Genomic DNA, 57,671 nt, shown 5'->3' on the forward strand with positions numbered 1-57,671 from the left:
CCCAGGGTCACCGCGGCGGCCACGCCCAGCACCGCCGGCATCAGCCGCCGCGGACGGGCGGCGCGGACCGCACGTTGGGCCACCGGTTCGGTGATGGCCTCGGCGGGATCGACGACGGCCAGCGCAGCCCCATGGGCCAACACCACCTCGGTGGGCAAACCGGCGATGTCCGGACCGGCTTCGGCAGCCAGCGCGCAGCGTTGCGGGACGGCTTCGACGTGGGCGAAGCCCAGGCGGTCGAGCCGGGAACGCAGCTGCCGTCCACGGTCAGCGTCGTCGTCGCTCCAGGTCAGCCGCACGCGGTCGACATGGAGGCCCGCGGTCATGGCGATCGTCCGCGCACCTCGCGCCGCCGCGCCGGCGGTTTCGGTCTCGGTGCTGACGGGTACCACGTCGTGGTCGACGACGGCGCCGTCGTCGACAAGTACCCAGCCGAACGCGTCGGAGGTCAGAGACAACCCCATCACCGTGGTCACGGCGGTCCCCTTCCGTTCTCGCATCCGGTGTGTCGGATGTATCGGATGCCCCTACGTGCTGTTACAGCGCCGCGGGGGCTGGACAAGGCGCGGGGCAGCCCATAGGCTGCTCTTTAAAGGTCGGAAGCTCGACCTTTGAAGCCTTCTCCGGTGATCGTCAAACCGGCAGGAGCCTAACGCCGGTTTGCGCGCTTCGCGCGCCCTGGCGAAGCGACGATGCCGTCGCTCACTACCGTCGCGCCTGGTGATCGTTGAAAGTATTTGTGCTGCAGTACTTTTCGTGCCGGAAAGCAACGTTGCTGCAACCCCGGGGCGCGTAGTGTGCTAGATCACACCGACGAACGGAGTCTGAGAACATGAGTGGTGACCGTCACGGGCGAAGTGGCGTCGAGGAACACGACGAGCCGGATGCCTACCTCCAGAAGCGACAACTCAAGTCGGGCTCGGCGGGCTGGGTGCTGCTGGCCAGCCTCGGTGTCGGCTACGTCATCTCCGGTGACTACTCGGGCTGGAACTTCGGACTGGGCCAGGGCGGTTTCGGCGGGCTGGCCATCGCCGCCGTCATCATCGCCGGCATGTACCTGGCCCTGGTGCTCGGAATGGCCGAGATGTCCTCGGCGCTGCCCGCGGCCGGCGGTGGCTACACCTTCGCCCGCCGCGCCCTGGGCCCGTGGGGCGGGTTCGCCACCGGCACCGCCATCCTGATCGAGTACGCGATCGCCCCGGCTGCCATCGCCACATTCATCGGTGCCTACGTCGAGTCACTGAACCTGTTCGGCATCCAGGACGGGTGGTGGATCTATCTCGCCGCGTACACCCTGTTCATCGGTATCCACCTGACCGGGGTGGGCGAGGCGCTCAAGGTGATGTTCGTGATCACCGCGATAGCACTGGTGGGTCTGGTGATCTTCGCGATCGCCGCGATCGGGCAGTTCGATGCGGCCAACCTGACCGACATCGCGGTGGACACCACCGCCGCGGGAGCTTCGGAGTGGCTGCCATTCGGCTACCTCGGCATCTGGGCCGCGATCCCGTTCGCGATCTGGTTCTTCCTGGCGATCGAAGGTGTTCCGCTGGCGGCCGAGGAAGCCGCAAACCCGGCACGCAACGTTCCCCGCGGCATCATCGCCGCCATCGCCGTGCTGCTGGTGACCTGCCTGACCGTGCTGGTGCTCACCCCGGGCGCCGGTGGAGCGGCGGCGATCTCGGAGTCGGGCAACCCACTGGTCGAGGCGCTCGGCGGCAGCACGATGGCCACCGTCGTCAACTACATCGGCCTGGCCGGGCTGATCGCCAGCTTCTTCTCCATCATCTACGCCTACTCGCGGCAACTCTTCGCGCTGTCGCGGGCGGGTTATCTGCCCACCCAGTTGTCGGTGACCAACTCCCGCAAGGCTCCGACGCTGGCTTTGCTGGTCCCCGGCGCCATCGGGTTCGCGCTGTCGCTGACCGGCCAGGGTGACCTGCTGCTGAACATGGCTGTCTTCGGGGCGGCGCTGAGCTATGTCCTGATGATGGTCAGCCACATCACGCTGCGGTTCCGGGCCCCCGAGATGAAGCGGCCCTACCGGACCCCGGGCGGCATCGTCACCACCGGCTTCGCCCTCGTCATCGCCGTGCTGGCGGTCATCGCGACCTTCCTGGTCGACAGCATCGCCGCGCTGTGCTGCCTGCTCGTGTTCGCCGCGTTCATGGCCTACTTCGGCCTGTACAGCCGCCACCGACTGGTGGCCAACTCCCCCGACGAGGAGTTCGCGGCCCTGGAAGCCGCCGAGGACGAGTTGAAATGACCTACTCCCAGACTGTTTCCGGGCACACCTACGAGTTCGACGGGCTCGTCGAGGTACTGGCCAAAGCGACGCCGCAACGGTCCGGTGACGAGCTGGCAGGCTGTGCAGCCGATTCGGACGCCGAGCGCGCCGCCGCGGCCTGGGTGCTCGCGGACCTTCCGCTGGCGACCTTCGTCAACGAGGCGGTCGTGCCCTATGAGACCGACGACGTCACCCGCCTGATCATCGACACCCACGATCGACAGGCCTTCTCGGCGGTCGCGCATCTGAGCGTGGGCGGATTCCGGGACTGGTTGCTCGACACCGCCTCCCAGCCCGACAGCGCCCAGCGCATCGCCGCGGTGGCGCCCGGCCTGACACCGGAGATGGTCGCCGCGGTGTCGAAGATCATGCGCAACCAGGATCTGATCGCGGTGGCTGCGGCCACCACCGTCAGCGCCGGGTTCCGCACCTCGATCGGGGTCCCGGGGACACTGGCCACCCGGCTACAGCCCAACCACCCCACCGACGACGCGCGCGGTATCGCCGCGGCGACTCTCGACGGTCTGCTGATGGGGTGCGGCGACGCGGTGATCGGCATCAACCCGGCCACCGACTCCCCGCAGACCACCTCAGAACTGTTGGTGCTGCTCGACGAGATCCGGCAGCGTTTCGGCATCCCGATGCAGTCCTGCGTGCTCACCCATGTCACCACGACGATGGAGCTGATCGAGCGCGGGGCGCCGGTCGACCTGGTATTCCAGTCGATCGCCGGGACCGAGGGGGCCAACACGAGTTTCGGTGTCACGCTGCCGATGCTGATGGAGGCCAACGAGGCCGGGCGGGCGCTGCGCCGTGGAACCGTCGGCGACAACGTGATGTATCTGGAGACCGGCCAGGGGTCGGCGCTGTCGGCGGGCGCGCACCTGGGTACCGGGGGCCGGCCCGTCGATCAGCAGACGTTGGAGGTTCGCGCCTACGCGGTCGCCCGGGCCCTGGATCCGCTGCTGGTCAACACCGTGGTGGGTTTCATTGGCCCGGAATATCTGTTCGACGGAAAGCAGATCGTCCGGGCCGGGCTCGAAGACCACTTCTGCGGCAAACTGATGGGCCTGCCCATGGGGGTCGACGTCTGCTACACCAACCACGCCGAGGCCGACCAGGACGATATGGACACCCTGCTCACGCTGCTCGGCGTGGCCGGCGCTGCCTTCGTCATCACCGTGCCGGGCGCCGATGACGTGATGCTCGGCTACCAGAGCCTGTCGTTTCACGACGCGCTCTACGTGCGCAAGGCGCTCAACCTGCGGCCGGCGCCGGAGTTCGAGGCCTGGCTGGCGCAGCTGGGAATGGCCGACGGCGACGGGCGGGTGCTGCCGGTGGATCCGGCCGCCTCGCCCCTGCTCGGATTGGCCTCGGGCCAGTGAGCGCCACCGATCCCCGCCCCGTCGAGGACGTCTGGGCCCCGCTGCGTCGCAGCACCCAGGCGCGCATCGGGCTGGGCCGGGCCGGGAATGCGCTACCGACGCACCGGGTTCTGGAGTTCAAAGCCGCCCACGCAGCGGCTCGCGACGCGGTGCACGAACCGTTGGACGCCGAGGCCTTCGCCGCCCAGGTCGAGGCGGTCGGTCTGGGCGCGCCGGTGCTGGCCCGCAGCTGTGCGGAAACCCGCAGCGAGTATCTGCGCCGCCCTGATCTCGGCCGCACTCCCGCCGATCTCAGCACGGTGCCGAACACCGATGCCGATGTCGGCATCGTGCTCGCCGACGGGCTCTCACCGCGGGCCCTGGTCGACCACGGCGTCGGGTTGCTCAGTGCGCTGGTCGACGAGTTCGACGGCCGCTACCGGCTGGCCGCACCGGTGATCGCCACCCAGGCCCGGGTCGCCCTCGGTGACCACATCGGCGCGGCTCTGGGGGTGGCGACTCTGGTGGTGGTGATCGGGGAACGACCCGGGCTCTCGGTGGCCGACAGCCTGGGTATCTACCTGACCCATCTGCCCAGGCCCGGTCGCACCGATGCCGACCGCAACTGCATCTCCAACATTCACCCGCCCGACGGGCTGGGCTATCAACGCGCCGCGCGCACCACGGCCGCGCTGATCTCCGGCGCCCGCCAACTCGGCCGCTCGGGGGTGGCGCTCAAGGACACCTCCCCCGCCCTGCTCGGCGACGACGACGATCAGGTCGCCGTGGGCTGAGACGGCCCGTCACGCGGTGGTGTTGGCCAGCGCCTCGATCCGCGCCAGGGCGCCGTCGGCCAATTCGGCGATGTCGAATCCGCCCGCCGCGCCGCAGGCGGTGATCTCGACGGCCGCGTTGTAGGCGGCCACGAAGGTGTTGTCGCAGTTCCAGTCGGGAGCCCGCAGCTGCCAGATCACGCTGCCGTCGGGCTCGGGTGTCGTCGCCGGGAAGGCGTCGAACACGTAGGTGCGGTCCTGCATCGTGGTGACGGTCAGCGCCACCTCGCGGCAGTCGTCGAGCGTCTGGCGGGCCAGGTCCAGGGCTGCGACGGCGTCGAAGTCGTAGCGGTAGACGGCGACCATCTCCTCGATGTAGATCGTGCCGTCGGGTGTGGTCCAGTGGCCGCCGTCAGTGGCCAGCGGGCTCTGCGCCTCGATCAGCGGTGGGTCCACTTCCCGGGCCAGCCCGGCGCAGCGTTGCGGTTGTGCGTCGGCGAACAGATTGCCGTCCGCGCCGAGGACGTTGGGGCTGAGCAGGTCGACCACCTGGGCTGTGAGGATCGGCGCCGCCACCGAACCCGCTCGGGGGGTCGCATCCTCGATCTCGCGGGTACACCCGGAGGTCAGGACCAGCGCGCCCACCGCCGCGAGGGCCACGACGGTCGCCGTGGACCCCGGGCCGCGGGCGGGCGAACTCACCGCCCGAAACCCGCGTCCCGCAACGCCTGAGCCATCGAACCGCCGGCCGGGGTTCGGTCCCGCCTGCCCGGGTTGTCGGTACGCTGCCTGCCCCGCTGCCGGTCGGCTCGCGGTCGTTCGCCGCCCGGGCGCGCCGCCTCCCCGCGCCGATTCGGCCGACCGGACCGAACCGGTTCGTCGCCGAGTCGCAGGCTCAGCCCGATGCGTTGGCGCTGCTCGTCGACGTCGATCACCTTGACGCGCACCACCTGTCCGGATCGCACCACCTCGTGGGGGTCCGAGACGAATCGTTCGGCCATGGCCGAGACGTGCACCAGACCATCCTGGTGCACCCCGATGTCGACGAACGCCCCGAACGCGGCGACGTTGGTGACGACGCCCTCCAGGATCATCCCGGTCTTCAGATCGGACAGCTTCTCCACACCTGCGGCGAAGGACGCGGTGACGAATGCCGGGCGGGGATCACGGCCGGGCTTCTCCAGCTCGGCCAGGATGTCGGTCACGGTGGGGATCCCGAACCTGTCGTCGGCGAAGTCGGCGGGACGCATCGTCCGCAACGCGCGCTCGTCGCCGATGATCTCGGCCAGGGACAGGCCCGCGCGATCGAGGATCCGCCGCACCACCGGGTAGGCCTCGGGATGTACGCCCGAGGCGTCCAGCGGGTCCTGACCGTCGCGGATCCGCAGGAAACCGGCGCACTGCTCGAATGCCTTGGGGCCCAGACGCGGAACGTCGAGCAACTGCCGGCGGTTGGCGAAGCGCCCGGACCGGTCCCGGTGGGCCACGATGGCTTCGGCGAGGGTCTCGGTGATCCCGGACACCCGCGCCAGCAGCGGCGCCGAGGCGGTGTTGAGGTCCACGCCCACCGCGTTGACGGCGTCCTCGACGACCGCACCCAGGCTGCGGGTGAGCAGTCCCGGGGTGACGTCATGCTGGTACTGCCCCACCCCGATCGATTTGGGCTCGATCTTGACCAGTTCGGCGAGTGGATCCTGCAGGCGGCGGGCGATCGACACCGCGCCGCGCAGCGTGACGTCGAGGTCGGGCAGCTCGTGTGCGGCGTAGGCCGACGCGGAGTACACCGAGGCTCCGGCTTCGCTGACCATGGCCTTGGCCGGGGCCGACGCTCCCGCGGCACGGATGTCGGAGATGAGTTCTGTTGCCAGTGCATCGGTTTCACGTGACGCGGTACCGTTACCGACCGCGATCAGCTCGACGCCGTGGCGGGCGACCAGCGCCGCCAGTGTCGCCTTGGCGGCGTCCCACTGGTTCTGCGGCTGATGCGGGAAGACCGCACAGGTGTCGACGACCTTGCCGGTGCCGTCGACGACGGCGACCTTGACGCCGGTGCGGAAGCCGGGATCCAGGCCCAGCGTCGCGCGGTTGCCGGCCGGGGCCGCCAGCAGCAGATCTTTGAGGTTGCGGGCGAACACCGCCACGGCTTCCTCTTCGGCGCGGCGGCGCAGCCGTACCCGGGCGTCCACCGACGCCGACACCGACAGCCGGGTGCGCCACGCGAAGCCCACCGCACCGGACAGCCACGGCGTGGCGGTCCCCGGCGCGGCACGGTCGATGCCGAGCGCGGCGGCGATCATGGCCTGGTAGGCCTCGTCGCCGTCGGTGTCCGGACCGTCGGGGGCGCCGCCGTCCAGCGTCAACGCCAGGGCCTGCTCCTTCTCGCCGCGCAGCACCGCCAGCACCCGGTGGCTGGGCATGCTCGTCAGCGCCTCGGTGAAGTCGAAGTAGTCGCGGAACTTCTGTGCGGCGGCACTGTTCTCGGCGCCCTCCGCCGCTCGGGTGCGGACCCGGCCGTTCTCCCAGAACCGTTCCCGCAGAGCGCCGACCAGCGCAGCGTCTTCGGCGGCGCGCTCGACGATGATGTGGCGGGCACCGTCGAGCGCTGCGGCGGCGTCGGGGACACCGTCGGTGACGAACCCGGCGGCCTCCGCCTCGGGCGTCAGGGTGGGGTCGGCGAGCAGCCGGTCGGCCAGCGGCCCCAGCCCGGCTTCCTTCGCGATCTGCGCCTTGGTGCGCCGCTTGGGCTTGTAGGGCAGGTAGATGTCCTCGACCCGCGCCTTGGTGTCGGCGGCCAGTAGCGCCCCGGTGAGCTCTTCGGTCAGTTTGCCCTGCTCCTCGATGGAGGCCAGCACGGCTTCCCGGCGGTCGTCGAGTTCGCGCAGGTAGCCGAGGCGCTCTTCGAGTTGACGCAGCTGGGCGTCGTCGAGGCTTCCGGTGACCTCCTTGCGGTACCGCGCGATGAACGGCACCGTCGAGCCCTCGTCGAGCAACCGCACCGCGGCCGCGACCTGCGATTCCCCCACCGCGAGCTCCGCGGCCAGCCGCCCGCTGACGGATTTGCGGGCGAAACGGGGGTTCTTCTGGGCAACGCTCGGATTCACGCGGAGGACCCTACCGAACCGATCCGACAGCCGGCATGCGTGACACGAGGCCCGGACGGTGCGTCGCAGGAGGCCGACCCAGCTGCCCGCCCGGCGCACCCGGGCCACGGTTCGGGCGGGCTCGGCACAGCCGGCGGGGTTTGTTCCACCACGATGCGGGCAACCTCCCCCAAGCATCCACTGCCGCGCAGGCCGCGCGGGAGTGAGCGTGAGACGAGGAGGAGAACACCACATGCAATCGGGTCGCTTTCGCACCCTGACCACCGCTGAAGGGCCGTTCGCGTCGATCACCGTCGACGACTCGCACGACACCGCCGACGCCGACAAACAACTCGAACTGCGTTGGCGGGCGGTGGCCGAGGAGCTGGCCGCCGAGGGTGCCGATGACGAGCTGATCGACAGCGTGCGCCGGGGCTTCACCGAAACCCCTCACCCGGTCGGCCAGGCCGGGTTGGCGGTCATCGCCAACCGGGACATGCAGTTCACCCAGACCCTGATCCGACCCCCCGAACTGCCGACGGCCCGGGTCTCCAGCCTTCCCTATCTGGTCCCGGTGGTGGTGCACGGTGTCGACGATCCGCCGTCGCTCATCGTCGAGGTGGATCACGCCGGGGCCGACGTCACCGTGCGCCACGGTGCGGGGATGCGTTCGACCAGCGTCGACGCCGGCAACCGTCCGGTGCACAAGGCCGCCGGTGGACAGACCGCCGGGTACGGCGATCCGAACGGCCCGGCCGAGGAGGCGGCGCGCAAGAATCTGCGGGCGACCGCCGACGAGGTGGCCGATGCGTTCGACCGCGTCGGACCCGAGGTGGTGTGGGTGGTCGGCGAGGTGCGGTCCCGGACCGACCTGGTCGCCGCGTTGCCCCACCCGGGTCGCCGAGCGGGCGGTCGAGGTCGATGCGGGTGCTCGCGGCAGCATCGACGAGTCAGCGCTCGAGCACGCCATCGAGACGCGACTGCAGCAGCGCCGCGCCGACGTGATCGACACGGCAGCACAGCGGTTCCGCGCGGAGCTGGACCGCGACTCCGGGCTGGCCACCGAGGGGCTGGCCGGCGTGTGCGCAGCCCTGCGCGAAGGTGCCGTCGAGACGCTGCTGATCGGCGATCTCGCGGACACCACGGTGATGCTGGGTGATTCGGCGACGATGGTGGCGCCGACGCCGGAGGTCCTCTCCGAACTGGGGTCGGTGCGGTCGGAGACGGTCCGGGCCGATGAAGGGCTCCCGTTCGCCGCGGTGCTCACCGATGCCGAGCTCGTCGCCCTCGACCAGCGCTTGGCGCCGCGTGACGGGGTTGCCGCGGTGCTGCGCTACCCCCGGCGCACCGCAGCGGGCGGGTGAGCTGCGCCGACCTCTCCGGGTGGCCTCCGGGACAACGGCGTTCGGTGGCGTTCGGTGACGTTTGGTGACGTTTGGTGACGTTCGGTGGCATTCGGCGCAGCGCCGGCCTCAGCGCGATATCGCAGCCGCGGCGGGTGCGTCGTCGCCACGTCCGGCGTGGTGTCGGTCGGCTGCCGAGCGGTAGGACACCTCGGCGTCCACCGCGACCCGTTGCCAGCAGTAGCGTGACCGCGCCCGGGAGCGGCCGGCCAGCCCCATCCCCTCGCGCAGCAGGGGTGAGGACAACACCGTTCGCAGTGCTGCCCGCAGCGCGTCGGGATTGGCCGGGGGAACCAGCAGACCGGTGACTTCGGAGATGACGGCATCGCGCATCCCGCCGGCCGCTGCAGCGACGACGGTGGTGCCCGCGGCCATCGCACGCAGGGTGACGGTTGCGTGAGCGTCATAGCTGGCCGGGCACACCACCACGTCGGCCGTGCGCAGCACATCGGACAGTTCGTTCGGGCCCGGGACCGGTACGGCCCGGACTTGGTTCTCGACACCGAGTTCGGCTGCAACCGAGGCGATTCGGCCGATCAGGCGCTGGTCGCCGTCCTGGTCGATCAGGAGTAGTTCGCTCGGTCCCAGGCCCGTCAGCGCAGCGCTGACGTCCTCGTCGACGTTGCCCCCCGGCGGCACCACGGTGATCTTGCTGCGGGGGCAACCCAACCGGTTCAGCTCGTCGAGATCGTCACCGCACTGCGCGGCGACCACGGTGGCGTTCCTGGCCGCCAGCAGCGTCTCGAATCTGATACGGGGCGCGCCGGCAGCCGAGCGCTGCGAACGCATCAGGGTGCCGAGCCCTGGAAAGGACTGCACGGTCGGAAGGCGTCGCCGGTCGGCGGCCAGTTGTGCAGCCATCCCGTAGATCCAGCCGTGGCAGTGCACGACGTCGGGTGGATGCCCTTCCCACCGGTCGATCAGGAACCGGGCGATCTGCTCGATCACCGGCATCACCGGCCCGGTCCGGCCGCCGGCGTCGGTCTCGGCGGGAAGGCCGACCACGCCGTATGCGGTGTGCGCAGGCGCAATGTCCGGGCTCGCGGTGTGGACCTGCACGTCGCGTCCCGGTCCGCCAGCGCCTCGGCCAGGCTGCCGAGGTCGTAGCACGCATCGGCCCGCGATGTCGCGCTCAGCTCACCGGGCAGCTCACCCACTATCGCCAGTCGCATGGAATCCCTTTGTGGTTCGGCTCTGTTCGGGACGCCGTTGGTGGGCGCCCTGTGATCTGGGAGAGCCAGAATTCGGGGTTCCCAAACGCCTGGGTACGTGTTCTTCGTCTGCCGACCGCGTCGATTCGTTCGATGGCTCGGACTTCGGGCGCCGACCCACCGTGCTCACCGCCGGGCGGTCACCTGCCCGGCGGCCGGTGACCGGGATGCCCGAAGGTCCGACGCGGCGAAGCGGGCCAGTGCGGCTGCGATCACGAAGCCTGCCAGCGCACTCCACCCCGGTGTCTCCCCGAGGCCGGACTTCGCCATCAGCACCAGCGCGACACCGGCCGCGCAGACGAAGGCACCGGCCAGAGCGGACTGCGCGCGGGCCGCCCGGACGGGAGCATCCCACCAGGGCAGCCGGCGGTGTTCGAGCGGTGAGAGCAGCCGGAACAGCACCAGCATCACCACCGCGAAGACGACCGCGCGCAACGCCAGCCGCCCCCAGAAGCCGCCGGCGTGCACGTCGTAGGCGTCCAGCCCGAACATGTGCAGCCCGAATGCGGCGACTGCGATGGCCGGGATGTGCCACAGGTAGAGGGTCATCGCCCCGGCGTTGCCGACCGCCACGATCCGCCAGATCCGCGGCCTGCGGGCCCAGCGTTGGATCGGTGCGGCCAGCAGCACGAACAGGCACGACATCCACAGGCACTGCATCGCCAGCACCAGAGTCGGCGGTGAGACGTTGGAGACCTGACGAGTGCCGTCGACCACCAGCGACACCGCATAGGGGCCGAACACGACGAGACCCACCTGCGTGGCGAAGGCAGCGACGGCCACCGCCCCCGCCACGCGGACCCCGATCAGACGGCGCGCATAGGCGACACCGACCAGCATCGGGATCAGCCACACCAGCACGAAATTGGCCACCGCGGCCATCGGCTCACCAACCGCGAAGCGGATCACGTCCAGCACCGCGATCGCGGCGAGCAGCGAGGCCAGCACGACGGCGACCGCGGTGCCTCGGTTCAGGCGGGTCATCGCGGGCACCCACGCCAGCGTGAGCAGGTAGACGCCCAGGAACCACAGCAGTGCGACGCTTTCGCCGCCGAGGCCGGCCTCCGACGCTTCACCCATGGTGGCCCGCACGAGCAGCAGTCCCACCGACCATGCCGCCAGGTACCAGAACACCGGTCGGCACAGCCGCTGGGCCCGGGTGAACAGCCATGCCCCCCAGGGGGTTCCATCATGGTGCCCGTAGGCGCCCGCCGCTCCGCCGGCCAGGAAGAACAGCGGCATCACCTGCAGGATCCAGGTGACCGGGGCGAGCGAGGGAAGCGCGCCGAGGATGTTTCCGATGCGCACACCGCCGCTGTCGATGGTGGCCAGCAGCAGGGCACTGTGCCCGAACATCACCACGAGCAGCGCAGCGAGCCTGGCGACGTCGACCGCACGGTCACGCCCGGGCGGAGTCACATCCGGGGTGGAGCCGGTGGGTCGGGCGGTAGATGCCATGAGGCCAGCATGCCTGGCCTGGCGCCACGGCGACTGAGTAGTACTACCGAATTTCGGCGAGAGTTCGCCGGGGCTACAGCGTCGCGGTGTGCGGACCGAGCTGCTGGCACTGCGGGGCCGGCTCGTTTCCGATCCAGTTTCCGCAACCGCGCCCGGTCGCGGTGTAGCTGGCCCCGGGGACGAACGGAGCGTAGAACACCTGAGCCGGTTGTCCGTCGCGGCCCTGGGCGCACCGCTTGGGGGCCCCGTCTCCGACGAGCTGCAGGCAGGCGACGCTCACGTACGGCGACGCCGGCGGACCGCAGTCTGCCGGGGCCACGGTAGCGGTGACCACGTCGGCGCCGTCGCGGTGCACGACCTGCGGAGTCGACAGCGTGAACGAACACGGCGGTGCCGGCGGCACCGGGCCGGCGGCGGCGACCCCCGCCGATCCGGTCAACAGCACCACCGCGGTCACCCCCAGCATCACGGCGCGGCGCGTCATCTGCCGATGGTAGAACACCGCGCCGCCGGCCGGGGCCGGGTCCGTCCTCAGCTTCGTGCGGCCTCGAGGGTCTCGTTGAGTGTCTTGCTGGGCCGCATCACCGTCATCAACTTGGCATCCTCGGGGTAGTAGTAGCCGCCGATGTCGGCGGGGCTGCCCTGCACCTCGTTGAGCTCGGCGACGATGGTCTCCTCGTTGTTGGCCAGCGATTTGGCCAGCGGCGCGAAATGTTCGGCGAGTTCGGGGTCCTCGGTCTGGTTGGCGAGTTCGGCCGCCCAGTACATCGCCAGGTAGAACTGGCTGCCCCGGTTGTCGAGCTCCCCGGCCTTGCGGGACGGGCTCTTGTTGTTGTCGAGCAGCTTGCCGATCGCCGAGTCCATCGTCTTGCCCAGCAGGGTCGCCTTCTTGTTGTCGGACTTGCGGCCCATGTCCTCGAAGCTGGCGCCCAGGGCCAGGAATTCGCCGAGCGAATCCCAGCGGAGATGGTTTTCCTCGATGAGCTGGTGCACGTGCTTGGGCGCCGAGCCGCCGGCGCCGGTCTCGTACATGCCGCCGCCGGCCATCAGCGGGACGATGGACAGCATCTTGGCCGAGGTGCCCAGTTCCAGGATCGGGAACAGGTCGGTGAGGTAGTCACGCAGGATGTTGCCGGTGACCGCGATGGTGTCCTGACCGCGGATGACGCGCTCGAGGGTGTACCGCATGGCCCACACCTGGGGCATGATCTGGATCTGCAGGCCCTCGGTGTCGTGGTCCTTGAGGTATTCCTTGACCTTCTTGCGCAGCTCGGCCTCGTGCGGACGCTCGGTGTCGAGCCAGAACAGCGCGGTCATGCCGGATGCGCGGGCCCGGGTGACGGCGAGCTTGACCCAGTCGCGGATGGCGGCATCCTTGACGACCGGCATCCGCCAGATGTCGCCGGCCTCGACGTTGTGGGACAGCAGCACCTCGCCGGTGTCGATGTCGACGATGTCGGCCACCCCGTCCTCGGGGATCTCGAAGGTCTTGTCGTGGCTGCCGTACTCCTCGGCCTTCTGCGCCATCAGCCCGACGTTCGGGACGGTGCCCATGGTGGTGGGGTCGAACTGTCCGTGGGTCTTGCAGAAGTTGACCATCTCCTGGTAGATCCGCGAGAAGGTGGACTCCGGGTTGACCGCCTTGGTGTCCTTGAGCTTGCCGTCGGCACCGTACATCTTGCCGCCGGCGCGGATCATCGCGGGCATCGACGCATCGACGATCACGTCGCTGGGCGAGTGGAAGTTGGTGATGCCGCGGGCCGAGTCGACCATCGCCAACTCGGGCCGGTGTTCGTGGACGGCGTGGATGTCCTGGATGATCTCCTCACGCTGGGAAGCCGGCAGCGCTTCGATCTTGGTGTACAGGTCGGACATGCCGTTGTTGACGTTGACGCCGAGTTCGTCGAACACCTTCTGGTGCTTGGCGAAGGCGTCCTTGTAGAACACCTTGACCGCGTGCCCGAACACGATCGGATGGCTGACTTTCATCATCGTCGCCTTGACGTGCAGCGAGAACATGACCCCGGTCTTGTAGGCGTCCTCGATCTGCTCCTCGAAGAAGTCGCACAGCGCCTTCTTGCTCATGTACATGCTGTCGATGATGTCGCCCTCGTCGAGTACGACCTCGGGCTTGAGGACCAGGGTCTCACCGCTCTTGGTCTCGAGGACCATCTTGACCTTGCGGGCCTTGTCCAGGGTCATGGACTTCTCACCGTGGTAGAAGTCGCCGTCTTTCATGGTCGCGACGTGGGTGCGCGAAGCCTGCGACCACTCCCCCATGCTGTGCGGGTTCTTCCGGGCGTACTCCTTGACCGCCTTGGGTGCGCGCCGGTCTGAGTTACCTTCGCGCAGAACAGGATTGACAGCGCTGCCGAGAATCTTCGAGTAGCGCGCCTTGATTTCCTTCTCTTCGTCGGTCTTGGGGTCACCCGGGAACTCGGGCAGGTTGTAGCCCTTCTCGCGCAGTTCCTTGATCGCGGCCAGCAGCTGGGGTACCGAGGCGCTGACGTTGGGCAGCTTGATGATGTTGGTCTCGGGCAGTTGGGTCAGCTTGCCCAGTTCGCCGAGATTGTCGGGGACCCGCTGCTCTTCGGTCAGGTAGTCGGGGAACTCGGCCAGGATGCGTGCGGCCACCGAGATGTCGCTGGACTTGACGTCGATGCCGGCGGCCTGCGCGAAGGTGCGAATCACCGGCAGGAAGGCGTAGGTCGCCAGCAGGGGCGCCTCGTCGGTCAGCGTGTAGATGATGGACGGCTGCTCGGCGCTCATGTGGTGGTCTCCCGGCATCGGTTTCGGTCAGTTCGTCAGAGCTCGCGTTGGGCCGGTGACCATCGGCTGGCCGTCGGTATCCGGCTATCAGTATCGCGGCACCGCACCCTTCTGGCGCAGCCTACCCAACCGCCCGCCGCATGGGTCGGCCCAGACCGCCCCTTGGTCACGGTCCGGACCCGGCTCGGCGCGTCGCGCCGGACCCTTCGGCGCCCGCCGCTACATTCACGCCCATGAAATCGGTCAGGAGCAAACGCGCGCTGTTCAGCGCTGCTGTCGCGGTATGTGCGGGTTTCGTGGCGGTGGGCTGCTCGCAGCCGTCGGCACCGGACGGCACGGCAAACGCCGCGGCGGCACAACCGGTGACCGGAACCGTCGAGCAATGGCAGGACGCCGTGTGCCTCGACGACACCGAGATCGCCTCGGGCACCCGCCATGTTCTGTCGGGCAGCTCCTGTGTGCCGCACGACGGGGACGGCATCGTGCACTTCGACCACTTCGACTCGGTGGAGTCGATGGATTCCATGCTGTCGTGGGCGCCGTCGCCGCACGTGGCGAAGACGGTCGTGGACGGTCGGCCGCTGGCCATCTGGACGCCGTCCGGAGAGTCCGAGGATCTGGAGCCGCTGACCGGGTACGGGTTCACCCTGGCGTCCTATCAGACGCCGGCGCTGGCTCGTTCGACGGCGCAGCTGCCTGCCGCGGTGCCCTCTGCCGATGTGGTGACGATCCCGCCGAACCAGTTCGGGTACGTCGCGGTGGCGACCACCTCGGGTGACACCCAGTGCATGGTGGAGACCACGTTCGTGGGGTGTCAGACCGCCGGCGGGAACTGGCAGCAGCACGCCGACGGCAGCGGGCCCTACCACGGGGTGCGGATCAACACCGACGGCACCGGTTCCTGGGTGGACGGCAACCTGGGTGCCGCCGCTCCGACGACGCTGGCCGCCAGCACCTACCGGGCGCTCGGCTGGACCATCGTGTCGACCGGTTCGGAGCTGCGGTTCACCAACGACGCGACCGGACACGGCGCCTTGGTGAGCGTCACGCGGGTGCAGCCGTTCTGACCCAGCCGCCGCGTGGTTGACGAGGCAATGTCCGGGGGCATCGAATGGCAGTCATGCAGAAGGTGTCGATCGAAGCGTTGGCCCGCCAGCAGATGCAGAGCGCTGCCGCCAACAACCGCAATGCCGCCGACACCGTCGTCGGCGGCCACGAGAAGGTGCTGCGTCAGACGGTGATCGGGATGGTCGCCGGCGCCGAGATGGGTGAGCACGAGAATCCCGGGGAGGCCACGGTCTACGTGATCAAGGGTTCGGTCCGGATGTCGGCCGGTGACGAGCAGTGGGACGCCCGGGCCGGCGACCTGCTCAAGGTGCCCGACAGCCGCCACTCGTTGGTCGCGCTGGCGGATTCGGCGCTGCTGCTCACCGTCGCCAAGCTGCCCTAGCCACCCGGTCGAGACAGAGCCGTTCAGCCGGCTGCCGGACGCACTGCGGCAGAACCAAGGTGTGCTAAGCAAGAGTTCCGATGACCTACCTCGCAGAGCTCCGCACCCACTGGCAGCCGTTGGCGGCGGCCACCGCCGGCCTCAGCGCCGGGCTGAGCCTGGCCGCCTACACCAACGCGGCCATGGCGCCGCAGTTCCTGGCGGCGTTCGGCTGGAGTCGCGCCGATTTCGCGCTGACCGGCGTCATCACCCTGCTGACCTTCGTGTTTCTCCCGTTCTACGGTCGGCTCACCGATCTGCTCGGGGTGCGCCGGGTCGCGGTGATCGGTGTGGTGGGGCTGCCGGCATGCTGGGTCGCCTACGCGGCGATGACGGGCCCGATCTGGCAGTACTTCGCGATCAACGTCGCCGTCATCGCGCTCGGGGTGACGACCACTCCGGCCATCTACAGCCGCATCGTGGCCACCAGCTTCCAGCACGCCCGCGGGTTGGCGCTGGCGATCGCCATCTCGGGTCCGCCGCTGCTGGGCGCCGTCGGTGCGCCGGTGCTGGACTGGGTGAATCGCACCCACGGCTGGCGAGCGGGATGCCTGACGATCGCCGCGACCATCACCGTCGTCGGCGCCCTGGCACTTGTCCTGGTCCCGTCGGCCCGGCCGACCGACGGCGAGGGCCGTTCCGATGGTGGCCGGATCGGTGTCTACCGGGTGATCGGCCGCATCCCGGTGTTCTGGATCCTGCTGGGCGGGGTTCTGCTGTGCAATCTGTACCACTCGGTCACCACCACGCAGCTCGGTGTGGTGCTGGGCGACTCGGTGTCGGACGGTGCGGCGGTCGCCACCCTGATCTCCGCCTTCGCCGGCGCGGTGATCGTCGGCCGGTTCGTCTGTGGTGTGGCCCTGGACCGTTTTCCCGCGCACCTGGTGGCGGCGGTGGCGATGGCGCTGCCGGGTCTGGGTTGTCTGCTGCTGGCGTCGCCGTGGGACGGCTTCACGGTGCTGGTGGTGGCGGTGTGCTGTCTGGGTGCGGCCTGGGGCGCCGAGGGCGACGTGATCGCCTTCCTGGTGTCACGGCGCTTCAGCCTGACCATCTACAGCACCGTGCTGTCGGTGCTGTCGGCGGCGATCGGGGTGTCCTCGGCGCTGGGCGCGCTGATTCTCAGCCGCTCACTACAGGGCAGTGACAGTTTCAACGGTTTCCTGACCTTCGCCGGCGGTGCGGCGTTGCTCGGCGGGGCGCTGTTCCTGTTGCTCGGGCGCCGTCAGCGCGAGCCGCAGACCGCCGCGGCGGCCCAGGCTTGAGCGACGCGCCGGGCGCAATTGGCAGCAAAGCCGACCGACCGGGTGGCGGGCGGCACTAAGGTGCAGTGCGTGCGCAGAGACGTGTTGGCCAAGGGCCGCGGCCGCTGGATGGCGGTGGCGGTGTCTCTGGTCGTCTCGGGCGGCATGCTCTACGCCCAGAACAGCGCCCCGGCAAGCGGTCCGGCCACGGCGCAGCCAGCGGGCGCGCAACGCGCCGAAGCGGCTGAGCAGCCCGAACGTGTCCGGGCCTCCGAGGCGGAACTGTTGGCGGCCAGCGCACCCGTCGACGGGCGGGTCTTCGACTTCGCGCTGCCCGCGGGCGTCGCGCCCGAGGGCGGCCTGCAGATCCAGACGATCTGGGCCGCCCGGGCGATCAGCGCGTTGTTCCCCGAGATCACCACGATCGGTGGCTACCGGCAGGATCCGCTGAAGTGGCATCCCAACGGTCTGGCGATCGACGTGATGATCCCGAACTACCACAGCGACGAAGGCATCGAGTTGGGCAACCAGATCGCCGGGTACGCACTGGCCAACGCGGAGCGTTGGGGTGTGCTGCACGTGATCTGGCGGCAGGGTTTCTATCCGGGGATCGGCGCGCCGAGTTGGACCGCCGACTACGGCAACGAGACGCTCAACCACTTCGACCACATTCACATCGCCACCATCGGCGGTGGCTACCCGAGCGGCGACGAGACGTACTTCATCAGCTCGATGCAGAAATAGCCCGGCCGATCCCGCGGCCGCGATCGCGTTCCGCGGCTACGCACTCGCGGGTGGCGGGCGGCTCGGGCGGTCAGACCGCGATGGCCTCGCAGGCCTGATCGCCGGCCGGGTCGCCCCCGCCGGCACAGGCGAGCGCGTCGAGCACGTTGCTGGGCTCGGGGCTGTCGACCGACGGCGGGGCCGGCGGCCACAGCGGGAAGATGCTGGCGCCCTGTACTCCGGTCAGTCGGGCGACGCTCTGCGCGACGACGTTGGTCACCACATAGGTGAGGTCGGCGACGAGCCGGACCGGGACGATGGCCAGTCCGGCGAGTGGGCTGATCAGGAAGATGCCCTGATCGGCGATCTGCTGCAGTTGCGCGGTGATGTCTTCGCGGAATCCGTAGACCAGGTAGGGCACGGTGGCCGCGACGGTGCGGATCCCCAGCGCCACATCGGTGAGGATGTCGGGGTAGCCGTACATGCCGATCGCGTCCTGCAGCGCCCCGCGCAGCGCCTCGTCGTTGATCGGGAACACATTGCTGTCGTCGAGCGTGGTGAGCGACACGCCGTCGGAGTCGGCCGGCGGGGTGCCGCCGAACAGGGTCACCACCGTCGGTGTGACGTCGACGATCTGGTACCGCAGGTTGATGGCTCCGGCGGCGAAGATATCCGGGTTCTCCGCGATGACGAATGTCGCTGTCTCATCGGGTGATTGGAAGCCGTGCCCGAAACCCTGCTGGGGTTGATGGCCGTGATCGGTGACCACCAGGATCATCCACTGCTCGCCGGTCATCGCCTCCCACGCCTCGACCTCCTGCATGATCTCGCCGAGGTTGCGGTCCATGTTCTGGATCGCGGCGGCGTACTGCGGTGAGGCACCGCCGTACATGTGCCCGTTCTCGTCGACGCCCACGAAGTAACTGAAGATGAAGTTCGGCACCGACGGGTCGGCGGCGGCCACGGCCAGCTCGGTGGCGTCACCGACGGCGTCGTCGGTCAGCAGCCAGTTGGTGTCACCGGGGATCTGGGCGATGTCGACGATGTCGTCGGCCGGGATCATGCCGGCGCCGGCGATTCCGGAGATCACGTCCCAGTTCGCGATGGAGGTGGTCTGGATGAGCGGGTTGAAACCCTCGAGCTGGGTGAACACCGTCGGCCAGCTGTCGTAGGTCCACGGGGTGAACACGTTGTTGATGACCCCGGTCCGCTCACCCCACGCTCCGGTGAGGATGGCGGTCCACGACGGGTTGGAGATGGTGGTGTGCCCGACGATGCTCGCCGGCGCTGTGGTGCCGCCCTGCATGAGGCTGAAGAAGTTGGTGTTCGCGACGTTGTCGAGCACCCTGCTGAGGTTGGTCCCGTCCACCCCGATCACCAGCACGTTCGGTGAGGGGTCGGCCAGCAACTCGATCTGTGGCGGGATCACCGCGCTGGCGGTGCTGTGCGTCGTGGTGCGCTCGAGTTCGTCCCGGGTGGCCGCCAGCATCGCCAGCGCCACCGGCATCGGGCTGGGCGCGGGCAGGTCCGGGGCCGAGTCGGCCGTGGTCGGCAGGGAGGCCGCGACGCCGGCCGTCGTCAGGCTGGCCGCGGGCTCGGTGGGGGTCTGCGGGATCTCGGGCTGATCGGCCTCGTCGCCCCGGGTGGCGGCCGCGACCGTCTCGGGCGTTCCGGCGGCGACATCGCCGGCGGCCGCGTCGAGATCGTTGCCGGCCTCGTCGCCCGCTTCACCGTCGACGCCCTCGGTGCCGACGTCATCGACATCAACGGCTTCATCGTCGACATCGGCATCATCAAGGTCGTCGGTGTCGTCGGTGTTGACGTCACCCTGGTCGTCGGCCTCGTCGGCATCGCTGTCTCTGGCGTCCGAGTCGGTACCCGACGACACCGAAGCCCCCTGCCGCGAGGACCTGTCCGGCCCGGTCTCCGGGCGGTCGGAGGCATTCCTCGGGGTTTTCGGGGTTTTCGCCGCCGCCTGACTGGTCTCGCCGGCACCCGAGGAGTCCGAGGTGTCGGCGGCGGCGACACCGGTACCGCTCGCCACCGCCAGGCCGACACCCAGGGCGATCGCCAACCCGCCTACCCGACCGATGTACTTTGCGTGGCTCACGGGCACTCCTCGGGCTCGCCTGGCCGGCACCACACGGCAGTTTGCCGCGCCGTAAAGCTACGCCCACGACGTGGCCGTCCGGCCACGAATCGGCGACTTCGTCGCAACCGGGCCCGGCGATCCGCCGACCTGTCCGATCCGCCGACCCGCGGCAGCGGGCGGGCCACCGAAACGGGCTGCCCGCCCAGGTAGGCTGGCGCGAGCGCCGCTTGCGTGAGTGGTCCGTGACGCTGCCGTTCTCCAGTGCGAGCGCTGGGGAATCGAAGGCGAACGGAAGGGCCAGCTGTGCCGGAGACCAGACGGCGAGTCAGACGCATCAGTATCCAGTCCAAGCTGCTGCTGATGTTGCTGTTGACCAGCGTCCTGTCGGTGGCGGTGGTCGGCGCCATCGGATTCCAGTCCGGCCGGGAGTCACTGCGTGAATCGGTGTTCGAGCAGCTGACCCTGATCCGCAGTGCGCAGGCCCGGATGCTGGAGAAGGCCATGCGCGACCTGTCCAGTTCGATGGTGGTCTACACCCGCAGCAGCGATGCCGAGCAGGCGATCGCGGCTTTCACCACCGGCTACGACGAGCTGCGCGACGCCGACATCGCGCCCGAGCAGCAGCAGGCCCTCGTTGACTACTACGAGCGCAACTACGGCGAGTCCGACGCCGACGCCGACCGCGATGCCGCCCAGGCCCGGGTCCAGGCGTTGCTGCCCCGGTCCAACTCTCAGCGCTACCTGCAGGCCACCTACACGCTTCGAGCCGAGCAGCCCGACGGCGGGATCAACCTCGACGACGCCGGCGACGGCAGCGCCTGGTCGGCGGCCAACGCACGGTACAACGAGTTCTTCCGGCAGATCATCAAACGCCAGCACTCGACCGATGCGTTGCTGATCGACGCCCGCGGCAACGTGGTCTACAGCGTCGGCAAAGGCATCGACCTGGGCACCAACATCCAGTACGGACCGTACCGGGGCAGCAACCTGGCCGAGGCGTTCAAGGAGGCGATGAACTCCAACTCGCTCGACGAGGTGGTCGTCCGCGACTATGACACCTACCAGCCGAGCGGGATGCCGACGGCCTGGATGGTCTCCCCGATCGGTCCGCCGGGAAACGTCCAGGGCGTGATGGCGCTGGCGCTGCCGTTGGACAACCTGAACCGGGGGATGACGTTCAACGGGGACTGGCAGGGCGCCGGGCTGGGCGGGACCGGTGAGACGATCCTGGTCGGCCCGGATCTGTTGATGCGTTCGGAGTCGCGGTTGTTCATGGAGGACCCCGACGCCTACCGCGCTGACGTGGTGGCGGCCGGAACTCCGGTCGAGGTGGCCGACGACGCCATCAGGCTGGGTACCACCATTCTGGTGCAGCCGATCGACACCGACGCGGTCGCCAACGCCCTTCAGGGCGAGACGGGTACGTTGATCACCGACGATTACGAGGGTCGCCGCACCCTGCAGGCATATTCACCGGTGCAGACCGCGGGCCTGAACTGGGTGCTGGTCGCCAAGATCGATGTGTCCGAGGCGTTCGCGCCGGTTGCCTCGTTCACCCGCACCCTGGTGCTGTCCACCGTGGTGATCATCCTGGTGGTGTGCATCGCCGCGCTGCTGCTGGCCCGGGTGTTCGTTCGCCCCATCCGGCGGCTGGAGGCAGGCGCCGAGCAGATCGGAGCCGGCGACTACGACGTGCAGCTGCCGGTGAAGTCCCGTGACGAGTTCGGCGATCTGACCATTGCCTTCAACTCTATGAGCCGCAACCTGCAGACCAAGGAACGCCAACTCAACGAGCAGCGCGCCGAGAATGACCGCCTGTTGTTGTCGCTGATGCCCGAACCGGTGGTCGAGCGCTACCGTGAGGGTGAGCAGAACATCGCCCAGGAGCACCGGGATGTGACGGTGGTGTTCGCGAACGTCGATGGGCTCGACGAGCTCGCCGAACGGTTGACCGCAGAGGAGTCACTGGGCGTGGTCAACCAGTTGGTCCGCCAATTCGACTCAGCGGCAGAGGATCTCGGTGTCGAGCGGGTCCGCACTCTGCACGACGGGTACCTGGCCAGCTCCGGGTTGACCGTTCCGCGGCTCGACAGCGCCCGCCGCACGGTGGACTTCGCCGTGGAGATGCAACGCATCATCGACCGGTTCAACGCCGAGACCGGTCACCGGCTGCGGCTGCGGGCCGGGATCAACACCGGGACGGTCACCAGCGGGCTGCTCGGCCAGTCCAACCTCGTCTACGACATCTGGGGTTCTGCGGTCAACGTCGCGTACCAGGTGCACAAGACACCGCCGGAGGCCGGTGTCTATGTCACCGAGGTGGTCTATCAGGCGATGCGCGACATCCGGGACTTCACCGCCGACGGCGACATCGTCGTCAGTGACCGGGTCGAGCGCCTCTACCGGCTCGACGGGGAGCGACGATGACCGACAGCTTCTCGGCGCCGTGGTTCTGGTGGGCGATCGCCATCGCGGTGGCGCTGCCGGTGTCGCTGGTGGTGCTCACCGAGGTGCACAACGCGCTGCTGCGGCGCAACAGTTTTCTGGCCAAACCAGTGGCTCTGGTGCGTAACTACATCCTGCCGCTGGCGGCCCTGCTGCTGCTCCTGCTCAAAGCCAGCGAGATTCGTGCCGAGGCGACCCCGGTCCGGGTGGTCGCCACGGTACTCGGCTTCGTCGTGCTGGTGCTGCTGCTGTCCGGGCTGAACGCGACGGTGTTCCAGAGCGCGCCCGAGGGCAGTTGGCGCAAGCGGGTTCCGTCGATCTTCCTCGACGTCGCCCGGTTCATCCTGATCACCGTCGGTGTGGGGCTGATCTTCGCGTTCATCTGGGGCGCCAACGTCGGTGGACTGTTCACCGCGCTGGGCATCGGCTCGATCGTGCTGGGTTTGACGCTGCAGAACTCGGTGGGGCAGGTCATCTCCGGGCTGCTGGTGCTGTTCGAGCAGCCCTTCGAAACCGGTGACTGGGTCGCCACCCGCTGGATCGACGGCGGCCGGGTGGTCGAGGTGAACTGGCGCGCCACCCATCTGGACTCCGGCAACGGCATCTACGTGCTGCCCAATTCGCTGCTGGCCACCGAATGGTTCATCAACCTCAGCCTGCCCCGCGACGAGCACTCCATCGACATCGTCACCAAGTTCTCGGCCGGAGATCCTCCCGACGCGGTGTGTCGGATGCTCACCCGCACAGCGCGGCAACTGCCCTGTCTGCGAGCCGACGGCGAGCCGATCACCCGAACCGGCGCCACCGGCGACTACACGACCACGATTCCGCTGCATTCACCGGCCGACGACGCCGAAGCCCGGTCGACGTTTCTGCGCTGGATCTGGTACGCGGCCCGGCGTGACGAACTCAAGCTCGACGACGTCGCCGACGAGTTCCCGCCGCCGCTGATCGCCGATGAGGCGCTGCGGGTGGTCGGCCGCAGCCTGCACCTGGGCCGCACCGACCAGGAGGTGCTGCGCGAGCACCTGCGGGTGGTTCGCTTCGGCGCCGGCGAGACCGTGCAGGAACACGGCACGGTACCCGAGCGGATGATGTTCGTGATCAGTGGACAGGTGCGCTTGGAGGTCACATCCGACGACGGGGTGGTCGGTATCCGCACGCTGGAGCGCGGTGAGTTCCTGGGCCAGACGGCGCTGACACGGGAGGCCGTCAAGGCCGACGCCGTCGCCGTGGAGGAGTTGACCGTGGCCTGGATCGGCCGCGAGAGCATGGAGTCGCTGGTGCTGCGCCGGCCGCTGCTGATGCGGGAGATCGGCCGGGTCATCGAGGAGCGCCGGGCCAGCCTGCGCCGCCTGACCGCCGGCGTCAACGGCTAGCCCAACCCCCGCGAGGAGCCGAGATGCCCACCGACTACGACGCCGACGACACCGCTGCGCGGTATGCCGCGAGCACCGCCAGGCCGGTGCGGACCCGCATCGAGGAGTACACGTTCCTGCGCCGCATCGGTGACGTGCAGGGGCGCAGCGTGCTCGACGCGGCCTGCGGTTCCGGGCACTTCACCCGCATCCTGCGTCGTTCCGGCGCGGCGGTGGCCGGCTTCGACATCTCGGCGAGGATGATCGAGCTGGCGCGCAAGCAGGAGGCCCACGAGCCGCTGGGCATCGACTATGCCGTCGCCGACGCGCGGACCGTGGTGCCGCGAGCGCACCACGACCTGGTGGTGGCCGCCTACCTGCTGGTGTACGCCCGCGACCGCGCCGAGTTGGCGCAGATGTGCCGTGGCCTGGCCAGCCGGGTCGCGGCCGGCGGCCGCCTGGTCACCCTGACCACCAACCCCGCCCTGTACACCTTCGATCGGGTTCCCGACTACGGCAAGTACGGGTTCCGGGTTGCGCTGGCGGACAGCGTCTTCGACGGCGCACCCATCGAGTTGACCCTGAACGCCGGGGACTCGAGCGTGGTCATCGAGAACTACTACCTGCCGGTGCAGGCCTACGAGTCCGCGCTGTGTGACGCCGGGTTCGACGATGTCAGGGTGCACCTTCCGGAGGTGTCCCCCGCCCCGGACGGGGCGGACGAAGGCGACTTCTGGAACGACTACCTGATGTTCCCGCCGTCGATCGTCATCGAGGCTGTTCGGGTCTAGACCCGTTGTGCCGGTTGGGTTTACCGACCAACGCTTCACCCAGAAACTCGTCCGGGCTCTCGACGCCGGGCAGGGCGAAGAAGAACCCGCCGCCGACCGGCAGGATGTACTCCTCCAACGGTTCCCCGGTGAGCCGGTTCTGCACCGCCAGGAAACCGCGTTCCAGGCTGCGCTGATAGGACACGAAGGCCAACCCCTGATCCAGCCGGCCGGCGCCGTCGAAGCTGCGCACATAGGAGAAGCCGCGGCGCAGGATCAGGCTGTCCTCGGTCTCCGGGGTGCGCGGGTTGGCCAGCCGGATGTGGGCGTCCAACGGGATCCGCTTGCCGTCGGGATCCTCGGCGTAGTCCGGTTCGGCGAACTCGTCGGTCATCCCCAGCGGCGCCCCGCTGATCTTCTCCCTACCGAAGATCTCTTCCTGCTCGACGAGCCGGGTCCGGTCCCAGAACTCGACGAACATCCGGATGATCCGCACCGCCTGATACGACCCGCCGACCGCCCATGCGGGCTCGCCGTCATCGGGGCCGACCCAGACGTAGCGGTCCATCAGGGCCTGGTCCTCACTGTCCAGGTTCGCGGTGCCGTCCTTGAAGCCCAACAGGTTTCGCGGGGTGGCGGCGTGTGAGACCGCTCCTGCCCCGCGGGAGTAGCCGTCCATCATCCAGTGCAGCACCAGGTGCCGGCGGGTGCGGCGCATCAACTGACGCAGCGCGAACTGCAGCGTGTCGACGTGGCCCGCTTCCATGGTGAGCAGCAGATCACCGTGGGACAGCTGGGGGTCGAGCCGGTCGTTGGCCAGGAACGGCATCTCGACCAGCTCTTTGGGCTTGCGATCGGCCAGCCCGAATCGGTCGTCGAACAGCGACGCACCGACACTGACCACCACCGACAGGTCGTCGGGCGGCGGTTCCTCGCCCAGGATGCCGGAATCGACCGGCGGGTAAGCCCGGTTGCGCTGTTCGGGCGGGCGCCCGGACATCAGGCCCCGGATCTCGTCGGTCAGTTCGGCCAGCGTCGCCGCGAGCTGCTCCCGGCCGTCGGCGATGACGGTGAACGCCGCCATCAGCCCCTGGTTGGGCACCGGGACGGCGGTGACTCCGGCCTGGTGCGGACCGGCGAACTCGACGTAGCGCGGCGCCGGAGGGGTAGCCGCGGGCTCTCCCTCCGGCGCCGAACATCCGGCCAGGGTGGCGCCGACACCGACCGCGGCACCGGTGCCCAGGGCCCCGGTGACGAAGTGGCGCCGGCTCAGGCCGGAACGCTTCGGGTTCCCGGTCACTGCAGGTTCAGCGCACCGGAGATCTGCGCGACACTCTCCGAGAGGCCGGCCAGCTGAGCCTTGAGGGTGTCGACGGTCTGCTGGTCGACGGTCACCTCGGGGCAGCGCGGCGAGGGGAACTCATCGTTCTCGGTGCAGTACAGCACCCACCCGTCGCTGGTGCGCAGCGGGTCCAGGGTCGCGTTGATCTCCGCGAACCCGGATTCGATCTGCTCGAGCAGGCCCGGGTCGGCCTCTTGCAGCGCCGGGGTGAGGGCGTCGACCGCGGCCTGCGAACCCTCGATGTTGGCGTTGAGGTCCCACAGGTCGGTCTTGGAGTAGCGGTCCTCCTCACCGGTGATCTTGCCCTCGGAGACCTCTTCGATCAGCTCGGCGGCACCGACCGACACATCGGACGGCGTGACCTCCAGCGTCGGCATCTGCTCGTTGAGCGTGGCGATGTCGGCGTCGAGTTGATCGGCGAACTCCGCGCCGCCCTCGGTGGTGTTCTGGTCGAACAGCAGGTACTCGAGGCGGTGCCAGCCGGTGAACTCCGGATCGTCGACCCCGGCGAAGTCGTCGACACGTGAGTCGACGACACCGTCGATCTCTTCGACCAGCCCGGCCAGCGGCTCGATGCGCTCCCACGGCACCCGCGACGGCGCGTAGGCGGCCTGGGCGGCCTCCAGGTCACCGGCCCGCACGGCATCGGTGAAGGTCTTGACCACGACGACCAGCTGGTTGGACTGGTCGACGGCGTACGCCTGGTACTCCTCGGCGGCCTCGGCGACCATCGGGTCGGGGGCCGCGGACGGCGTGGTCTCGGATGCTGTGTCGCTGGATTCCGTTGCCGTGGTGTCGGTTTCGGAGCTGGAACAGCCGGCCAGCGCCAGTCCCAGGGCCAGCGCGGAAACAGGCAGAGCAGAAAGCCGCCTCATGTACAAACCTCCTTGTTCGGGTCGCAACGCAGGTTAGCCGCCTTGCGCCGACTGAGGATAGCCCCACCTAAATAAAGGTGACCTTAGTCCCTCGGGGGCCCACCCCGGTTAGGCTAGGGTTTGCTACAGCGTCCGGGTCGGTCGGGACGCGGGAAGGGAAGCCTGCATGCGCACGCGTTGGAGCCGGATCGCCGGCCGAATCGGCACCGTCATCGCCCTCACCGCAGCCCTCGGAACCGCGGCCTGCTCGGGCTCCGGCGACGGTGATGAGCTGCTGATCTACAGCGCCCAGCACGAGTCGCTGACCAAGGAGTGGATCGAGGCCTTCACCGCCGAGACCGGCATCGCGGTGACCTACCGACAGGGCGGCGACACCGAGATGGGCAACCAGCTGGTCGCCGAAGGTGACGCCTCACCCGCCGATGTGTTCCTCACCGAGAACTCCCCGGCGATGGCCGCGGTCGAGCGGGCGGGCCTGTTCGCCGACATCAACCCCGAGATCGCCGCCCAGGTTCCCGAGCAGTACCGCCCCTCCAGCGGCAAGTGGACCGGTGTCGCCGCACGCGCCACCGTGTTCGCCTACAACACCGACATGCTGACTCCCGAGCAGTTGCCGACCTCAATGCTCGACCTGCAGCAACCCGAGTGGCAGGGGCGCTGGGGAGCGCCGCCGGCCAAGGCGGACTTCCAGGCCATCGTGGCCGCGCTGCTCGAACTCGAAGGCGAAGAAGTCACCCAGCAGTGGCTGGAGGGCATGAAGGCCAACGCGAAGATCTACGACAACAACATCACCACGTTGCGCGCGGTCAACAACGGCGAGGTCGCCGGCGGGGTGATCTACCACTACTACTGGTTCCGCGATCAGGCGGAGACCAAGGAGATCAGCGAGAACACCGCACTGCACTACTTCCGTCACCAGGATCCCGGCGCCTTCGTGAGCATCTCCGGCGGCGGCATTCTGGCCAGTAGCGACAAGCAGGACCAGGCCCAGCAGTTCCTGCAGTTCGTCACCGGAAAGGCCGGCCAGGAAGTGCTCGAGAAGGGAACCTCGTTCGAATACCCGGTCGGCAGCGGCGTGCCCGCCAACCCGGCCCTGGTCCCGCTGGCCGAACTGCAGGCACCGGCGGTCAACCCGTCCGACCTCAACGCGCAGGCGGTGTCGGACATGATGACCCAGGACGGTCTGCTGTAGGTGCTGATCCCGGCCGCTGCACAGGACACCGGGCCGGGGCCGCAGAATCCGCCGGCCCCGGTGCGCTCGGCGGCACCGACGCGGCCCGGCCCGCTGATCAGCGGCACCGTCGCGGTGCTGGTGGCAGCGACGTTCATTCCGCTCGGGTATGTGGCCTGGGCGTTCGTCACCACCGGCTGGGACCAGGCCTACGCGCTGATCGTCCGGCCGCGCGTCGGTGAGCTGCTCGTCAACACCCTCTCGCTGGTGGTGCTGACGGTTCCGCTGTGCGTCGTCGTCGGGGTGGGCGCCGCCTGGCTGGTGGAACGCACCGATGTGCCGGGGCGCGCGTTCTGGCGGCCGCTGCTCGTCACCCCGCTGGCGGTGCCGGCCTTCGTCAACAGCTACGCCTGGCTCGGCATCGCGCCCTCGCTGCACGGGCTCGGTGCCGGCGTGCTGGTCACCTCGCTGTCCTACTTCCCGTTCGTCTATCTGCCCGCAGCGGCCACGCTGCGGCGACTGGACCCCACCATCGAGGAGTCCGCGCGCGCACTGGGTTCCAACTCCGCCGGCGTGTTCTTCCGCGTGGTGCTTCCGCAGCTGCGGCTGGCGATCCTCGGTGGAGCGCTGCTGATCGGTCTGCACCTGCTCGCCGAATACGGCGCGTTCGTGATGCTGCGCTTCGAGACCTTCACCACCGCGATCTTCCAGCAGTTCCAGGCGACGTTCGACGGACCGGCCGGCGCCATGCTCGCCGGGGTGCTGGTGCTGTGCTGCCTCGTGCTGCTGGGCGCCGAAGCCGGCGCACGCGGCACTTCCCGGTTGGCCAGGATCGGTGGTGGAGCCGCCCGCGGCGCTGTGCCGCTTTCGCTTGGGCGCCATCGCCTTCCGGCGTTGGCGACTCTGGTGGCGCTCGCCGTTCTGGCCCTGGGAGTGCCGCTGTGGACGCTGTTGCGCTGGCTGTGGGTGGGCGGCCCCGAGGTGTGGGCGTTCGGGGTGCTCGGCTCGGCCCTGTCCCAGACGATCGGGCTGGCGACGGTCGCGGCCCTGGTGGCGACGGTGCTCGCCTTCCCGGTCGCGTGGGTCGCGGTGCGCTCGGAGGGTGTGCTGGCCCGCAGCGTCGAGGGCGCCAACTACGTGACCAGTTCGCTGCCCGGCATCGTCACCGCGCTGGCCTTGGTGACGGTGACCATCCGGCTGGCTCCCCCGCTTTACCAGACCGTCGTGGTGGTGGTCTGCGCCTACGTGCTGATGTTCCTGCCCCGCGCCCTGGTCAGCGTGCGGGCCGGCCTCGCGCAGGTCCCGATCGGCCTCGAGGAGGCCTCCCGATCGCTGGGGGTGCCGCCGTGGGCGACGTTCCTGCGGGTGACACTGCGGCTGACCGCTCCGTCCGCCGCCGCCGGAGCGTCGCTGGTGTTCGTCGCCGTGGCCACCGAATTGACCGCCACCTTGCTGCTGGCACCGACCGGTACCCGGACCCTGGCGATGGGTTTCTGGGCGCTGTCCAGCGAGTTGAACTACGCCGCGGCCGCACCGTATGCCCTGGTCATGGTGGTGTTGGCGATGCCGGTCACCATGGTGCTGTTCCGCCAGTCCACCAAGGCGGCCGCCATATGACCGTGACCGCGCAGGTGAACGGGCTCACCAAGTCCTTCGGCGGCGCCGTCGTGCTCGACGGCATCGATCTGGAGTTGCCCCAGGCCAGCACGACCGCCATCGTCGGGTCCTCGGGGTGCGGCAAGACCACGCTGCTGCGGCTGATCGCCGGCTTCGAGTCCCCGGACAGCGGAAGCATCCTCATCTCCGGGCGACAGGTGTCCGGACCGGGGGTGCATGTACCCGCGCATCGGCGCGCGGTCGGCTACGTCGCGCAGGACGGTGCACTGTTCCCGCATCTGACGGTCGGCCAGAACATCGCTTACGGCTTGTCCGGCAGCTACCGCAGTGCCGCGGTCCGCCGCCGGGTCGCCGAACTGCTGGAAACCGTTGCGCTGGAACCTTCGCACGCCACTCGGCGTCCGCATCAGCTCTCCGGTGGGCAGCAGCAGCGGGTCGCGCTGGCCCGGGCGCTGGCCCGCCAACCCGAGCTGATGTTGCTCGACGAACCGTTCAACGCGCTCGACGCCGGACTGCGGGCGTCGACCCGCAAGGCGGTCGCCGGTCTGCTGACCGCCGCCGGGGTGACGACGCTGGTGGTCACTCACGATCAGGAAGAGGCGATGTCGATCTCCGACCGGGTGGCGGTCATGCGACACGGCCGCTTCACCCAGGTCGGCAGTCCCCGTGAGGTGTACCGGCATCCGGTGGACCGGTTCACCGCCGAATTCCTGGGCGAGTGCGTGTTCGTGCCGTGCACCGTCTCGGCCGGCGCGGCCGACTGTGTGCTGGGCCGTGTGCCGGTTGGCGCGTCGGATCCCCCCGGGGCCGCCACGTTGATGCTGCGCCCCGAGCAGCTGGTGGCCACCGAGGTGTCCGACAGCGAACGGGACACCGGCATCGGCACCGTCATCGCCACCGAATTCCTCGGCCACGACATGCTGCTCACCATCGATCCCGGCGGTGACATCGCCCCGATCACCGTGCGCCAGCACAGCATGGAGCCACCCGAGGTGGATGCCAAGGTACACATCGACGTGATGGGCGGTGGAGTGGTCTTTCGATGACCGGACTCGTCGACCACCTGTCGGGCTTCGGCGATCGTCTCGCCGTCGCGACCCGGACCGAGCAGCTCAGCTACCGCGAGTTGGCGGCCCGGGTGGCCGCGACGGCCGGAAGCCTCAGCGGTGCACGGCGTCTGGTGCTGCTGGAGACCCGCAACGATCTCGACACCGTGATCTCCTACCTGGCCGCCCTGGCGGCCGGGCATGTGGTGCTGCCGGTGGCCGCCGGCAGCCGGCACACGGCGATCATCGACATCTACGACCCCGACATCGTCATCGACCGCACCGGAGCCCACCAGCGCCGCGCCGTCGCCGCGGGAGCGTTGCACCCCGATCTGGTGCTGCTGCTGTCGACCTCGGGTAGCACCGGGTCACCGAAGTTGGTGCGGCTGTCGGCGCAGAACCTGATCTCCAACGCCCGCGCCATCGCCGAGTACCTCGACATCCGCGACACCGACCGGGCGGCAACGACATTGCCGATGTCCTACTGCTACGGACTGTCGGTGGTCCACAGCCATCTGCTGGTCGGGGCCGGGCTGATCGTGACCGACGGCTCGGTGGTCGACGACGAGTTCTGGGATTTGTTCGCCCGGCACGGCGGAACCACGCTGGCCGGGGTTCCCTACACCTTCGACCTGCTGGACCGGATCGGTTTCGCGGACATGGACCTGCCCGGGCTGCGCTACCTCACCCAGGCCGGCGGCCGGCTGGCGCCCGAGCGGGTGCGTGCCTACGCCGAACTCGGGGCGCGCAAGGGCTGGGAGTTCGTCGTGATGTACGGGGCCACCGAGGCGACCGCCCGAATGGCCTACCTGCCAGCCGAACTGGCGTCCTCGCACCCGGAATCCATCGGCAGGCCGATCCCCGGCGGATCGTTCCGGATCGACCCGAGCGAGGGCTGGGATGACGGCGCCGGTGAGCTCGTCTACCGCGGCCCCAACGTCATGATGGGCTATGCGGAGTCGCGCGCCGAACTGGCGCTCGGCCGCTGCGTCGACGAACTGCGCACCGGTGACATCGCCCGGCGCGGGGTTGACGGCCTCTACGAGGTGATCGGCCGGGCCAGTCGCTTCGTCAAGCTGTTCGGGCTGCGTATCGATCTGGACCGGCTCGAGGCGCAGCTGTCCGACCGCGGGGTGACGGCGATGTGCGCGCCGGACGAGGACCGGGTGGCTGTCGCCTATCTCGGTGATTCGCTCCGAACCGATGTGGCGCGCACGGCGTCCGAGGCGGCGGGCATACCGGTGACATCGGTGGCTGCGGTGGCGGTACCGGCTCTGCCGCGGACCGCATCGGACAAGCCGGACTATCGGTCGGTTCGCGAGTTGGTGGGCGGCGGAACCGGACCGGAGGCGCACGGTAGCGATCTGCGCCGGATGTTCGCCGAGGCGCTGCACCTGGACGAGGCGGCTGTCACCGCCGACCACAGTTTCGTCGACCTGGGCGGCAACTCGCTGTCCTACGTGGCGCTGTCGGTGCGGCTGGAGCGGGTACTGGGTCATCTGCCGTCCGATTGGCACCGGCGCACGGTCGGTGAGCTCGAGTCGATGGGTCGCCCGGCCGCGCGGCGCCGGTCGTGGTGGAAGGCGACGATGGAGACCAGCGTGGCCCTGCGTGCCGTGGCGATCGTGTTGATCGTCGGGTCGCACGCCGGGCTGTTCGAGGTGTGGGGCGGGGCTCATGTGCTGCTCGGCGTCGCCGGGTACAACTTCGGCCGGTTCTGCCTGACCCCGGTACCGCACGCCGATCGGGTGCGGCATCTGCGCAGCACGATCGCCTGGATCGCGGTGCCCGCGATCGCGTGGATCGCGCTGGTGCTGGTGCTCACCGACGACTACCACATCACCAACCTGCTGCTGCTGGAGAAGTTCTTCGGCCCCGACGGGAGCATGACGGCGGGCCGGCTGTGGTTCGTCGAGGCGCTGGTGTGGATCCTGGTCGCGCTGGCCCTGGTGTTCTGGTGGCCGGCCGGCGACCGGGCCGAGCGCCGCTACCCGTTCGCCGTCGCGCTGGGCTTCCTGGCGGTCGGACTGGCGTTGCGCTACGACGTGCTCGGTCTGGCACTCGGCAACGACGCCTGGTTCACCGTGCTGACGTTCTGGTTCTTCGCGGCCGGATGGGCGGCGGCCAAAGCGTCGGCGGCGTGGCAGCGGGCGGTGGTGACGGTGGTGCTGGCGGTCGGCCTGCTCGGCTACTTCGATGACCTCTACCGCGGTGTGCTGGTCTTCACCGGGCTGGCGCTGTTGATCTGGCTGCCCGCGATCCGCTGCCCGGCCGGACTCACCGTTGTCGCCGGAGTGCTGGCCGAGGCATCGCTGTTCATCTACCTCACCCATTACCAGGTGTACGAGTTGTTCGGCGGGCACCCGCTGGCGGGTGTGATCGCCTCGCTCATCGTCGGGGTTCTGCTGACCAAGCTGGTCTCGATGCTGCGCAACCGGGTCGGCCGCACACCGGCCGCAGCTGCGGCGGCGGCGACGGTGCGGACACCCGCAGGCTAGACGCGTACCCGGGGTCTATCCCCCGACCGCCGCGTCGTAGCGCGGCACCCAGCGCAGGTCGGAGGGCTGGGTACCGGTTCGCCACTCCAGATGGGTCCGGGACGCTACGATCGTCGAATCCCCGCACGTCGCGCACAGCACGGAATCCATGACGCGGGGTTGCCGGCGGCAGACGGCGCATCGGCTCTGAGCCTTCATGGCGCACCTCCCAAGCAGTTGTCGCTGGCGTCCAGCCTGCCTGCCGCGCCTTCGGGATCCACTCGCAAGCGCTGTGCGTGCGCTGTGAGTGTGTGGGGCCGGCTTCGTCAGTCGGCGTCACCGGTCTCGTCGAGCCGTTGGTTCACCCGGGCCAGCGCCTCGTCGAGGACCTCGACCTTCTGGCCGCGTCGTTCGCTGGCGGGCTGGGCAGCACCACGGGCACCTTCGGCCTCGACCCGGGCAGCGCCCTGGCGGCGTAGCAGGCTGAAGTTCTTCTCGCGCACCCGCCGGAGGCGGCCCTGCAGCTCCTTGAGCGACTTGTGGTCCATCCGCGCCAACGCATCGGGATGACTCATGTCGACCAGCGAGTTTTCCTCTTGGGTCAGGTTCACGTCGTGGTTGCTCACCGGAGATTCATAGCCTGCACCGACCGCACCGGTGCGACGAATCGCCGGATGGCGCACCGAATCGTCACTCCCGGGCCACGCAGGGTTCACCGGCCCGCCGACCGGTTCTCCGACCGCGGGGACCTTGTGCCCTACGGAGTGCGGCACCCGCCGACGGATACTGGCCCCCGGAGAGCCTGAGCCGATCGCTTGGAGGGTGCCATGATCGATGTCGACGTCGACGCCGAACATTCCGTTGCGCTGGTACGGCCGAAGACCCCGCTGGACAAGAGCGACTTCGCCGAACTGGCGAAGAAGATCGATCCCCAGATCGAGGCCGCCGGCGACCTCGCCGGACTGATCATCGATGCACCGGCCTTCCCCGGCTGGGACGGTTTCGGCGCGCTGATCACCCATCTGCGCTTCGTCCGCGACCACCAGAAGCACGTCAGGAAGGTCGCCCTCGTCACCGATTCGCCGATCGGTGACCTCGCCGAGCCGCTGGCGTCGCATTTCGTCTCGGCTCAGATCAAGCATTTCCCGGCCGGGCAGACCGCCGCCGCGAAAGACTGGATCGTCGGCACCGCGTGACACCCCGGGTCGGCACCCCAACCATCCGGCGGTGACGGCAGGCAGGGACACACTGTGGACGAACCCCGCTACGTACTCGGCCATTCGGATCACGAGCTGGGCCGGTTGCGGCGCCAGGCGGCACTGCTCGACCCCACCACGAAGGAGTTCCTCGGCTCGGCCGGTTTGGCGCCGGGGATGCGCGTGCTGGACGTGGGTAGCGGCGCCGGTAATGTCGCCTTCCTCGCCGGCTCGCTCACCGCACCTGGCGGGACGGTGATCGGGACCGACACCGCGGCAGCTGCGGTGAACACCGCCTCGGCGACCGCCGCGGCGCAGGACCTGTCCGACAGGGTGAGTTTCCGGCTGGGCAACCCTGCCGAGTTGAGCTTCGACCGGCGATTCGATGCGATCGTCGGCCGCTATGTGCTGACCTTCCAGCCAGATCCCGCGGCGATGCTCACTCAGCTGCGCCGCCACCTCGCCCCGGGCGGCATCGTCGCTTTCCACGAACCGGACTGGCGTGCGGTCCGGTCCGCACCTCCCGCACCGGTCCACGACCGTTGCTGCCGTTGGGTGCTCGACACCCTGGAGCGAACACAGACGTCCTGGAGCATGGCCGACCGGCTGCTCGGCGCCTTCACCGGCGCCGGGCTGCCGGCCCCGACGCTGACGATGCGCACATTCATCGGTTCACTTCCGGCAGCGCAGATCTGGCTGCGGGCTCTCGTCGACATCGTCGAGACGCTGTTGCCCACCATGGAGGCCGTGGGCGTGGCCTCCGCGTCGGAGGTCGGACTCGACACCCTGGCGCAACGACTGATCGACGATGTCGGCGAGAACGCGTCGACGGTGATCGGGCGCTCCGAGGTCGGGGCCTGGTGTCGCAATGACCAGAGCTGACCACGGGCCAAGCGCTGCAATCTGTTTGACTACCCAACCCAGTGCACAGAGAGTTGGTCCCGTCGCCTCGGCCAGGCGACGGGACCAACAGCGAAACCCACTTTCGAACCGCTGACCGGTCAGCGGTGGTAATGCCCGCCGTAGCCGTACCAGTACGGGGACCAGCCATAGGCCCGAACCTCCGGTGAGGTCTGCAGACTGGCGCTGCCGTTGGATTGACACATCGTCGTGTTCGGGCTGATGTTCGAACACGTCTGGGTGGCTTGCGCTGCCGACGCGATCGGGGCGACGGCCAGCGACAGCGCGCATATTCCGCCGGCGAGCATCGTGGCGATGTAGCTCTTCTTGGTCATGATCGACTACTCCTTTGTCGTGGGGCCGCACGAAACACGCGCTGCACGGCAACGAATCTCGGGTGGCCCGTCTGGTTGCTTACGTCCTCGACACTCATCGGCCGGGCTGAAGCGAACCTGAAGGTGTGCGCGATCAGTTCGCTTCTTTCAGCCTCGCTTCAGGTCTCGGCGGGGACAATGCTTGTGTGTCCAACAAGCCCAGCAAAGGTGCCGGTCCTCCACGGGTGCTCGTCGTCGAGGACTCGGTCGCGATCCGTGAGATGGTCGTCGAGGCGCTCGCCGACGCCGGTTATGTCAGCGGCGGACGCACCCACGGCGGCGGGCTCGAGGACGTCCTCGCCGCGTTCCGACCGGATGTCGTCGTGCTCGACGTGATGCTGCCCGGTCGCGACGGGTTCACCCTGATCGATGTGGTCCGCGGGTACGCAGATGCCGGGATCGTGCTGTTGACGGCACGCGACGCGTTGGCCGACCGGCTCCGGGGGCTCGACAGTGGAGCCGACGACTACCTGGTCAAGCCATTCGAGATGGCGGAACTGCTGTCACGGGTCGCGGCGGTGCTGCGTCGCCGCGGTCGGGTGTCGTCGGCCATCCAGCTCGGCGATCTCGTTCTCGACATGGACGCCTCGACCGCCAGCCGCGCCGGGTCGGTGCTGGACCTGACCGCCACCGAGTTGCGGTTGTTGTCCTATCTCGCCGATCAGCGCGGGCGGGTGGTCAGCAAGGATCAGATCCTTGCCGCGGTGTGGGGTTACGACGCCTACGACCCCAATCTGGTCGAGGTCTACATCAGCGCGTTGCGCCGAAAACTGGAAGCACACGGACCGCGAATGCTGCACACGGTGCGTGGCATCGGCTATCGGCTGTCGGCGGGCGAGCAGTGACCGCGCAGAGCACGCCGACCCCGTCGCTGCGCCGGCGCGTCACCGTCGCCGCGGTCGGTCTCATCGCCGCGCTGCTGATCGGAGTGGGAATCGTGTTCGACATCGTGTTCGGCGCGCGCCTCACCGACGACCTCGACGACGAGCTGGCCGATCTCTTCTACGATGCCCCCGCCCTGGTGGAGTTGGGGCTCAGTCCGCAGGAAGTGGTGGACGTGCTGCAGGAGCCCGATTTCCGGGTCCAGCTGATCGCCGCGGACGGTGCCCGCTACGGTGATCCGCGGCTGGTTCCGGCGACAGAACACGCGCACCCGTTGCCCAAACCGATCCCGCTGGACGCCGGCACGGACACTCCGCTGCCCTGGGGCGATCTGCCCAGCTCGAAGGTCACCGGGCTGCTGCCGGACGGCTCGTTGCTGACGATCCAGGCCGATACCAGCGGCATCAGCCGCACCCGGGCCGCGATGCGCCAGAAAATGATCGTCGGGGCGATCGTCACGCTTGCGGTGGCCGGCCTCGCGGTGCGGTTCGCCGCCGGCCGGGCACTGTCCCCACTGCAGCGACTGACCGCCACCGCCGACGACATCACCCTCGGTGACCGCGGCCGGCGGCTGCTTCCTGACCGGCCCGGGACCGAGCTCGGACACGCCGCCGAGGCATTCGACCGCATGCTGGATGCGCTGGAGTCCGCCGAGCAGAGCGCCAAGGACGCCGCGACCGTGGCGCAACGCGCGGAGGCGCAGGGACGGCGTTTCCTGTCCGACGCCGCGCACGAGTTGCGCACCCCGTTGGCCGGGATCCAGGCGGTCGCCGATCAGCTGGTCGCCGGTGCGACGACCCAGTCCGAGGCATCCGATGGCGCGCCGCCCCGGACCCGCCGGCACGCCGAACTGCTGGGCAGTGAGACCCGACGAGCCGCGCGGCTGGTGGGCGACCTCCTCGACATCGCCCGCATCGACGCCGGGGCCGGGCTTCGGCTGGAGAGCATCGACCTCGGACGCATCGTCACTGACGAGGCGGACCGGGCGGCGATGCTGGCACCCGACATCACGGTACGGCGCACCGGTGAGAGGGAGGTGTCCGTGAACGCGGATCCGACCCGAATCGCCCAGATTCTGTCCAACCTGCTCGACAACGCCCGCCGGCACACCCCGTCGTCCGGCCAGATCACCGTTCACCTCGAAACCGTCGACGGCACAGCGTGGGTCACGGTGAGTGACACCGGACCGGGTGTCGCCGAGGGAGACCGGGAGCGGATCTTCGACCGGCTGGTCCGCCTCGACGATGCCAGGGACCAGGACTCCGGCGGCGCCGGGCTCGGGCTGCCGATCGCCCGCGCCCTGGCCGAAGCCCATGGCGGGTCGCTGGAATGCCTGCCCAGCGGTGCAGGAGCCGTCTTTCGCCTGTCGCTGCCCATAGGCCGAACCGACGACCAGCACGGAGGCTGACCGTCTTTCCCCGGGCTCAGCCCGGCGGTGTCGACGTGTGGTCGCCCTGATGGTGGCGGCGCATCGGGTCGTCCCAGTCGAATCTCAGATCCCGCAGCATCGTGTGCAGGTGGTTGCCCGTCACGTCGGGGTCATGCTGTACCGAAAACTGGTTGCTTTGAAGGACTTCGAGGAGAAGATCGTCGACCACGGCGTAGGTGTAGTGGTGTGATCCGATCTCGTCCAGGGTCCCTCCCGCCCAGGCCAGGGTCAGGTTTCCGCCGTCCCGGACCACGTCGTCGAAGCGCGCCAGGTAGTCGGGACCGATGCTCGGATTCATGGCCCCGGTGTAGAAGGCGAAGGCCTGGCGCAGATTCCACAACGCGGGTTCGGCCAGGTCCGTGGCGCTGATCTGGATGTGCGGGTACGCCTCGATCGCCCGCCGGTCGACGGTGGGAGACAGTGCGGCGATCATCGATGAGGCCGGGGTGTCGAGGACCAACGGCGGCGCCTGTTCCATCAGGTCGGTGCCGATGAACCCGTCTCGGCGGGCCTGCTCCGAGACGCTGCGCCAGAACTCACGCAGGTGGTGGACGACGCCCAGCATCAGCACCTGGCCCTCGGTCCAGCGCCATTGCTTGTCGGTGTCACCGTCGTCGAACGGCGCCTCCGGGATGATCATCGGGAAGGCGCCGAAGAACATCGGCGTGGAGTTGACCTGGACCTGCCCGGCGTCGTTCTTGTGGAACGTCAGGTTGACGGCGATGTGATGTCCTTCGAACCGGATGGCCCATGCCTGGTCCCCGGGGTTGCCGAAGATCCCGATCGTGTAGTTGGCGAACTGCTCGTAGCGCCCGTCCAGCCCGGGTGGCAGGCCCCAACTCCAATCGATCGCGATTCCGGTGCCGAGGAACTCCTTCGCACCGCCGACGACCGGATACCACGGCCGGGCCGGGTCGGGGTTGGGCGCCAGGTCGAACACCGACTGCGCACCGCTGGCCTCCGGATCGGCATCGAGGATCCTGCGGATGACGTCCCCGTCTGCGGCGTCCTCCATCTCGCCGATCACCCGGTTGCGATTCAGGACTGCGAGCAGAGCCTGGTACCCGCCGGCGGACATCGCCCGATTCAACAGCGCGTGGGCCGCGGCGCGTTGGGCGGTGTCCATCGAACCGATCGTGACTCCCCAACCGAGCGGACACCATTGCAGAACGGCGCAGAACGCCTCGGTCTGAGTCGTGTCCTGCCCGCGAGTGCGGGCCTCACTGCCGAACGGCATGACGAGCTTGCCCCGGTGTGGTTCCGGGATGAGGCCGATCAGATGGTCGGCAGCCTGGGCGACGTCGGACTCGAAGTGTCGTGCCGCATCGCCCTGCTGGATTGCCGGGACTCCCCCGGCCGGCCCGCTCTGGGAGCAGGACAGCGTCGACCCGACGGCGGTGAGCGCAGCGAGCGCACCCAACCCGCGAAGGGCGCTGCGCCGGGATCGGTCTACGGCCCAAGGGAGGTTGTCGTCGGGTCGGGAGGCCACGCTCGCACCACCTCTGCGATAACTCGATGTCCTCGGGCGGATTTTACGATGTCGCCGCTGCGCATGGACGCTCATGGCCGGAATGGGGCAGGGAGATTCGATGCGACGCAACGACGGGGCCCTCCTCGTGCCGGCGGGCGGCGAGAGGAGGGCCTCGGGGGACGGCCGGTATCAGGTCGTCATTTGTCGTCGGGATTCAAGGCGCGGAACACCATCCCGGCGGCGGTTCCGGCGATGATCTGGGCGGCGACGTAGACCGGCAGCATCGGCAGGCTGAACATGCCCATCGCGACTCCGGCGACGACCACGGCGGGGTTGAACGCCGCACCCGAGACCCCGCCGACGGCGATGGCCCCGGCAGCGACGGTGAAGCCGATGGCCAGCCCGTAGAACGAGTTGTCGGGATGGTCCTTGCTGGTGGCGACGTTGAGCACGACGTAGCACAGGGCGAAGGTGAACAGCACCTCGGCGACGACCGCGGCCATCAGCGCGTGCCCCGACAACGCGAGCGCCGCGCTCTGCCCGCCGGGCACCACGGCCAGCACGGCGCCGGCGCCGATCAGCGCGCCCACGATCTGGGCGGCCCAGTAGCCGGCGGCCTCCCGGACGTCGATTCTGCGACGCACCAGCGCGGCCATGGTCACCGCCGGGTTGTAGTGGGCACCGGAGATGTGGCCGCCGGCGTAGATCATGGCCATCAGCGCCGCGCCGATGGCCAGCGGCGCCAGCGCGCTGCCGCTGCGGACGCTGGCTCCGACGGTGAAGACCAGAAACAGGGTGCCGATCGCCTCCACCAGATATCGCCGGGCGTTGGCGGGCAGGTGGATGGCGTGCCCGATGGGCTGCTCGACGGCGGCCGGACGGGCCTCGATGGTGACTGTGGTGGTGTCTGCTGCGGTCATGATCGAAAACTCCCTTTCGTCGACGACCGCCGAGCATCGAGTCCGCCCGCGGCGCCTGTGGATTACTTACGGTGTCGACGTTCGCGGGGTTACCTGAAGCGAACCTGAAGTCGGGCGCCTGAGCCGTGTTTCCTTCAGGTTCGCTTCAGCGAGCCGCTCCGACGGCGGCCGGCGAGCAAGGAACCGCCCGCTGGGCACCTCCCCGGAGAAGGGGCTGCTTCCCTGTTCAGGGCGTGGTTAGCTGCAGTCAACGTCCGTTCGACCCGACGAGGTCAGCATGCAGATCGAGGCGCACGACCCACACCATCACCCTGAGGGGGATCTTCAGGACAAGGGGCTGTCCCACAACGCAGTCGGGCTGTTCGGAGGCACCGTTCTCGGCATCTCCTCGGTGGCCCCGGCGTACGCCCTGACTGCGACGATCGGCATCCTGGTCGCCGAGGCGGGCACCAAGATGGCGGTGGTGATCATCGCCGGTTTCCTGCCGATGTTCTTCGCCGCCTACGCCTACCGTGAACTCAACAAGGTCGCACCGGACTGCGGAACCTCGTTCACGTGGACGACCAAGGCTTTCGGGCCTTACATCGGCTGGCTCGGCGGCTGGGCGGCGGTGCTGGCGACCGTCATCGTGCTGTCCAACCTGGCCGGCGTCGCCGTGCAGTTCTTCTACCAGTTCGTCGGGGATCTGTTCGGCAGCGAGCAGCTGGCCGCGCTGTGGGAGAACAAGCCGGTCAACGTGCTCACGTGTCTGGCGTTCCTGGCGATCGCGACCACGGTCGCCTACCGCGGCATCACCACCACCGAGCGGGTGCAGTTCTTCCTGGTCGGCTTTCAGATGGTGGTGCTGTTGGTGTTCGCGGCGACCGCCCTCGTCAAGGCCGGGTCGTCGCCGACGGGGATCCCGTTCAGCTTGGACTGGTTCAGCCCGGCCGGGCTGACGGTGTCGGCGTTCATCGCGGGGCTGTCCGGTTCGATCTTCGCGTTCTGGGGATGGGACACCGCCCTGACGGTCAACGAGGAGACCAAGGATTCGGACAAGACCCCGGGTCGGGCGGCACTGCTGTGCGTGTTGTCGATCCTGCTGACCTATCTGCTGGTCGCGGTGGCCACCCAGATGTATGCCGGCGTCGGCACCGACGGGCTCGGGCTGGGCAACGAGGAGATCGCCGACAACGTCTTCGGGGCGCTGGCCGAACCGGTCCTGGGCGGCCCCCTGCACCTGTTCCTGTTCCTGGCGGTGCTGGCCTCCAGTGCGGCGAGCCTGATCACCACGTTCCTGCCGACGTCGCGGACGATGCTGGCGATGGGTACCTACAAGGCGTTCCCGACGCGCTTCGCCACCGTGCACCCGCGCTTCTTCACCCCGTCGTATTCCACCGTGGCGGCCGGGGTCGGCGCGGGGCTCTTCTACTCGATCCTGACCTTCACCAGCGACAACGTGCTCACCGACACTATCTACTCGCTGGGCATCATGATCTGCTTCTACTACGGCCTGACCGCGTTCGCCTGCATCTGGTTCTTCCGCCGTGAGCTGTTCAACAACGTCCAGAGCTTCGTGTTCAAGTTCTTGTTTCCGCTGCTCGGCGGTCTCGGGCTGCTCGGTGTTTTCGTGGTCACGATCCGCGACAGTGCCTCACCGGACTACGGCAGCGGTGCCAGCATCGGCGGTGTCGGCCTGGTGTTGATCCTGGGACTCGGATTGATCGTTCTCGGTCTGGTGTTCATGTTCATCATGCGGGCCCGTCAGCCGGAGTTCTTCCTGGGGCGGACACTGCGCAAGGACACCCCGGTACTGGTCGTCGACGAGCCGTAGTGGCTAGTCGCTGTGCCGGGCCCAGGCGGCGACGAAGATGACCATCGCCGTCACCAGGGAGATGAGCACCCACAAGACTCCGAACTCGTCGATCAGGATTCCGGTGGGTGGGCTGTCGGGGAGCACTTCTCGGATGGGGATGACGGCGAAGAGCATGACCGCGAACCAGGCGGTCATCGGCGGCTGGAATTTCTTGGCGCCCCGGGCGATGTTCACTGCGACGTAGAGCGCCAGCGGCGGTAGCGCCAGCAGCACCAGGCAGAGGCCGAGCGCCACTGCGACGATGACCCGCGACCGCGAAAACGTAATGATGGCATCGTCGTTGGCTCGGTTGTAGCCGCCCGGTGAATCGGCATGGTCGTGGCCGATCTCCCAGCCGTGGATCTCGCCGGCGACTTCCATGCGTGCTGCAACGGTGCGCCGTGCATCGTCTGATCCTGCAGTGACTCTGGCCGTGATCGGCGAGGTCGTGTAGGTGTCGAACGGGTACCTGTTGGTGTCACCCCAGGCCCACAGAGAGACGGTGACGACCCCCGGTGCGGTCTCCTCGGCATAGATGTATTCGCCCAGCCCGGTCGATGCGAACAGTTGCACCGTCATCTCGGTGTTGAGCAGCCCGAACTCCGGGTCGATGAACTCGGCGCCGGGTACCAGCAGCATCTCGGCCGTGAACTTGTCTTCGACGGCCCGAACCGTGGTCGGCTGAAGCAGGATCACCGTCTCGCTGGTACCGGTCAGATCCTCGGTCTTGGGCGTTGGCGAAGACCGGTCGAAGGCGAGATACCCCACCAGCAGCAGCCCGAGATAGATCACGAAGATGACGATTACAGCGATGACTCCCGGGGACACCGCGGTTGTCTTCCGGGCAGCTTGCATGAATCGCTCACGCACCGCGACATCGTATCGTCACAGGCGCCGGACCGGTCGGCAATCGCTTTGCAGCGGTCGTGATCTCGACCCCTCGGCTCAGCTCACCCGGCCGAGGCAGCCAGACCGGCCCCCTCCGGCTTGGGTGGGGCGATCAACGGCGCGCGGAATGTCGCGACGAGTCCACCGCCGTCGCGGGCGGTGAACACGACACGGCCTCCCATGGCTTCGACGATCTGTTGCACGATCCACAGACCCAGACCAGCTGTGCCGCGCTGCCCGCCGAGGCTGACGTACTTCGCCGTCAACTCCCCCAGGCTCTCGTCGGGGATACCGGGACCCCGGTCGGATACCGCGATGACCAGTTCGTCGCCGTCGCGGCGGCACTCGACGTCCACCGGTGCGTCGTGACCATGCCGGGCGGCATTCTCGAGCAGGTTGGTCAGCACCCGCCGCAACCCCTGGGCGTTGATCGCCACCGCGCTGAGGTCCGCGGTCACGCTCAGCCGCAGCCGCGGCGGCGTCAAGCCCACCGCGTCGGCCGCCGCGGTAGCGATGTCGGCGATGTGGACGCGGCGGATGCGGCCGGTCGAGAAGGTCGGGCGGCGGCTCAGCGCCACGTCGGAGAGCGCGTCGAGCATGTCAGCCAGATGGCGGGTGTGTCTGGCGGCCAGTTGTAGTCCCGTGCCGCGGTCGGCCTCGGACATCGGCGAGGCCGAGTTGAGTGCGGCCATCAGTGCCTCCAAAGAGGCGATCGGCGTCCGGAATTCATGCACCAGCACCTGCAGTCCGTCCTGCTGGGACTGATAGGAACGCAGCAGGCGGGCCCGCAGGTCGCGCTCCTCCTCGGCGGCGGCGTGTTGCGCTTCGGCCTCCACCAGCGCGTGCAGTCGGGACCGGTGTTCGATCTCGACGAGGGTGGACAGCCCGGCGGTCAGAATGCCGGCGAACAGCAGGTACAGCATCCACCAGCCGGCCTGCAGCCCCGGCGAGAGGGACACCGGATCCGGGGATGGCGAATACATCACCACGGCGGCGTAAGCGCCACCCAGAAGAATTGACAGCAAGAAGGTTTCGCCCAGCGACAACCGGGCGGCCGAGGCGATCACGACAAGAGGAAGCACCGACACCACGGGGCTGTGCAACCCGCCGGTGAGCGCGATCCAGGCGATGACGATGGCGCTGTCGGCGGCGCTGACCGGCCAGGAGTAGCGGGTGCGCCGCACCTCCAGGCGCGGGTTGGTCAGCAGCACCAGCGAATACACCACCGCCACGGCCAGCACGGCCATGGTGCCGGGCACATGCTGGCGGACCCAGTCCGGACCGACGAGCAACAGCACCGCCACTGATGTGACGACCGCGATCCGGACCGCGACGACGATGCGGGCCATTCCGTATTCGTCACCGTCGACGAGAGCGGTGATCCGGTCACGCAGTTTCACCCGCCCGACACTAAGTTGCGGCTAGCATCGTGGCAATGAACGGCAGGGCCGCCGCAGAGAAGATCGTGGTCGTCATCGTCGACGACCACGAACTCTTCGCGCAGGGGCTCGCGCTGCTGCTCACCCGCGAGTGGGGCGAGTTGTTCACCGTCGGAGGCCAAACCACGCACGTCGAGGATGCTGCCGACCTGGTCGCCGGTTGCGATGCCGACGTCGCGATCATCGATCTGACGATGCCGCCGCTGGGCGGGGTGGCAGCGATCCGGCACGTCAAGGCGCGCCACCCCGAAACCCGGATCCTGGCGTTGTCGGGTACCGATGACGTGGGGCTGGCCGAGGAGGCGTTGCGTGCCGGCGCCGACGGATTCTTGCCCAAGACCGCGAGACCGGAGGCCCTGGCGGGCCCGTTGTGGACGATCGCCGAAGGCCTGCGGGTGGTCGACGGGGCCGTCCTCGACGCGCTGCTCAGCCAGACGCGCAGGCCACCTTCCGAGTTGCTCGACCGACTATCCGACCAGGATCTCAAGCTGTGGACGCTGCTTGCCGCCGGGCTGGACAACACCGAGATCGCCGACCGATTGCTGGTCTCCGAGCGGACCGCCAAACGCATGGTGGCCGCGTTGCTGAGCAAGCTCGGTGTCACCAACCGGGTCTGCGCGGCCGCCATGGCAGGCACGTTCGGGTTGCTCGAATTCCCCGACAACGAGCGGTCGGCTGCCGTCCGGATCGGCTGACCCTGCAGGGCCACGTTCTGGCCCGCCGGTCGCTTGCGGCCCCACCTGTCACCGATCAACCTTGAACATGACGCGGATCACCCCCATCCGCGACGAAATGTGTTCAGAGGTAGACAGTTCGGGTCCGTCGGGCTCGTAGAGAGCTGTTCCCTCTGAGCTTCGGCGCAGCCATCCAAGCGTGGAGAGGGACCAATGACCGAATCGACTGTGGTGACCAGTGCGGACGGTCTCGACGCAGCCTACGACATGGCGATCGAGGACATCGATGTCAGCAACCCGGAGTTGCACCGGCGCAACGCCTGGCAACCGTACTTCCGGAGATTGCGCGAGGAGGACCCGGTCCACTACTGCAGGAGCAGCATGTTCGGCCCCTACTGGTCGGTGACCAGGTTCCGCGACATCATGGCCATCGAGAAGAACACGAAAGTCTTCTCCTCCGAGGCGAAGTGCGGCGGCATCACCATCATGGACGACAATGCTGCGGCGAGCCTGCCGATGTTCATCGCGATGGACCCACCCAAGCATGACATCCAGCGAAAGGCCGTCAGCCCCATCGTGGCACCGGAGAATCTGGCCAACATGCAATCCCTGATCCGCGAGCGCACGGCCACCCTTCTCGACGGCCTGCCCGTCAATGAGGACTTCGACTGGGTCCGCCGGGTCTCGATCGATCTGACCACGCAGATGCTGGCGACCCTGTTCGACTTTCCATGGGAGGACCGGGCCAAGCTGACCCACTGGTCCGATGTCACCACCGCGCTTCCCGGGGCGGGCATCATCGACTCCGAAGAACAACGGATGGCTGAGTTGATGGAGTGCGCAGCCTATTTCACCGACCTGTGGAACCAGCGCGTCAATGCCGAACCGGCGAACGACCTGATCTCGATGCTGGCCCACTCCGACGCGACGCGCAACATGACACCGCAGGAGTATCTCGGGAACCTGGTGCTGCTGATCGTCGGCGGCAATGACACCACCCGCAATTCGATGAGCGGTGGCGTTCTGGCCCTCAACGAGCATCCCGACGAATACCGCAAGTTGGCTTCCGACCCGTCGTTGATCGACTCGATGGTGCCCGAGATCATCCGCTGGCAGACGCCGCTTGCGCACATGCGGCGCACGGCACTGGAAGACACCGAGTTCGGCGGAAAGTCCATCCGGCGAGGTGACAAGGTCGTGATGTGGTACGTGTCGGGCAACCGCGACCCCGAAGCCATCGACAACCCCGACGCCTTCCTCATCGACCGCCTCAAGCCCCGTCACCATCTGTCGTTCGGGTTCGGCATCCACCGCTGCGTCGGCAACAGACTCGCCGAGCTGCAGTTGCGCATCCTCTGGGAGGAACTGCTCGAGCGTTGGCCCGAACCGATGCAGATCGAGGTGGTCGGCCAGCCAACCCGCATCCTGTCGCCGTTCGTCAAGGGCTACGAATCACTTCCCGTCCGAATCAACGCCTGATGCGGCACGGTGAGACCGTCGTGGTCGTCGGTGCGGGCCAGGCCGGTGCACAGACGGTGGCCAGCCTGCGCCAGGAGGGGTTCGAAGGGCAGATCACCCTGGTGGGCGATGAGCCCGTACTGCCCTACCAACGCCCGCCGCTGTCGAAGGCCTATCTGGCCGGCACCGTACCGGTGGACCGCCTGCTGGTGCGGCTGGCCGCCTTCTACGAACAGGCCCGCGTCGAGGTCCTGGTCGGAGCCTCGGTTGCCGAACTGGACACCGGCCGGCGACGTGTGCGGCTCGGCGGCGGTCGCGGCGTCGCGTTCGACCACCTGGTGCTGGCCACCGGTGGCCGCCCCCGGCCGTTGCAGTGCCCGGGCGCCGAACACCCGCGGGTGCACCGTCTGCGCACGGTCGCCGACATCGACCACATCCGTGCGCGGTTCCGGCCCGGTGCCCGGCTGGTGTTGATCGGCGGTGGTTACATCGGGCTCGAGATCGCCGCGGTCGCCGCCACGCTCGGGTTGACGGCGACCGTCGTCGAGGCCGGCGCCACGGTGCTGGCGCGGGTGACCTGCCCGGCCGTGGCACGGTTTTTCGAAGACGTCCACCGGCGGGCGGGTGTGACGATCCGCTGCGCCACCACGGTCGAGCGCATCGACGACGAGCCGTCCGGGGTCCGGGTGGTGCTCGACGACGGCGAGCACGTCGACGCGGACCTGGTGGTGGTCGGAATCGGTTTGGTCCCCAACACCGCGCTGGCCGCGGCGGCGGGCCTGGACTGTGACAACGGCATCGTCGTCGACGAGCACTGCCAGACATCGGCGTCCGGGGTCTACGCGGCCGGAGACTGCACGCAGTATCCCAGTCCGATCTACGGTCGCCCGCTTCATCTCGAGTCGGTGCACAACGCCATCGAGCAGGCCAAGACCGCCGCAGCGGCGATCTGCGGTCGAGGCAGGCCGTTCGATCAGGTCCCCTGGTTCTGGTCGGATCAGTACGACATCAAGCTGCAGACCGCCGGCGTGGCTCAGGGATACGACGAGGTAGCCGTCCGTGGCGATCCGGACGCCGGATCGTTCGCGGCGTTCTACCTACGAGCCGGGAGGCTGCTGGCAGTCGATGCCATCAATCGTCCGCGGGAGTTCATGGCGGCGAAGCCGCTCATCGCCGAGCGAACGGTGATCGACCCTGACCGCCTCGTCGACGACGAGCTGCCCGTCAAGGCGCTTGTCGCCGGCTGATTCCGTCTCCGGTACAACATTTTCCAGCCCAGTCCGATCACGAGCGAAAGAACGAGAATGCCCAAGGTCACTTACATCGCACACGATGGCACACGCCGCTGCGTGGATGCAGCAGACGGCATGTCGTTGATGGAGATCGCCGTCAACAACAACCTGCCGGGTATCGACGGCGACTGCGGGGGCGAGTGCGCCTGCGCCACCTGCCACCTCCACGTCGACGGGGACTGGCTGACGAAGCTGCCTGCCGCCAGCACCGAGGAGGAGTCGATGCTCGAGTTCTGCGACGGCGTCGAGGGAACGTCGCGACTCGGCTGCCAGATCAAGGTCTGCGAGGCGCTGGACGGCATCGTGGTTCGGACACCGGCAGCCCAACACTGACACAGCCCGACCCTCAAGAGCTCCCGCGCCTTGCCCGGCCCGGCCAGGTGACCCGTCTCCCCTGTCAGCGGGCCGGCGCGATGACCAGCGCCTCCGGCTTGAGTGACCTACGGCCCTGGTTGCCTGGCACCGACCGTGGTCGGATCGAGTCGACGCCCGTTCGCGGGCCCACTCGAGACGGAGGGAGCGAAGGTGGGGGCGGCTCAGTCGGTGGACTGGAAGCAGCTGGCGCAGGCGACCGTGGTACCACCGGGTTCGCCGGTGACCCTGGCCGAGGACTTCGATCCCGGCCGGCGCGACAAGAAGCTCGGCAAGCACGGCGGGCTGGCCGCATCAGCCGAGGCGACGACGATGTTGTTCGACCTGCAGGACCGCTTCTTCGCCCAGGCTCAGCGTTCGCTGCTGATCGTTCTGCAGGCCATCGACGCGGCCGGCAAGGACGGGACCATCAAGCATGTGATGAGCGGACTGAACCCCGAGGGCGTCGATGTGCACAACTTCAAAGCGCCTTCGGAGACCGAGCGCGCGCACGACTACCTGTGGCGTCACCAGACCGCGCTGCCCGAGTTGGGCCGAATCGCGGTGTTCAACCGCTCCCACTACGAGAACGTGCTCGTCACCCGGGTACACCCGGAGCTGTTGTGGCCGCGCACCGCGGTGCTGAATTCAGAAGGTCTCTGGCACAGGCGGTATCGTGACATCAACGACTGGGAACGCTACCTGACCGACAACGGCACCGTCATCGTCAAGCTGTTCCTCAACGTGTCCAAGCAGGAGCAGGAACGCCGGTTCCTCAAGCGCATCGACAAACCCGAGAAGAACTGGAAGTTCTCCGCCGCCGACCTGCACGAACGGGTTTTCTGGGACGACTACCAGGTTGCCTTTCAGGAGATGCTGTCCCACACCAGCACCGAATGGGCACCGTGGCACGTCATCCCGGCCGATCACAAGTGGTTCAGCCACCTGTGCACCTCGGCGGTTCTGCTGGAGACGCTGCGCACGCTGAATCCGCAGTATCCGAGCGTCGACGCTGCCACCAAAGCCGAACTCGCACAGGCCAAGAAGGAGCTGCTCGGCAGCGACACACGTCGAAGTGGAGACCCGGAATGACCGGTGATGTGCTGCACCGCGATGCCGCCGGCGACGCGGGCCGGGCGACGGTGGACCTGGAGAAGATGCCGGTCGAGCAGGTTCTCGCGCACCTCGGTGTCGACTCCGGTGCGGGCCTGAGCGCAGCCGAGGTGCAACGACGCCTCGTCCAGTACGGGCCCAACGCCATCGCCGAGAAGCACGAGAGCCTGCTGGCCAAGGTCGCCGCGTACTTCCGGGGTCCGATCGCGTACATGATCGAGGCGGCGGCATTGGTGTCGGCGATTCTGGGTCATTGGGAGGATTTCGCCATCATCGCGGCGCTGCTGGTCTTCAACGCCGGCCTCGACCTGTGGCAGGACATGAAGGCCTCGAATGCGTTGGCGGCGTTGAAGAAGGGATTGGCTCCGGAGGCCACGGCGCTGCGGGACGGCTCGTGGCAGACCGTGTCGGCATCGGAGCTGGTACCCGGCGACATCGTCAAGATCCGGCTCGGCGTGATCGTGCCGGCCGATCTGCGTCTGCTCTCGGGGGACTTCGCGTCCATCGATCAGGCGGCTCTGACCGGCGAGTCGGTGCCGGTGACGAAGAAGGCCGGCGACGAAGCCTATGCCGGCAGCGTGGTCAAACAAGGTGAGATGGTGGCCGTCGTCATCGCCACCGGTTCCAACACCTTCTTCGGCAGGACGGCGAAGCTGGTGGCCGGTGCGGGTTCGACCAGCCACGCCCAACAGGCGATGTTCCAGATCGGCAACTTCCTGATCGTCGTCGCGGTGGCGCTCGCATCGATCCTGGTGGCCGTGCGCGTCTACCACGACATCGTCGTGACCGACGCATGGAACCTGGCCGATGCACTGCAGATCCTGCAGTTCGTGTTGATTCTGCTGGTCGCATCGATCCCGGTCGCGATGCCGGCGGTGTTCTCGATCACGATGGCGCTCGGTGCGGTGGCACTGTCGAAACAGCAGGCGATCGTGTCGCGGCTCGACGCGATCGAGGAGATGGCGGGCGTCGACATCCTGTGCTCGGACAAGACCGGCACGTTGACCAAGAACCAACTCGAACTCGACGCACCGATCCTGTTCGCCGCGCAGGACCCACAGGAGGTCATCCTCGCTGCAGCGCTGGCCTCCCGAGGTGAGGACCACGACCCGATCGACAGCGCGGTGATCGCAGCTCTGCAGGATCCGGGCGCGCTCGCCGCCTACCGGCAGACCGACTTCGTGCCGTTCGACCCGGTCACCAAACGTACGGCGGCGACGGTCACCGATGCCCACGGCACGACCTTCGTCGTGTCCAAAGGGGCGCCGCGGGTGATCGCCGATCTGGTCGGAGTCACGGGCGCGGTTGGCGAGAAGGTCACCACAACCATCGAGGGCCTCGGAGAGAAGGGGTATCGCGCACTCGGTGTCGCGCGCTCGGAGGACGGCGGCAGCACATGGGTGCTGCTGGGCATGCTGCCGATGTTCGATCCGCCACGCGAGGACTCCAAGCAGACCATCGACATGGCCGACGCCAAGGGCGTTCGGGTGATGATGGTCACCGGTGACGACATCGCGATCGCCCGGGAAACCGCCCGCCAGCTCGGGTTGGGCACCAACATCGTTGCCGCGGCCGACCAGTTTCCGAAGGATATGGATCCCGACAACGTGCCGCCGGCGATCGCCGACGCGATCGAGAACGCCGATGGCTTCGCCCAGGTCTTCCCCGAACACAAGTACGCGATCGTCAAGTCGCTGCAGGCACGTGGTCACCTCGTGGCGATGACCGGCGACGGCGTCAACGATGCGCCGGCACTCAAGCAGGCCGACTGCGGCACTGCGGTTTCGGGCGCCACCGACGCCGCCCGCGGTGCGGCGGCCTTGATCTTGACCGCTCCCGGGTTGTCGGTGATCAACGACGCCATCGACGAGGCCCGGCGGATCTTCGGACGTATCACCAGCTACACCATCTACCGGGTGGCGCTGACCATGGACATCATGTTCCTGGTCGTCCTGTCGTCGATCGCCCTCGGCTTCCAACCCCTCACCGCGGTCATGATCGTCCTCATCTCCCTGCTGGACGACATTCCGATCATGACCACCGCCTACGACAACACGCCGATCAGTGAGCGCCCGATCCGCTGGAAAATGCCACGGCTGCTGAGTATCTCGGCGATTCTCGGCTTCTTCTCCGTCGTGCAGTCGTTCGGGTTGCTCCTGATCGGAATGGAGGTGTTGTCGGATTCGGGCCTGCAGCAGTACTTCGGACTGTTCGACCAATCGCATCTGCAGACGGTGATCTTCCTGCAGCTGGTGGCCGGGGGCCATCTGCTGTTGTTCGTCACCCGCACCGAACGCTGGTTCTTCCTGCCGCCCCTGCCTGCCTCTCCATTGGTGATCGCCATCGTCGCGACCCAGATACTGGCGGTGCTGATGTGCGGGTTCGGCTGGCTGGTGCCGGCGATCTCGTGGACCACGATCGGCTGGGTGTGGGTCTACAACATCGCCTGGATCTTCGTGCTGTCCGCGGTGCGGCTCACCACCGAGAAGCTCGTCGACGACCGCACCGGCCAGCGAATCAAGCATCGCGAGCTGATCTCCCGCCCGCTGCACGGCCTAGTCACCGCGCCCAGGACCTGACCAGCCGGCAAACATTCAGCGAACCTGGTCAGAATCGCGGTATTCGGGCTCCGATACCGCTGACATGCGGGCGCTGCTGCTGGTTGAATTGAGCTGCCACGGTGTCGCTCGCATTGAGCAATGCCTGACAGTCGGTATCGAGCGCCGATGCAGCCGGAGAACCCCATGAGTGGTCGACTGAGTGCCCCGCGAGCGAACCCACACGGGTCCGCGAAGCTCGTCGGTCGCGTGGGTGCACTCGCGCTCTTCCTCGGGATCGGCACCGCGTTCGCGCTGCCCGGCACAGCGGTCGCCGATACCGACACCGGCTCCTCGTCGAGTTCGGCCTCGTCGGCGCACGCCGATTCGGCCTCGTCGGAGTCGGCGTCGCGGCCCGGCGCCCGGGTATCCGGGGAGCCCAACCGGAATTCCCGTGGGGCTTCGGCGTCCGGGTCCCCGACGGCACCGACCGGAACCGGCGGGGGCGCCGACGACGATCACAGCAGCGCCAGCGATGCCGGCGAACACGACGCGACAGCGGACGCCGAAGGCGGCGACACCGGCGAACCGATCGCCGACCAGTCGACCGGCCAGGCCGAACTCGACGAACTCGCCGATGCCGACCTGGCCCCGGAGTCGTTCACCGAGGCCGAGGAGATCACCGCGGATCCCCCGATGCCCGACGAGTCGGCGCCGGCCGCGGCGCCAGCGGTGAATGCGCCGCTGACCCGCAAGGACCCGGAGATGCCCGCACCGGGGGCAGCGCCGCCCCTCACCCGGCGCCAGCCGGGTGTCCAAGCAGACCCGGTCGATCGACGCGCCGCCCCCCAGATCCTCGACCAGGTTCGCGATCTCATCGAGATCGCGTTTCCGCTCACCCCACCGTTGCTGCCGCCGCTGACGATCAACGTCAACAACGGCCGCCCCGAGTACCTCTCCGTGGACATCCCCGAAGGAAAGTTCATCTTCTACATCGGCGCGCTGTCCGGCGTCAGCACCGAGGCGTTCTACGTCCTCAACAACCACGTCGACGCCGATATCGACGACAACGACGTCCCCCAGATCCTCGAGGAACTGCTGACCGGCACCACCGGTGGGCTGGGCGACGACGAGGCTGAGCCGGGCCTCGACGGGTTCGAGCTGATCAGCCTGACACCGGGCTCCTACAGCCTGGCCATCGCCGACGGCGAGCCCATCGGGATCACCGACCTCGCCGATCACCTGCCCTCCTCGGTGCTGGCATGGGGCATCCTGCCGGGTCTGGCCGAGCGGGTCCTGGAACCGATCTTGACGCCTTGGCAGGCCGTCGGTCTGGAGACCTACGACATCCTGACCTTGCAGGGCCCGGCGATGCCCGGCCTGATCGCCGGCCTGGACCGGGATGTGGCGCTGGGTGACGGGATCAACGGGTTCGGCCTGATCGATCTCGACGAGGAGGCTGTGACGACCGGAGGCGACCCGATCGGCACACCCGAGGCGGCCGCGGCGTTGCTCGCCGCCGCGCTGGACCGCGCTGATCCGAGGGTGCGGCTGCTCGGTGTCGAGAAGGACAGCATCTCCGTGGTCGTCCACGAGCAGGATTCACCGGCCTTCGACTATCTGGTGCTCACCGGCCAGTCAGTGGCCGACGCCGTGGAGCTGGCCGAACGCGGCGCCGTGGACCCGGCCAACGGCGTCAGCGAGCTCGTGATCGCGACCGGCGACGGCGGCCGTGTGGTCGCCACCGGTGGTGCGGCCTTCGACGGCGTCCTGGTCCGCGGCCTCGGCGCGGAGATCACCGAGGACGAGCTGCCGATCCTGCTGCGGTCGCTGGCGCGACGGCCGGGCGTCAACGCCGTCGACCAGGGCGACACGGTGCGATTCGAGATCCGCGGCTCCGACGGCACAGTGGACGTCATCGTCTTCGAAACCGACCGGGCACCCGGCAACGGCGGCTACGACGTCGGTTTTCTGCGCGCCCAGCGGCACGACGAGTTCGCCGGCCTGCTCGGTGACCTTCACCGACGCCCGCTGGCCACGCTCGCCGAACAGGTGCAGTACACGCTGTCCGATGTGCTCAACTTTGCGTTCTCGGTACCGGCGCTGCGGGCGCTGTTCGAGGCCATCGCGCCGGGACTCAATCTCGCCGACGCCGAGCCGCTGACAGAGCAGCCGGTCGTCGACGTCGCGAACGGCGTCCCGGAGACCGCCGCAGTCACGATCCCGCTCGGTGAGTTCGTCTTCGAGATCGGCGATACCTTCGCCGTCGGGACCGAGGGCGGGTTCTCGCTGTTGTCCTCGCTGCTGGCGTTGCCGATCAGCGAGCTGTCGGGCATCCTGCGCGCCGAGGTCGATGCCGACGACAACGACAACGACGCCCAGCAGCTGCTCGAGGAGATTCTCAACGGCCGCAGCGGTGCGCAACTGGACTTCGAGTCCGAGCCGGGAATCGACGGGGTGCAGCTGGTCGGGCTCACCCCGGTGAGCTTCACGCTGGCGTTCGCCGACGGCGTGCAAACCGACCGGCTGACGTTCGAAGGGCCTGGTTCGGAGGCCATCCTCGCGGGGTTCGATGCCCGCGGCGGCGCCGATCTGGCCGACGGACAGAACAACCTGTCGCTGATCGACGTCGGCTCCGAGGAACTGGTGCTCGGCGACGGGCCCGCCAACCCGATCTTCGACCTGGTCGGCGACGGGTTCGCCGGTGACGCCGATCTGGCCGCCCTGATCGCGGCGGCGACCGGCGGGTCCAACCCGGCGGTGTCTCTGGTCAGCCAGGATGCGGGCAGCATCTCGGTGCGGATCGACAATCCGATGACAGGTGAGTTCGACCTTCTGGTCTTCTACGACCCCACCGGCACGACGGACCTGTTGTGAGCGGATCGGCGACCGGCGGGGCAGCCTGCGAGCGTGCTAGCTGGACACTGTCCGGGGAACCTCGACACCGTTCTCGCGCACGATGATCGGATCACCCACGTTGACCGTGTTGAGGTACCACTCGGCGTCCTCGGTGCTGAGCCCGATACAGCCGTGGCTGGTGTTCTCGAAACCCATTTGGTTGACCGCCCACGGAGCCGAATGCACGAACAGGCCGCGCTTGGTGAAGCGCACGGCGTATTCCACGTCCAACAGGTAGCCGTCTGGGTCGTTGACCGGGATGCCCACGCTGCTCGAATCCATCACGACGTCGTGTTCCTTGGCCAGGACGGTGTAGATCCCCACCGGCGTCGGGTATTCCGGTCGTCCCATCGAAGCGGGGAAGACACCGTTCTGCCCAAAGTTGGGTCGATGGTGTGGCGCGGGCAGGTTCTCCGGCGGCTGACCGTCGATCGTGACGGTGAACGTGTGATCGGAGAGGTTCGCGACTCCGATGACCGCGGGACCGGTCTCGAAGTTTCGGGTCGGCAGGTTGCCCACCGACAGTGACACCGTCGTGTGGGCAGGCCAGAACGTGTCCGGGACCCACTGCGCGACATTGTCTTCGACCCACTCGAACTTCCCGGTCATCGCCGGCACGGATGTGACGTCGATGGCCCGTTGCGCTGCAACTCGATCGAAGACCGGGCGGTTGAACGTGACCACGACGGGGTGGGCCACCCCCACGACCGCCCCCTCGGCGGGCAGCATCGAGGCGACGGTGAGCTGCGGCGACGAAACCGCCGCCCTGCTGGTGTTCCCCGACCCCACAACCACGCTTGCAGCCATCATGACTGCGACGAGGACACTCCGAACAGCACCGCGCATGGCTTCCCGAATCCGTAGAAGTTACAACGTTGTCAGTTACTGATGGTAGGAGTGCTGGGCGGTCGGTGAAAGTCCTTGTGCCCCTTCGATTCGATCAAAGGTTCGTCACGCTTCGGCAACGCCTCCCGGGGGGCACCTAGGACTATCGACGATCTGCCGCAGGCCGTAAGTGGTTGGCTACCAGTGGGATTTGGACGAGGAGTACCACCGGTGTCGACAGTCAATGGAATTCAACTGTGCAACAGTCGCTTCAGCGGCGCCGACATTCAGGCCCAGCGCCGCCGACACGGCTTTGCACTGCCTGCAGCACCGCGGCGCCCCTGATACGCCTAACGGCCCGCCCCCATCGAGGACGGGCCGTCAGCGCGTGTTCGTCAGTGCGTGACTATGCGCCCGGACCAGGTGCCGTGGGCTGACCGGCGACCGGCGCTCCGCTCGGCGCCGGCCCCACCGGATCACCCTTGCCCGCCAGGCCGCCCATGGTGGTCAGCGGAAGGCCTGCGACTGGGGCTCCGGCCGCCGGAACGATGGGTGCCGCCGCAGCCACCGGAGGCACCACGACAGGCGGAACGACCGGCGGAATCGGCGGCGGCACCAGCGGTGGCACCACCGGCGGAATCGGGGGCGGCACCAGCGGCACCGGCGGAATCACAGGCACCGGCGCCAACGGGCCGGGCAGGGCCATCGGCACGCCGCCGGCCATCGGGGATATCGGTGCGCATCCGGCCGCCGCCGCGGGAACCTCTCCCGCAGCGGTGTCCAGGCATTCGTATCCGCCGGCCTGGGCTACGCCGGGGCCGAACGCCAGGGCGATCCCGCACAGTCCAGCACCGACAGCAGCAACTCTGATGCTGGTTCGATCAAAGACCGCCATCTTCCATCAACTCCTTCATTCACGCTAAGTCATTCCACTCCGAGCGGTGCAGCAGAACGCCCTGCCGCACCAAACCAGAGGCCGCCCTCGGAGCGACGTCGCCAAGTTATCGACACAACCCGTGATGGCGAAACACGCCGCACCCGGCCGTATCCGAATGGAGATGTTCGGGCCGAGTTGACACTTGTTCGTGTCGGAATACCGTTGAAAATGAGACTCTTTCGAGACTGAGGTGTTCTCGTTCCTCAGCCCCGCGGCCCTAGGATCGAGCGGCGCGCTGGTCAGTTCGGCGGGCCATCGTGAAGGTCACGCGTCCGGACGTAGAGGCCAAACCGAGACTGGGAGCGGGATCCCTCCAGCCCGGCCGGCCCGGTCAACCTCTCGATGACGAGTTTCGCTTCGTGCAGTGACGCACGGCCGCGCCGCCCCGTTCGGGCACGGCCTCCGGCGAGGAACCACGCCGGGCATCAGTGGTTGCTTTCGTCTGGTGTGGGCACCCCGGCGAGATCGATGGCCGGCACTGTTTCGTCGAGCGAGTTCACCACGCACAGGTAGTTTCTGACGAAATCATCAGAACTTAGCTACTATGGCCTATGCGCTACTCAGGAAGGGGTGACCGTGGCAGAACCCGCACCGAACCGGCTCCAGCTACGAAAGCAGCGGACTCGAGCCGCGTTGATCCAGGCGGCCGCCGAACTCTTCGCCGCGGGCAGGGTGGACGTCCCCGTTCTGGAGATCACCCAGGCCGCCGACGTTGGGATCGGGTCCTTCTACAACCATTTCGACAGCAAAGAGGAGCTGTTCTCGGCCGCGGTCGCCGAGATGCTCGATCGCCACGGCGAGCTGCTGGATCAGGTCACCGCATCGATGAGCGACCCGGCCGAGAAGTTCGCCTGCAGCTTCCGGATCACCGGACGGATGTTTCGGCGCAGCCCGCAGTTGAGCCGGATGCTGTTGGCCAACGGCCTGAAGCTGATCTCCTCTGATCGCGGGCTGGGGCCACGCGGACTGCGCGACATCAGTGACGCGGTTACCGCCGGCCGGTTCCGAGTCACCGACCCGAAGCTTGCGATGGCAATCGCCGGCGGCGCACTGATGGGTCTCGGCCAACTACTGCAGGATGAACCGTCGCGCGACGCCGCACTCACCGCCGACGCCGCAACCGCGGATGTGCTCTACATGCTGGGACTGCCCGCCGACGACGCGCATCGGATCTGCCAGCAACCACTACCCGACCTCGATGGGCTTACCTGGCCCGGTTCGGCGGCTTAGTCCGCACCGACGAGGCGAGGACAGGTCCCACG

Annotated in this window: 47 protein-coding genes and 1 pseudogene; 29 read left to right on the forward strand and 19 right to left on the reverse strand. The window is 68.3% G+C overall.

The genetic code is table 11. From position 1 onward, the window contains the following. The coding region (locus ACXAID_RS01635; protein WP_475020432.1) for a DUF7159 family protein at positions 1-476 on the reverse strand (476 nt) is incomplete at its 3' end. A gap of 356 nt (positions 477-832) precedes the next feature. Here ACXAID_RS01635 and eat point away from each other — a divergent pair. Genes eat through eutC form a run of 3 tightly spaced genes read left to right on the forward strand, consistent with a single transcriptional unit; the run spans position 833 to position 4,445 of the window. Next, positions 833-2,266, forward strand: coding sequence for an ethanolamine permease (gene eat / locus ACXAID_RS01640; RefSeq protein ID WP_475020433.1), 1,434 nt, complete (start codon positions 833-835; stop codon positions 2,264-2,266). Beyond that, positions 2,263-3,672, forward strand: a complete 1,410-nt coding sequence (locus ACXAID_RS01645) for an ethanolamine ammonia-lyase subunit EutB (protein WP_475020434.1) — start codon at positions 2,263-2,265, stop codon at positions 3,670-3,672. Before eat ends, ACXAID_RS01645 begins: the two co-directional genes overlap by 4 nt. Then, positions 3,669-4,445: an ethanolamine ammonia-lyase subunit EutC gene (gene eutC / locus ACXAID_RS01650; RefSeq protein WP_475020435.1), complete on the forward strand. Its 777-nt coding sequence runs from the start codon at positions 3,669-3,671 to the stop codon at positions 4,443-4,445. Before ACXAID_RS01645 ends, eutC begins: the two co-directional genes overlap by 4 nt. A gap of 9 nt (positions 4,446-4,454) precedes the next feature. On the opposite strand, the gene ACXAID_RS01655 is transcribed toward eutC, so the two are convergent. Next, complete coding sequence (locus ACXAID_RS01655) at positions 4,455-5,126, reverse strand: sensor domain-containing protein (protein WP_475020436.1); 672 nt, start codon at positions 5,124-5,126, stop codon at positions 4,455-4,457. Continuing rightward, positions 5,123-7,525, reverse strand: a complete 2,403-nt coding sequence (locus ACXAID_RS01660; protein ID WP_475020437.1) for a Tex family protein — start codon at positions 7,523-7,525, stop codon at positions 5,123-5,125. The genes ACXAID_RS01655 and ACXAID_RS01660 overlap by 4 nt, the downstream gene beginning before the upstream one ends. Before the next feature lie 475 nt (positions 7,526-8,000). Between ACXAID_RS01660 and ACXAID_RS01665 the strand changes: the two are divergent. Together ACXAID_RS01665 and ACXAID_RS01670 are read left to right on the forward strand one after the other, a co-directional pair. Beyond that, a pseudogene (locus tag ACXAID_RS01665) lies at positions 8,001-8,490 on the forward strand (baeRF2 domain-containing protein); the annotation flags it as partial. A 162-nt stretch (positions 8,491-8,652) separates the two neighbouring features. Beyond that, positions 8,653-8,868, forward strand: coding sequence for a hypothetical protein (locus ACXAID_RS01670; protein WP_475020494.1), 216 nt, complete (start codon positions 8,653-8,655; stop codon positions 8,866-8,868). Positions 8,869-8,976: 108 nt separating this feature from the next. Here the strand turns inward: ACXAID_RS01670 and ACXAID_RS01675 are convergent, their stop codons facing one another. The 4 genes from ACXAID_RS01675 to ACXAID_RS01690 form a co-directional block, all read right to left on the reverse strand. After that, complete coding sequence (locus ACXAID_RS01675; RefSeq protein WP_475020438.1) at positions 8,977-9,966, reverse strand: glycosyltransferase; 990 nt, start codon at positions 9,964-9,966, stop codon at positions 8,977-8,979. A gap of 278 nt (positions 9,967-10,244) precedes the next feature. Beyond that, a complete protein-coding gene (locus ACXAID_RS01680; protein WP_475020439.1) occupies positions 10,245-11,576 on the reverse strand; it encodes an acyltransferase family protein in 1,332 nt (443 codons plus the stop codon). A 73-nt stretch (positions 11,577-11,649) separates the two neighbouring features. Further along, entirely contained in the window at positions 11,650-12,060 is a 411-nt protein-coding gene (locus ACXAID_RS01685; protein WP_475020440.1) for a hypothetical protein, read from the reverse strand. Positions 12,061-12,107: 47 nt separating this feature from the next. Further along, positions 12,108-14,345 (reverse strand): NADP-dependent isocitrate dehydrogenase, encoded by a 2,238-nt coding sequence (locus ACXAID_RS01690; protein WP_475020441.1) that lies wholly within the window; start codon positions 14,343-14,345, stop codon positions 12,108-12,110. A gap of 233 nt (positions 14,346-14,578) precedes the next feature. Between ACXAID_RS01690 and ACXAID_RS01695 the strand changes: the two genes are divergently transcribed. From ACXAID_RS01695 to ACXAID_RS01710, 4 genes are all read left to right on the forward strand, one after another. Then, entirely contained in the window at positions 14,579-15,412 is an 834-nt protein-coding gene (locus tag ACXAID_RS01695; RefSeq protein WP_475020442.1) for a hypothetical protein, read from the forward strand. A gap of 53 nt (positions 15,413-15,465) precedes the next feature. Then, positions 15,466-15,795, forward strand: a complete 330-nt coding sequence (locus tag ACXAID_RS01700) for a cupin domain-containing protein (protein WP_475020443.1) — start codon at positions 15,466-15,468, stop codon at positions 15,793-15,795. Positions 15,796-15,875: 80 nt separating this feature from the next. Then, positions 15,876-17,096, forward strand: a complete 1,221-nt coding sequence (locus ACXAID_RS01705; protein WP_475020444.1) for an MFS transporter — start codon at positions 15,876-15,878, stop codon at positions 17,094-17,096. A gap of 108 nt (positions 17,097-17,204) precedes the next feature. Continuing rightward, a complete protein-coding gene (locus ACXAID_RS01710; RefSeq protein ID WP_475020491.1) occupies positions 17,205-17,819 on the forward strand; it encodes a VldE C-terminal domain-containing protein in 615 nt (204 codons plus the stop codon). A 70-nt stretch (positions 17,820-17,889) separates the two neighbouring features. Here ACXAID_RS01710 and ACXAID_RS01715 read toward each other — a convergent pair whose 3' ends face one another. Then, a complete protein-coding gene (locus tag ACXAID_RS01715) occupies positions 17,890-19,908 on the reverse strand; it encodes an alkaline phosphatase family protein (RefSeq protein WP_475020445.1) in 2,019 nt (672 codons plus the stop codon). Positions 19,909-20,250: 342 nt separating this feature from the next. Between ACXAID_RS01715 and ACXAID_RS01720 the strand changes: the two genes are divergently transcribed. The 3 genes from ACXAID_RS01720 to ACXAID_RS01730 are packed head-to-tail and all read left to right on the forward strand — an operon-like array spanning position 20,251 to position 24,484. Beyond that, on the forward strand, positions 20,251-22,317 hold the full coding sequence (locus ACXAID_RS01720) for an adenylate/guanylate cyclase domain-containing protein (RefSeq protein ID WP_475020446.1): 2,067 nt from the start codon (positions 20,251-20,253) through the stop codon (positions 22,315-22,317). Beyond that, entirely contained in the window at positions 22,314-23,714 is a 1,401-nt protein-coding gene (locus ACXAID_RS01725) for a mechanosensitive ion channel domain-containing protein (protein ID WP_475020447.1), read from the forward strand. The genes ACXAID_RS01720 and ACXAID_RS01725 overlap by 4 nt, the downstream gene beginning before the upstream one ends. A gap of 23 nt (positions 23,715-23,737) precedes the next feature. Then, a complete protein-coding gene (locus ACXAID_RS01730; RefSeq protein ID WP_475020448.1) occupies positions 23,738-24,484 on the forward strand; it encodes a class I SAM-dependent methyltransferase in 747 nt (248 codons plus the stop codon). On the opposite strand, the gene efeB is transcribed toward ACXAID_RS01730, so the two are convergent. Next, positions 24,462-25,763, reverse strand: a complete 1,302-nt coding sequence (efeB, locus tag ACXAID_RS01735) for an iron uptake transporter deferrochelatase/peroxidase subunit (protein ID WP_475020449.1) — start codon at positions 25,761-25,763, stop codon at positions 24,462-24,464. The genes ACXAID_RS01730 and efeB overlap by 23 nt on opposite strands. Continuing rightward, positions 25,760-26,680 carry an EfeM/EfeO family lipoprotein gene (locus ACXAID_RS01740; RefSeq protein WP_475020450.1) on the reverse strand — a complete coding sequence of 307 codons (921 nt, stop codon included), beginning with the start codon at positions 26,678-26,680 and terminating at the stop codon, positions 25,760-25,762. The genes efeB and ACXAID_RS01740 overlap by 4 nt, the downstream gene beginning before the upstream one ends. A gap of 166 nt (positions 26,681-26,846) precedes the next feature. On the opposite strand from ACXAID_RS01740, the gene ACXAID_RS01745 reads away from it, so the two are divergent. Genes ACXAID_RS01745 through ACXAID_RS01760 form a run of 4 tightly spaced genes read left to right on the forward strand, consistent with a single transcriptional unit; the run spans position 26,847 to position 33,012 of the window. Continuing rightward, on the forward strand, positions 26,847-27,872 hold the full coding sequence (locus ACXAID_RS01745; RefSeq protein WP_475020451.1) for an iron ABC transporter substrate-binding protein: 1,026 nt from the start codon (positions 26,847-26,849) through the stop codon (positions 27,870-27,872). Between the two features lie 60 nt (positions 27,873-27,932). Next, entirely contained in the window at positions 27,933-29,468 is a 1,536-nt protein-coding gene (locus tag ACXAID_RS01750) for an ABC transporter permease (RefSeq protein ID WP_475020492.1), read from the forward strand. After that, positions 29,465-30,514: an ABC transporter ATP-binding protein gene (locus tag ACXAID_RS01755; protein WP_475020452.1), complete on the forward strand. Its 1,050-nt coding sequence runs from the start codon at positions 29,465-29,467 to the stop codon at positions 30,512-30,514. Before ACXAID_RS01750 ends, ACXAID_RS01755 begins: the two co-directional genes overlap by 4 nt. Next, a complete protein-coding gene (locus ACXAID_RS01760; protein WP_475020453.1) occupies positions 30,511-33,012 on the forward strand; it encodes an AMP-binding protein in 2,502 nt (833 codons plus the stop codon). The genes ACXAID_RS01755 and ACXAID_RS01760 overlap by 4 nt, the downstream gene beginning before the upstream one ends. 15 nt (positions 33,013-33,027) lie before the next feature. On the opposite strand, the gene ACXAID_RS01765 is transcribed toward ACXAID_RS01760, so the two are convergent. Further along, positions 33,028-33,162 (reverse strand): hypothetical protein, encoded by a 135-nt coding sequence (locus ACXAID_RS01765; RefSeq protein ID WP_475020454.1) that lies wholly within the window; start codon positions 33,160-33,162, stop codon positions 33,028-33,030. 155 nt (positions 33,163-33,317) lie between these two features. Continuing rightward, entirely contained in the window at positions 33,318-33,617 is a 300-nt protein-coding gene (locus ACXAID_RS01770) for a hypothetical protein (RefSeq protein WP_475020455.1), read from the reverse strand. 201 nt (positions 33,618-33,818) lie between these two features. Between ACXAID_RS01770 and ACXAID_RS01775 the strand changes: the two genes are divergently transcribed. Both ACXAID_RS01775 and ACXAID_RS01780 read left to right on the forward strand, forming a co-directional pair. Further along, on the forward strand, positions 33,819-34,187 hold the full coding sequence (locus tag ACXAID_RS01775) for a SpoIIAA family protein (RefSeq protein WP_475020456.1): 369 nt from the start codon (positions 33,819-33,821) through the stop codon (positions 34,185-34,187). 54 nt (positions 34,188-34,241) lie between these two features. Then, the gene (locus tag ACXAID_RS01780) at positions 34,242-35,069 is read left to right on the forward strand and encodes a class I SAM-dependent methyltransferase (protein ID WP_475020457.1); all 828 of its coding nucleotides are present in this window, start codon (positions 34,242-34,244) and stop codon (positions 35,067-35,069) included. A 119-nt stretch (positions 35,070-35,188) separates the two neighbouring features. Here the strand turns inward: ACXAID_RS01780 and ACXAID_RS01785 are convergent, their stop codons facing one another. Beyond that, positions 35,189-35,422, reverse strand: a complete 234-nt coding sequence (locus tag ACXAID_RS01785) for a hypothetical protein (RefSeq protein ID WP_475020458.1) — start codon at positions 35,420-35,422, stop codon at positions 35,189-35,191. Between the two features lie 185 nt (positions 35,423-35,607). Between ACXAID_RS01785 and ACXAID_RS01790 the strand changes: the two genes are divergently transcribed. Together ACXAID_RS01790 and ACXAID_RS01795 are read left to right on the forward strand one after the other, a co-directional pair. Then, complete coding sequence (locus ACXAID_RS01790) at positions 35,608-36,306, forward strand: response regulator transcription factor (protein ID WP_475020459.1); 699 nt, start codon at positions 35,608-35,610, stop codon at positions 36,304-36,306. Beyond that, positions 36,303-37,751, forward strand: a complete 1,449-nt coding sequence (locus ACXAID_RS01795) for a sensor histidine kinase (protein ID WP_475020460.1) — start codon at positions 36,303-36,305, stop codon at positions 37,749-37,751. The genes ACXAID_RS01790 and ACXAID_RS01795 overlap by 4 nt, the downstream gene beginning before the upstream one ends. 16 nt (positions 37,752-37,767) lie before the next feature. Here the strand turns inward: ACXAID_RS01795 and ACXAID_RS01800 are convergent, their stop codons facing one another. Continuing rightward, positions 37,768-39,261, reverse strand: coding sequence for a DUF3500 domain-containing protein (locus ACXAID_RS01800; RefSeq protein ID WP_475020461.1), 1,494 nt, complete (start codon positions 39,259-39,261; stop codon positions 37,768-37,770). Positions 39,262-39,440: 179 nt separating this feature from the next. Continuing rightward, positions 39,441-40,163 carry an MIP/aquaporin family protein gene (locus tag ACXAID_RS01805; RefSeq protein ID WP_475020462.1) on the reverse strand — a complete coding sequence of 241 codons (723 nt, stop codon included), beginning with the start codon at positions 40,161-40,163 and terminating at the stop codon, positions 39,441-39,443. Between the two features lie 277 nt (positions 40,164-40,440). Here ACXAID_RS01805 and ACXAID_RS01810 point away from each other — a divergent pair, with 277 nt between their 5' ends. Next, positions 40,441-41,976, forward strand: a complete 1,536-nt coding sequence (locus ACXAID_RS01810) for an APC family permease (RefSeq protein ID WP_475020463.1) — start codon at positions 40,441-40,443, stop codon at positions 41,974-41,976. Between the two features lie 3 nt (positions 41,977-41,979). Here the strand turns inward: ACXAID_RS01810 and ACXAID_RS01815 are convergent, their stop codons facing one another. After that, positions 41,980-42,867, reverse strand: coding sequence for a DUF4436 family protein (locus ACXAID_RS01815; RefSeq protein ID WP_475020464.1), 888 nt, complete (start codon positions 42,865-42,867; stop codon positions 41,980-41,982). A gap of 80 nt (positions 42,868-42,947) precedes the next feature. Further along, positions 42,948-44,285, reverse strand: a complete 1,338-nt coding sequence (locus tag ACXAID_RS01820) for a sensor histidine kinase (protein WP_475020465.1) — start codon at positions 44,283-44,285, stop codon at positions 42,948-42,950. Positions 44,286-44,320: 35 nt separating this feature from the next. On the opposite strand from ACXAID_RS01820, the gene ACXAID_RS01825 reads away from it, so the two are divergent. The 7 genes from ACXAID_RS01825 to ACXAID_RS01855 all read left to right on the forward strand — a co-directional run bounded on the left by ACXAID_RS01825 (position 44,321) and on the right by ACXAID_RS01855 (position 54,626). After that, positions 44,321-45,019, forward strand: a complete 699-nt coding sequence (locus ACXAID_RS01825) for a response regulator (protein WP_475020466.1) — start codon at positions 44,321-44,323, stop codon at positions 45,017-45,019. Between the two features lie 192 nt (positions 45,020-45,211). Continuing rightward, on the forward strand, positions 45,212-46,477 hold the full coding sequence (locus tag ACXAID_RS01830; RefSeq protein WP_475020467.1) for a cytochrome P450: 1,266 nt from the start codon (positions 45,212-45,214) through the stop codon (positions 46,475-46,477). Next, positions 46,477-47,703, forward strand: a complete 1,227-nt coding sequence (locus tag ACXAID_RS01835; RefSeq protein ID WP_475020468.1) for an NAD(P)/FAD-dependent oxidoreductase — start codon at positions 46,477-46,479, stop codon at positions 47,701-47,703. The genes ACXAID_RS01830 and ACXAID_RS01835 overlap by 1 nt, the downstream gene beginning before the upstream one ends. Positions 47,704-47,760: 57 nt before the next feature. Then, positions 47,761-48,081 (forward strand): 2Fe-2S iron-sulfur cluster-binding protein, encoded by a 321-nt coding sequence (locus ACXAID_RS01840; protein ID WP_475020469.1) that lies wholly within the window; start codon positions 47,761-47,763, stop codon positions 48,079-48,081. Positions 48,082-48,273: 192 nt separating this feature from the next. After that, positions 48,274-49,191, forward strand: a complete 918-nt coding sequence (locus ACXAID_RS01845) for a polyphosphate kinase 2 family protein (RefSeq protein ID WP_475020470.1) — start codon at positions 48,274-48,276, stop codon at positions 49,189-49,191. After that, a complete protein-coding gene (locus tag ACXAID_RS01850; protein WP_475020471.1) occupies positions 49,188-51,791 on the forward strand; it encodes a plasma-membrane proton-efflux P-type ATPase in 2,604 nt (867 codons plus the stop codon). The genes ACXAID_RS01845 and ACXAID_RS01850 overlap by 4 nt, the downstream gene beginning before the upstream one ends. A gap of 228 nt (positions 51,792-52,019) precedes the next feature. After that, positions 52,020-54,626, forward strand: coding sequence for an SRPBCC family protein (locus ACXAID_RS01855; RefSeq protein WP_475020472.1), 2,607 nt, complete (start codon positions 52,020-52,022; stop codon positions 54,624-54,626). Between the two features lie 36 nt (positions 54,627-54,662). On the opposite strand, the gene ACXAID_RS01860 is transcribed toward ACXAID_RS01855, so the two are convergent. Together ACXAID_RS01860 and ACXAID_RS01865 are read right to left on the reverse strand one after the other, a co-directional pair. Then, positions 54,663-55,493 carry a L,D-transpeptidase gene (locus tag ACXAID_RS01860; protein ID WP_475020473.1) on the reverse strand — a complete coding sequence of 277 codons (831 nt, stop codon included), beginning with the start codon at positions 55,491-55,493 and terminating at the stop codon, positions 54,663-54,665. A gap of 385 nt (positions 55,494-55,878) precedes the next feature. Continuing rightward, entirely contained in the window at positions 55,879-56,367 is a 489-nt protein-coding gene (locus ACXAID_RS01865) for a hypothetical protein (RefSeq protein ID WP_475020474.1), read from the reverse strand. A gap of 612 nt (positions 56,368-56,979) precedes the next feature. Here ACXAID_RS01865 and ACXAID_RS01870 point away from each other — a divergent pair. After that, the gene (locus tag ACXAID_RS01870) at positions 56,980-57,639 is read left to right on the forward strand and encodes a TetR/AcrR family transcriptional regulator (protein ID WP_475020475.1); all 660 of its coding nucleotides are present in this window, start codon (positions 56,980-56,982) and stop codon (positions 57,637-57,639) included. Positions 57,640-57,671: the final 32 nt, after the last annotated feature.

Source organism: Mycobacterium sp. ABE4_509, assembly GCF_056160785.1.

Excerpts from the sequence above, each read along its gene's own strand:
- ACXAID_RS01645 (WP_475020434.1), top strand. The coding sequence starts at position 2,263 with ATGACCTACTCCCAGACTGTTTCCGGGCACACCTACGAGTTCGACGGG.
- ACXAID_RS01685 (WP_475020440.1), bottom strand. The coding sequence starts at position 12,060 with ATGACGCGCCGCGCCGTGATGCTGGGGGTGACCGCGGTGGTGCTGTTG.
- ACXAID_RS01860 (WP_475020473.1), bottom strand. The coding sequence starts at position 55,493 with ATGCGCGGTGCTGTTCGGAGTGTCCTCGTCGCAGTCATGATGGCTGCA.
- ACXAID_RS01680 (WP_475020439.1), bottom strand. The coding sequence starts at position 11,576 with ATGGCATCTACCGCCCGACCCACCGGCTCCACCCCGGATGTGACTCCG.
- ACXAID_RS01760 (WP_475020453.1), top strand. The coding sequence starts at position 30,511 with ATGACCGGACTCGTCGACCACCTGTCGGGCTTCGGCGATCGTCTCGCC.
- ACXAID_RS01785 (WP_475020458.1), bottom strand. The coding sequence starts at position 35,422 with ATGACCAAGAAGAGCTACATCGCCACGATGCTCGCCGGCGGAATATGC.
- ACXAID_RS01710 (WP_475020491.1), top strand. The coding sequence starts at position 17,205 with ATGGCGGTGGCGGTGTCTCTGGTCGTCTCGGGCGGCATGCTCTACGCC.
- ACXAID_RS01755 (WP_475020452.1), top strand. The coding sequence starts at position 29,465 with ATGACCGTGACCGCGCAGGTGAACGGGCTCACCAAGTCCTTCGGCGGC.
- ACXAID_RS01765 (WP_475020454.1), bottom strand. The coding sequence starts at position 33,162 with ATGGATTCCGTGCTGTGCGCGACGTGCGGGGATTCGACGATCGTAGCG.
- ACXAID_RS01725 (WP_475020447.1), top strand. The coding sequence starts at position 22,314 with ATGACCGACAGCTTCTCGGCGCCGTGGTTCTGGTGGGCGATCGCCATC.
- eat (WP_475020433.1), top strand. The coding sequence starts at position 833 with ATGAGTGGTGACCGTCACGGGCGAAGTGGCGTCGAGGAACACGACGAG.
- ACXAID_RS01745 (WP_475020451.1), top strand. The coding sequence starts at position 26,847 with ATGCGCACGCGTTGGAGCCGGATCGCCGGCCGAATCGGCACCGTCATC.
- ACXAID_RS01700 (WP_475020443.1), top strand. The coding sequence starts at position 15,466 with ATGCAGAAGGTGTCGATCGAAGCGTTGGCCCGCCAGCAGATGCAGAGC.
- ACXAID_RS01825 (WP_475020466.1), top strand. The coding sequence starts at position 44,321 with ATGAACGGCAGGGCCGCCGCAGAGAAGATCGTGGTCGTCATCGTCGAC.
- ACXAID_RS01775 (WP_475020456.1), top strand. The coding sequence starts at position 33,819 with ATGATCGATGTCGACGTCGACGCCGAACATTCCGTTGCGCTGGTACGG.
- ACXAID_RS01810 (WP_475020463.1), top strand. The coding sequence starts at position 40,441 with ATGCAGATCGAGGCGCACGACCCACACCATCACCCTGAGGGGGATCTT.
- ACXAID_RS01670 (WP_475020494.1), top strand. The coding sequence starts at position 8,653 with ATGCTGGGTGATTCGGCGACGATGGTGGCGCCGACGCCGGAGGTCCTC.
- ACXAID_RS01740 (WP_475020450.1), bottom strand. The coding sequence starts at position 26,680 with ATGAGGCGGCTTTCTGCTCTGCCTGTTTCCGCGCTGGCCCTGGGACTG.
- ACXAID_RS01695 (WP_475020442.1), top strand. The coding sequence starts at position 14,579 with ATGAAATCGGTCAGGAGCAAACGCGCGCTGTTCAGCGCTGCTGTCGCG.
- ACXAID_RS01730 (WP_475020448.1), top strand. The coding sequence starts at position 23,738 with ATGCCCACCGACTACGACGCCGACGACACCGCTGCGCGGTATGCCGCG.
- ACXAID_RS01835 (WP_475020468.1), top strand. The coding sequence starts at position 46,477 with ATGCGGCACGGTGAGACCGTCGTGGTCGTCGGTGCGGGCCAGGCCGGT.
- ACXAID_RS01850 (WP_475020471.1), top strand. The coding sequence starts at position 49,188 with ATGACCGGTGATGTGCTGCACCGCGATGCCGCCGGCGACGCGGGCCGG.
- ACXAID_RS01705 (WP_475020444.1), top strand. The coding sequence starts at position 15,876 with ATGACCTACCTCGCAGAGCTCCGCACCCACTGGCAGCCGTTGGCGGCG.
- ACXAID_RS01840 (WP_475020469.1), top strand. The coding sequence starts at position 47,761 with ATGCCCAAGGTCACTTACATCGCACACGATGGCACACGCCGCTGCGTG.
- ACXAID_RS01690 (WP_475020441.1), bottom strand. The coding sequence starts at position 14,345 with ATGAGCGCCGAGCAGCCGTCCATCATCTACACGCTGACCGACGAGGCG.
- ACXAID_RS01720 (WP_475020446.1), top strand. The coding sequence starts at position 20,251 with ATGTTGCTGTTGACCAGCGTCCTGTCGGTGGCGGTGGTCGGCGCCATC.
- ACXAID_RS01830 (WP_475020467.1), top strand. The coding sequence starts at position 45,212 with ATGACCGAATCGACTGTGGTGACCAGTGCGGACGGTCTCGACGCAGCC.
- ACXAID_RS01805 (WP_475020462.1), bottom strand. The coding sequence starts at position 40,163 with ATGACCGCAGCAGACACCACCACAGTCACCATCGAGGCCCGTCCGGCC.
- ACXAID_RS01865 (WP_475020474.1), bottom strand. The coding sequence starts at position 56,367 with ATGGCGGTCTTTGATCGAACCAGCATCAGAGTTGCTGCTGTCGGTGCT.